The organism is Mesorhizobium sp. M0208, assembly GCF_040322015.1.
Lineage (GTDB): Bacteria > Pseudomonadota > Alphaproteobacteria > Rhizobiales > Rhizobiaceae > Mesorhizobium.
In genome coordinates, this window is the sequence record NZ_JAMYSP010000006.1 from 1 (window position 1) to 55382 (window position 55382).

Consider the following 55382-nt stretch of genomic DNA (forward strand, 5'->3'; position numbering starts at 1 on the left):
TCGAGCCGAACGACGCTCAACGCGAGCGCGACGACCGGTTCTTGATCTCTACCTCAACCGCAGGCGCCCCTCCCGCGCAGCGGGTCGTCTAATCGCCCGACCGTCAAGGGGGTAGGTGCAAGGCAGTCGTCCTTTTTGCCGATGCTCGTTCGTATGCCGGGTACAGGGTCGTCTACGCGGTCGATGCAAAGCTGATCGCCGCAGGATGAGTTTCGCAGGTGAGATCTTCCTATGTTCGTTACGCAATCTGCTAAACGAGGCAGTTGCTTCCCGCTTCGCGGAATGATCTCAGCCACGTCCCGGCAGGGACGGCTCGGTGCGTCCTGTAAGAACGCTGTTGGTTGAATGGCCTGACGGAATCGTCGCAGGGAGCGTCTGAAGATCAGGCAGCGGCGTGCGTTCCTCCGTGCGGATCGAATAGCTCGCCCGTCCGGAGCATCGCATGCATGATCACTGCTAGCTTGCGCGCCAGGGCCACGGCCGCTCGCTTGAAGCCGAGTCGTTCTTTGAGCTCCAACGCCCAGGTTCGCAGGGTGCTGGTATCCGTCGACCGGTTCAGGATGACCGCGGCCGCCTCGTATAACAGTCCGCGCAACTGATTGTCGCCACGGCGCGAGATATGTCCGTCATTATCGACCTCGCCGGACTGGTAGCGCCTCGGGGTCAGGCCTACCCATGCGCCCACGGCGCGCGAGTTTCTGAAGTTCGCCGGATCCTCGACGGCTGCGGCAAAGGCGGTGGCTGTTACGGTGCCTACACCGGGCACTGACATGAGCAGACGGCAGTGCTGGTCCTCACGCGCCATCGCGGCCAACTGTTTGCTCAGCTCTGCTGTCTGCTGTCGGATATCACTCCATGCCCGAAGCATTGGCGCAACGATGCGCGCCAGCTTTTCCTCGCCCTGCAGAAGGTTGCGAACGTTGCGCTCGAACACGCTGCCGGCGCCTTTGGCCACGACGAGGCCGAACGTCTTCATCAATCCGCGGATCTGGTTGGATATCTGCAAACGCATCTTGAGAAGCTGGCGCCGCGCGGTGATCAGCGTGCGGATCAACATGCTGTCAAAACCTTTGACCCGAACCTCTCGGTAGAAGCCGACCTCGGCCAGATGTGCCAGGCCATCGGCGTCGTTCGCATCAGTCTTGTTCGCGGCCATGTTCAGCGCGGCCTTGGCATGCCGCGCGTCGATGCAGATCACCGGCAGGCCCTCTGCCGTCAGCGCATGGTAGAACCACACCGACAGCGGCCCCGTCTCGAACACGACCCGCCGGACATACGGTGCGCGCTTGCGGATCAACGCCGCGAGCAGTTGCGGGTCAGACGCGCACTTGCCCCGCCAGATCCTCTTGCCGTCCTGCCGGATCGATATTGCCGTCTCTTTCATGGATACGTCGAGACCGATATACTGCTGCATGGCTGTCCTCCGTTCGATGCCTGGGCCCGGTGTCCATCGTGAGCCCGTTCTTCATCCTATCGGGGGACAGCCAGCCGGCTAGAGTTCCTAACATCGCCGCCACAGCTTTGGTGGCCACCGCTCCCGCGATTACCTCATGTTCGTTCATCGGCCCGAAGATTGACTGTCAGCAACGGGCCGCCAATTCGACCGTTCGCCTACGAACCCTTGCCACGTGAAGCCGACATCCCTGTTGAGGACGTTAGGCGTTCCGGAACTACGGCAAGAGATCCGTCACAGCGCGCCCACTTCCGTCCATTGCCATAGGGAAGCTGGCATGTTCGTGGATGATTTTCCAAGAACCGCCGATGCGCCTTAGCACGATGGTTCGCCGGCTCCAGGAGTCGACCTCTGTGCCATCCGTCTTAATGCCAGTCATGCGCGACAGCCCGAAGGCCACTGCAAGATCGCCGTCGATCATGAGCTGCGGGTCAGCCATGTGAACGGTGACGCCGTTGCGCCAAGTTGCAAACCAAGCATTTATCCCTTCGATGTCGCGTGCCTGTTCGCCTCTATAGGCGAGCGGCGGCGGCAGATCGAAAACCACGACATCCGGGTCCATGGCATCGACGTTGGCGCGGGCGTCCCCCTTGGCAGTTGCGTCTTCCTGGCCCCGGATGACAGACAAGACTTCCTTTTCAGACATATCGTTGCTCCTTCATTTTCTGGAACGACGAGGCCGGGGCGATCAATCCGACATCGACACTATTCGTAACAAATATGGCCGGTCCAAGCTGCTGTTGCATCGTGGTATTAAGAGTGATGAGCCCCTTAGTCCCGAAACGTGACTGCCGCGTGCTCCTACGGCCGCTCTTTGGTGATCTCGTCCCCATATCGGACGGACAGCATTCGGTCCCAAGGTTGCCGTCGGCAGCGCACATTTTCCAGCCAAGTGGAATCACTTGGCGTCGCAGAAATGCGGCTAAGGCAAATAGATGGAGCCCATTTCAATTTGAACATATCCCGCCCTAGTCGGGGCGGCGATAGGCCTGGACTTCGCCTGGCTCGCTCAGGCTCTGCAGGGTGCCAGGTGCGGCGCCTCCGATCCAGCCCAGCACCGAGCGGGCGAGTTCGGCGCCGGCCAGCCGGAAGTTCTCGTTGACGACCAGCAATTCGCTGCGAAACAGGTGCAGAAGCTCCGACGATTGTTTGGACACCACATCGACATCGCGGCCAAGCTTGAGGCCGGCGTCTTCGATGCCGGCGACGATGGCGAGCGTCGCGGCGGCGGCGCTGCTGATGAAACCGTCCGGCCTGACATCGCGGCGCATCAACTGCGCCGTCCGCATTCTGATCTGCTCGATCGAATGATCGATCGAAACGGTGTTGAACGGGATCTCGCTGGCGCCGACCTCGCTCAGCGCATCGGCAAAGCCGGCGAGCGTGTGGCCGTGATAGGTCAGCTCGACCGGCGGCGCCAACAGAGCCATCCGGCGGCGGCCGAGGCCGGCCAGATGGCGCACCGCCTCGGCTGCGAAAGCGTAATTGTCGAAATCATGATAGGGATGGATCAGCCCCATGTCTGTGCGGCCATGCGTGGCAAAGGGGATGCCGCGCTCCAGCATATAGCGGGCTCTCGGATCGTTCGGCTGCGTGCGCGAAATGATGACGCCGTCGGCTGAACCGGTTTCCACGAGGTAACGGATCGGGTCGAGCGGATCCTGGGAGCGCGAATAGGGTGTCACGATCAAGTGATAGGGCGTGTCGGCGATGACTTCCGAAACGCCGTAGATGATGTCGGAGACAAAACTCATGATCTCGTGCTCGGTGTTGAGCACCAGGCTGATGACATTGGTCTTGCCGGTGCGCAGGCGGACGCCGGCACGGTTGGGGCGATAGCCGATCTGCTTGGCGACAAGCTGGACGCGCCGCCGGGTCTCGGCGCCGATCTCGGGGGCGTCCTTCAACGCACGCGACACGGTGGTGACGCCCAGCCCGGTCATGAAGGCGAGCGTCTTCAGCGTCGGCCGGCCCTGGCCCGACGCGTCGTCGGCCTTCTCTTTTTGATGCCTGTTCATTCGTCCCGCCCCGTCAGGCGCATAGCAGTTGCCGGACAGCCCGGCAATCGGCCGGCCGCGGGCACGCCGCGGCCTTCACCGAATGAGACCGCTATATACTGAAACGTTACAGATTGTCACGACCATTGCCACACCACTGGTGACAGATGCAGAACGAGCGGCGCTGCAATCGGCGCAAAACAGCGATTGGAACGGGATTTTCCGATTTTTCGGCGCCGCAGCATTCTATTTTGCAGTGCAACCTCTCTGGTTGCGATGCGGTAGACCAGCGAGCCGCGCGATTTTATTCGCGCTTCGAAAAAACTTGATGCCACCTTCGCCTGAGGGGTTGCGCGCCTCAAGCAATTGCCGTATCGAAAATCTGTAACGTTTCAGATTCTGGGAGGAACGAAATGCGATACCAACTCATGACTGCTGCGCTGGCTGCGACGGTCGCGCTGCAATTCGCCGGCCCGGCGGCCGCGACGGATCTGGAAGTCACCCATTGGTGGACCTCCGGCGGCGAGGCGGCAGCGGTCGCAGAACTCGCCAAGGCTTTCGACGCAACCGGCAATCACTGGGTGGACGGCGCCATCGCCGGTTCCGGCGGCACGGCGCGGCCGATCATGATCAGCCGCATCACCGGCGGCGACCCGATGGGCGCGACCCAGTTCAATCACGGCCGGCAGGCGGAAGAATTGGTGCAGGCCGGGCTGATGCGCGACCTCACCGATCTCGCCACCAAGGAAAAGTGGACGGAAATCGTGCAGCCGAAGAGCCTGCTCGACGGCTGTACCCTCGACGGCAAGATCTATTGCGTGCCGGTCAATATCCACTCCTGGCAATGGCTGTGGCTGTCGAACGCCGCCTTCAAAAAGGCCGGCGTGCCCGTGCCGAAGAACTGGAATGAATACGTCGCTGCGGCGCCCGCGCTGGAAAAGGCAGGCATCCAGCCGCTCGCGGTCGGCGGCCAGCCCTGGCAGGCCTCCGGCGCTTTCGACGTGCTGCTTGCGGCGGTCGGCGGCACCGACGCCTTCCTCAAGGTCTACAAGGACAAGGACGCCGAATTCGCCGCCGGGCCCGAAGTCGCCAAGGTCTTCAAGGCCGCGGACGACGCCCGCAAGATGGCGAAGAACACCAATGTGCAGGACTGGAACCAGGCCACCAATCTGGTCATCACCGGCAAGGCGGGCGGCCAGATCATGGGTGACTGGGCGCAGGGCGAGTTCCAGGTTGCCGGCCAGACCGCCGGCAAGGACTATACTTGCCTTCCGGGCCTCGGTCTCAACGAGGTCATCGCCACCGGCGGCGACGCTTTCTACTTTCCGCTGCTGAAGGATCCCGAAAAATCGAAGGCACAGGAAGTGCTGGCCCACACGCTGCTCGATCCCAAGACGCAGGTCGCCTTCAATCTCAAGAAAGGTTCGCTGCCGGTGCGCGGCGACGTCGACCTCAAGGCGGCGAACGACTGCATGAAGAAGGGGCTCGAAATTCTCGCCAAGGGCAATGTCATGCCCTGGACCGACCAGCTGCTTTCGCAGGATACGCAGAAGCAGAAGGAGGATCTGTTCTCCGAGTTCTTCGCCAAGCAGGACATGACCGTGGAAGATGCGCAGAAGCGCTTCGCCGCCATCGTCGGTTCGGCCGATTGAGCGATCGACCAACCGCCTCACTCCCGCCCCTGCGAACGCAGGGTCGGGAGCTTGGGTCAAGGCCTCTTGACCCTCCGGCCCTTCCCCGATCCAGCGCGGCTGTGCAGATGAGCAAGAGCGAACGCCCGAGCCAACTCTTTCGCAACCTCAATGCGAAAGTCGCTTCGATCCCGATGATTTTCACCGCGCTGGTGATTTTTGTCGGCGGCACCCTCTGGACGGTGTTGTATTCCTTCACAAATTCCAAGCTGCTGCCGCGGCTGCACTTCGTCGGTCTCGACCAGTACTATCGGCTGTGGGCGACGCCGCGCTGGCTGATCTCGATCGAGAACCTGCTGATCTACGGCGTGCTGTCGCTGGTGTTCTCGCTTGTCATCGGCTTCCTGCTTGCTGCCTTGCTCGACCAGAAGATCCGGTTCGAGGACACGTTCCGGACCATTTTCCTCTATCCCTTCGCCCTGTCCTTCATCGTCACCGGTCTGGTCTGGCAGTGGCTGCTCAACCCCGAATTCGGTGTCCAGGCAGTGGTGCGCAGCCTCGGCTGGACGAGCTTCAGCTTCAATCCGCTCTATGATTCCAGCATCGTCATCTACGGCATATTGATCGCCGCTCTCTGGCAAGGCACCGGGCTCATCATGTGCCTGATGCTGGCCGGCCTGCGCGGCATCGACGAGGATATCTGGAAGGCCGCGCGGGTCGACGGGATACCGACCTGGAAGACCTATCTGTTCATCATCATACCGATGATGCGGCCGGTCTTCATCACCACGCTGGTCATCGTCGCCTCCAACATCGTTCGCGTCTACGACCTTGTCGTCGCCCAGACCAGCGGCGGGCCCGGCATCGCCTCCGAAGTCCCGGCCAAATATGTCTATGATTACATGTTCTTCGCCCAGAACCTCGGCCAAGGGTTCGCCGCCTCGACGATGATGCTGCTGTCGGTGATCATCGTCATCGTGCCGTGGGCCTATCTCGAGTTCGGAGGCAAGAAGCGTGTCTGACCATACCGTTTCATTGCCCGCCATTGCCGGCGCCGGCGGGCTCGAAGCCTACGGGCCGAGCGGGCCGAAGCCGCGCCACACATTCTCGCGCCGTAACATCTTCCTCTACGGCACGCTGATCGTGGTGGCGCTCTACTATCTTTTGCCGCTCTACGTGATGGTGGTGACATCGCTCAAAGGCATGCCCGAGATACGCCTCGGCAACATCTTCTCGCCGCCAATGGAGATCACCTTCGAGCCCTGGGTCAAGGCCTGGTCGAGCGCCTGCACCGGGCTCAACTGCGACGGGCTGTCGCGTGGCTTCTGGAATTCGGTGCGCATCACCATCCCGTCGGTGATCCTGTCGATCGCGCTCGCCTCGGTGAACGGTTATGCGCTTGCCAACTGGCGCTTCAAAGGCGCCGACACTTTCTTCATCATCCTGATCGTCGGCGCCTTCATCCCTTATCAGGTGATGATCTATCCGATCGTCATCATCCTGCGCGAAGTCGGCCTCTACGGCAGCCTCAGCGGCCTGGTGATCGTCCATTCCATCTTCGGCATGCCGATCCTCACGCTGTTGTTCCGCAACTACTTTACCTCCATGCCGGAGGAGCTGTTCCGGGCAGCGCGTGTCGACGGCGCCGGCTTCTGGGGCATTTATTTCCGCATCATGCTGCCGATGTCGCTGCCGATCTTCGTCGTCGCCATCATCCTGCAGGTGACCGGCATCTGGAACGACTTCCTGTTCGGCGTCGTCTACACCCGCCCCGACACCTATCCGATGACGGTGCAGCTCAACAACATCGTCAACTCGGTGCAAGGCGTGAAGGAATACAACGTCAACATGGCAGCCACCATCCTGACCGGCCTGGTGCCGCTGATCGTCTATTTCCTGTCCGGAAAATTGTTTGTGCGCGGCATCGCCGCCGGCGCGGTGAAAGGATGATGGCGATGAACGCAAACGGCAGCGTTGCGGCAAACGGCAGCAACGGGGCAAACGGCACCAGCGTCTCGATCCAGAACCTGTCGCTGAATTTCGGCGCGATATCAGTGCTGCAGACGCTCAACCTCGATGTCGCCGAAGGCGAGTTCATCGTGCTGCTCGGCCCGTCCGGCTGCGGCAAGTCGACCTTGCTCAACTGCATTGCCGGGCTGCTCGACGTTTCCGAAGGCCGCATCTTCATCAAGGGCAAGAACGTCACCTGGGAAGAGCCCAAGGATCGCGGCATCGGCATGGTGTTCCAGTCCTACGCGCTTTATCCGCAGATGACGGTGGAGAAGAACCTGTCGTTTGGGCTGCGCGTTGCCGGTCTCGCCAAGGACGAGATCGCCAAGCGCATCGCCCGGGCCGCCGAGATCCTGCAGATCGAACCGCTTTTGCATCGCAAGCCGGCGGCCCTGTCCGGCGGCCAGCGCCAGCGTGTGGCGATCGGGCGCGCACTTGTGCGTGACGTCGATGTCTTTCTGTTCGACGAACCGCTCTCCAACCTCGACGCCAAGCTGCGCGCAGAATTGCGCGTCGAAATCAAGCTGCTGCATCGCAAGCTTGAGAACACCATGATCTACGTCACCCACGACCAGATCGAGGCGATGACGCTGGCCGACCGTATCGCGGTGATGAAGGGCGGGGTCATCCAGCAGCTCGATGCGCCGCAGACCATCTATAACCGGCCGGTCAACCGGTTTGTCGCCGGCTTCCTCGGCTCGCCGGCAATGAACTTCCTCGACGGCAGACTTGACCAAGCGGCAGGCGACTGGCACTTCGTCGCCGAGGATGTGCGGATACCGCTGGCCACCTATGCTTTCGAGAAGGACCCGGTGCCAGGGCCGGCCGTGTTCGGCATCCGCCCCGAGCACGTGGCGTTCAACAGCGGCACGGGATGGCCGTTCGCAGCCACGGCAAATGTCGAGGTCGTCGAGCCCATGGGTTCCGACACGCTGGTCTGGCTGAAGCTCGCCGGCCAGAATTTCACGGTACGGGTGACAGCCGAGCGTACGCCAAACAACGCGGAGGCGGTCGGCATCGGTTTCGACCCGATGCGGGCCTCGCTGTTCGACGCCGCCACAGGTAACCGCCTCTAGAGCCTGATTTTAGCCTCCCAAGACTTTTCCATTTCCCCCCAAGACTAACCATCCCCAAGAAACGGACAGAGACGATGAACTGGTCATTCCAACTTTACAGCGCGCGTAATTTCCAGCCCTGGGAGGGCGTGCTCAAAATGCTGGGCGAGCTTGGTTACAGCCAAGTCGAAGGGTTCGGTGGCGTCTATGACGATCCCAAGGCGTTCCGTGCCGAGCTCGACAAGAACGGCCTTGCCATGCCGACCGGGCATTTCTCGATCGACGCGCTCGAGAAGGATTTCGACGGCGTGCGCAGGACGGCCGATGCGCTCGGCATCACGCTGCTCATCTGCCCCTTCCTGAACGCCGAGTTCAGGCCGGCCGACGCGGCCGGCTGGCGCGGCTTCGGCGAACGCCTGGCCAAGGTCGGCGAGACGGCCAGGAAAGCCGGCTATGGTTTTGCCTGGCACAATCATGATTTCGAATTCAAGGCGCTCGCCGACGGCTCGGTGCCGCAGGACCATATCCTGTCCTCCGCGCCCGACATCGGCTGGGAGATGGATGTCGCCTGGGTGGTGCGGGGCGGCGTCGATCCGCTGCCCTGGATCGAGAAGCACGGCAAGCGCATCGTAGCCGTCCACGTCAAGGACTTGGCCAAGCCGGGCGAGGGCCTCGACGAGGACGGCTGGTCCGACGTCGGCCACGGCACCATCGACTGGCCCGGCCTGATCAAGGCGCTGCGCGCCAAAAGCGCTGCGAAATACTACGTCATGGAACAAGACAATCCCAACGACATCGAGCGCTTCGCCCGCCGCTCCATCGCAGCCGCCAAGACCTATTAGGAGCACATCAGCATGGCAACAAAACTTGGCATCGGCGTGATTGGCTGCGGCAACATCTCGAAGGCGTATTTCTCGCTGGCGCCGCTGTTTCGCGGCATCGAGATGCGCGCCTGCGCCGACATCAACATGGAAGCGGCGAAAGCGCGGGCAAAGGAGTTCAAGCTGCGCGCCGAGACCGTTGAGGGGCTGCTCAAGGCCGACGATATCGACATCATCGTCAACCTGACCATTCCGGCGGTGCATTACGAGGTGTCGAAGCAGATCCTCGACGCCGGCAAGCACGTCTATTCGGAGAAGCCCTTCGTGCTGTCGGTCAAGGAAGGGCTCGACCTGAAGAAACGGGCGGAAAACAAGGGGCTGCGCATCGGCTCTGCCCCCGACACCTTCCTTGGCGGCGCGCACCAGCTTGTCCGCGACCTGATCGACACCGGCAGGCTCGGCAAGGTCACCAGCGGCACCTGTCATGTGATGAGCCATGGCATGGAGCATTGGCACCCCAATCCGGACTTCTTCTTCCAGCCGGGCGCCGGGCCGGTGCTCGATATCGGACCCTATTACATCACCAACCTGATCCAGCTGATCGGGCCGGTGAAGCGGGTCGCTGCCTTCGCTTCGATCCCGATGACGGAACGCATCATCAGCTCGAAGCCGCGCGCCGGCGAAAAGATACCGGTCTCCACGCCAACGACGATCCATGGCGTGCTGGAATTCGAGAACGGCGCCGTTGTGACGCTCAACACCAGCTGGGATGTCTGGAGCCACGGCCACGCTCCGATGGAGCTCTATGGCGAGGCGGGCACGGTGTTCGTGCCGGATCCGAACTTCTTCGGCGGCGAGGTGCGCTACACCGAAGCCGCCAAGCCGGTGAAGAAGCTGCCGAAATGGCCGCATCCGTTCGGCGTGCCCAACGAGATGCATTCGCAAGGCATGATGGCCAACTACCGCACCGCCGGTTTGGCCGACATGGCGATCGCGATCAGAGAAGGCCGGCCGCACCGCTGCTCGATGGAACTGGCGCTGCATGCCGTCGACGTCATGACCGGCCTGTTGCGTTCGGGCGAAACCGGAAAGTTCGTCGCCATGCAGACCAGCTGCGAGCGGCCCGCGGCACTCGGCGTCAAGGCGGCGAAGGAGCTGCTGGCGAAGAAGAAAACCAAGTAGGCGGCGCACCTCCCAAGCACCGCAAAAAGCCTCTCCCCGTTTGCGCGGGGAGAGGCTAAGGGTGGGCCGGCCTCGACTTGCCCGTCATCGCGGCGGCAGCTGTCGGCTCGTTTCGATATGAGGATTTCCCATGCCCTATGTTCCCGCCGAAAACCGCTACGAAAAGATGGTCTACAATCGCTGCGGGCGGTCCGGCCTGAAGCTGCCGGCGATCTCGCTTGGGCTGTGGCACAATTTCGGCGACGACACGCCGCATAGAACCAAGCAGGCGATCACGCGCAGGGCCTTCGATCTGGGCATCACGCATTTCGATCTCGCCAACAATTACGGCCCGCCGCCCGGCTCGGCGGAGCGGGCGTTCGGCGAGATCCTGCGGACGGACTTTGCCGGTTATCGCGACGAGCTGATCATCTCGACCAAGGCCGGCTACGAAATGTGGGCAGGACCTTATGGCGAATGGGGCGGCCGCAAGTATGTGCTGGCCAGCCTCGATCAGAGCCTGAAGCGGATGGGACTCGACTATGTCGACATCTTCTATTCGCACCGCTTCGACCCCGACACGCCGCTGGAAGAGACGATGGGCGCACTCGATCACGCGGTGCGCTCGGGCAAAGCGCTCTATGCCGGCATTTCCTCCTATAATTCGCAGCGCACCCGCGAGGCCGCCGACATTTTGAAGCAGCTCGGCACGCCTTGCGTGATCCATCAGCCGAGCTATTCGATGCTCAACCGCTGGGTCGAGGATGATGGCCTGCTCGATACGCTGGAGGGGCTTGGCGTCGGCTCGATCGTGTTCTCGCCGCTGGCGCAAGGCATGCTGACCGACAAATATCTCGGCGGCATCCCCGATGGCAGCCGCGCCAGCCAGGGCAAGTCGCTGCGCCCGGCATTCATCAACGACAAATCGATCGCCAATATCGAGGCGCTGAACGTCATCGCCCGCCGCCGCGGCCAGACGCTGGCGCAGATGGCGCTGGCCTGGGTGCTGCGCAGGGGCAGGGTCACATCGGCGCTGATCGGCGCCAGCCGGCCGGAACAGGTCGAGGATTGCGTCGGGGCGCTGAAGGCGCTCGACTTCAGCGATGCCGAGCTCGCCGAGATCGACACCTTTGCCCGCGAGTCCGACATCAACCTCTGGGCGGCATCGGCCGAGCGCAAGGGGCCGCCGAGGAAGTAGGCGACGACGGTATCCGGTGGCCGAAGGGCGACGGCTTCCGGGACGCTGAGCATGGAATGGCCGGGCAGCTGGATGGGTATTGCAAGAAGGTCGTTTCGCCCGATTCGGGGTTAGGCGATGAATCAGGAAACCCGGCTTTTTGGCGCTATTGCGGTCCGCCCCGCCATCCTATCCCTCATACCCCAGTTCGAAACGGCCACAGGATTCACGGTTGCGGTCAGGTGGGAGCTCAATCCGACAGTAAAGAAGCAGATTGAAGCTGGGGAAGCTTTTGACCTCGTCATCACCAATCCGGACCTGGTTCAGGATCTGACTGCCTCGGGAAAGGTCAAGGCGGGGAGCCAGGTGGCGTTTGGCCGGATAGCAATGGGGGTGGCAGCCAAGGCAGGCAGTCGACCGCTCGATATCGGGTCCGTGGAAGCATTCGAACAGGCGTTGAAGAGCGCCAGATCGATCGCCTACGCCAGTGAAGGAACCAGCGGTGGCTACTTCTCCGGTTTGCTGGAACGTTTGGGGATAGCGGATGAGGTGAAGCCCAAGCTGGTAGCCATACCAGGAGGACAGACAGCGCAAGCCGTGGGCCGTGGGGAAGCCGAGTTGGGGGTCGTTCCCGTGACTTCGATTTTCGCGGCCGCTCCCGAGGTCGTGCTTGTCGGTCGGTTTCCGGCAGAACTCCAAAGTTACGTCGACTTCGCCATTGGCATCAGTGCCGGTTCAACGAACGCAGAAGCTGCCGAGCGGCTGTCGGAATTTCTGATGTCGGCAGCCGTTGACGACATGCTGGCGGCAAAGGGTGTCGAGCGCCGCTAAGAGCGTGCGATGAATCACGCCAGAGGCACGTTGGGGATTTCTCCTCAAACAGGCTCTAATTTTCGGCTGCCTTGATGTTCCGCGCGGCTTGCTCGAGCGTCGCCCTGTCGTTGCCAAGCCTGTCGATCAGCTCTTGCGCCTGATCACCGGTTATCCCGGTGCGCATCGCCAGTGCCTCGACCGTCAGAACGTCGGAACTGGCGATCGTTCCAGTGGGACCGTGCTCGGCCGCGTCATCATCAGCCTGGCCGGTCGTCGTCTCATCGTAGCCAAGCTCTTGCTTCGCCTGCTGCCAATGACGCTCATGCGCGCCATCCGGGCGGCCCTCGCGCATCCAGATTTCATAGGCTCGCTGCCGAATCTTTTCATGCCGATCGTTGTCCATGACGGTTCCTCCCTTGTGGCGTTTTCACCAACGCGGGGAGCGCCGGAACGATCCTATGTTCAGGCCGATTTCGCACACTGCCGGACAAAACCCGGTCTCTCATCGAACAAACACCGGACAGATGCGTTTTGCGGAGGAACCTAGATAGCGGGCCGGCCGTTGAGCCGAACCTGAGCAAAGGAGATTACCATGGCCGACGAACCGAACGAATCCGCAACACCGAAGATGACTCAACGTGAAGCTCAGGAAGCCCTGGAAAAGCAGGTCGCGCAGCTGAAGCGCGAGATAAGCAAGATCAATCGGACCTTGGCCGAACGCGCGGAAGAGGCGATCGAAGACGCCGGCGACTGGTATGACAGCGCTGCCGAGCGCGCCTCGCGGACGGCACAAGCCCTGCGCAACAGGGCGCAGACGGTTTCCGGGGTCGTCCAGGAGAATCCCGGCACGGTATCGTCCGCATTCATACTCGGAGCGGCCGTAGGGGCGCTACTGGGCCTCGCCTTGGCCGCCACAGACCAGCGCCGCGATCGCTGGTTCTAGTCCCAACCTAAGGTTCCGGGCAGAAACGGCGGGATTGCTCCCGCCGTCATTCAGCAAATGACACCGGTCAGGGCGTGGCGGGCTTCTGCGCCGTGCCGAGGGCTTTGGGCGCTGCAGGCGCTGCCGTCTTCATCTTCTCCTCGATCCAGCCGGTGTAATTCGCCAGCCGCGTGTAGATGCCGTAGGCGTTCTTGTGGCCGCAGGCGGTGCTGCCGTCGGCCGGACCTTCGCCCCAGCTGACGACGCCAACCTGCACCGGACCATCGGCGCCGGTCATGAACAGCGGTCCGCCGCTGTCGCCATTGCAGGCGTCGCGCTCGCCGCTGACGGTGCCGGCGCAGATCATGTTGCCGGTCAGCGGATCGGCCATATCAGCAGCAATTGCATTGGCGGCCGCCTCGATGCCCCTTTCCGAGTAACGCATGCGGCGGGCGAGCTCGCCGAGCGCAGCCTTCAAATCACGCGCATAAATCGCCCTGATGCCGTTGTTGCAGGTTGCGTTCGGCTGGAGGTCCAAGTCGGCAACCATCAGCGCGGTGGGAAATGTTCCGTCCTGCATCTTGCCCCGCCGGTGACCGTGGTCTTGCCGGCGTCGGGGGTCGGCTCACGGGCAATCTTGATGGTCGGGGCATCGGCCGGCTCGGCCAGCCGGATCAGGCCGAGATCGTTGTCCAGCGTCTGCTCGCTGTAGCCCTCGTTGACGATGATCTCTACCGCCTTGTAGCGCTTGCCCTCGCTGAGATCGGTGGCGCCGGTGAGCACGGTGACCACATCAGGCGAAATCGGCTCGCCGTCGTCGTTGAGGCAGTGCGCCGCCGTCAGCACCCATTGCGGCGCGATCAGGCTGCCGCCGCAGAACTGCGCATTCGCCTGCGAGGCCGGACTTTCGTCCAGTTTGCCGGTGGTCAGCAACGCCACCTGGAACGGATAGGCGCCCTTCTCGGCCTCTTTGCCGCCGTAGACGCGATCGGTGCCGTCGGGGTTCTCCGCCTTGGCTTTTGCCCTGGCCTCGGCCACGCGTTTCATCGGCGAGATCGCCGCCTCCGGCCGGGCGGCCGCGTCCGTGGCATGAACGGAATTGACGACCGGCAAGGCCGCCGCGATGGCAAGCAGCGAGGCTGCAGCAATCGGTCTGAACCTATGGATGATCTTCACCTCGAACCCCCTGAGACGATGTTCCGACAGATCAGCCTCGACGCGTGATCCACTGAAAGGGGAACCGGCCGGTGAGCCGATCATGCGCCGATGTGGAGCGTGATCCGTCAAAAAACCGAGTACCACTTTTGCTAAATCGTGGTGTCGAGCCAAACCCGCCCAAATCTATAATCCCCCACGGGCTATGTGGAAGCAATTTGTCGTTGCCAATGTTGGATTATTTTAGGCAGTATACCGTTGCGGGCATTTTTGGCGGGGACCTAAACTGGCTGCACTGAATAATGGCCCGGTAAAGGCGCCGGCAACCAAATTCATTTTTCGGCGCCACCACGATCTCGACAATATTTCTATATCTTGATCCAGTCCTTGCTGACTTTTGGGAGAGTCTCACCATGACAAAACTGACACAGTGCATTATTGCGTCCGCGTTGCTTTCCACCGCAATGTGGGCGGTTCCTGCCTTGGCTGCCGAGCCAGGTTCCGCCAACGCCGGCAACGGCGAAAGCATGCGTGACGTGACATCGGGCGATTACAAGCCTGGCCGGGCGAAACCGATCGCCCCGCCGAAACTGACCGAGGACGAGGCCAACCGCGCCGCGCCGCTCACCGACGAAGCAACGGCCGTCAAATCCTATGGCATCGTCGGCCGCTCCGCCGATGGCAAGGACATCAAGATCGATCCGAACGAGACGCTGAAGGACCTTGTCATCAAGGAAATGAACGCGCCCGCCGAGGGACAGAAGTCCCAGAATTCCGGGCTGAGCGGAGGCGAAGAGGCCGGCCGCCAGGTGTTCGGGACGGACGACCGGGAGCAGATCAAGAATACCAAAACCTACCCGTTCACCGCGATCGGCTACCTCGAAGGCAAATCGAAGAGCGGCAGCTATGGCAGCTGCTCGGCGACGCTGATCGGCCCGCGCACGGTGCTCACCGCGGCGCACTGCCTCTACAGCCACGAAGACAAGGCCTGGCTGGACGATATCCTGTTCGTGCCGGCTCTCAACGGCAAGACTGCCGACGACGCACCGTTCGGCGCCTTCACCTATGAAAGCGCCTATATCGTCCAGGGCTTCATCGACAATTATCAGGGCTTTTACGGCTCGGTCGTGCCATGGGATCTCGGCATCGTCACCTTGAAGCAGGATGTCGGCACCAACCTCGGCTGGCTGGGCTATGCCGATTATGTGGATCTCGGCGACTTCACCGCCAACATCGTCGGCTATCCCGGCGACAAGCCGATGGGCACGATGTGGAAGGCGACCTGCGAAGTGCTCGCCGAACACATCGCCACCGAGTATTTCCAGTACGACTGCGACACTTATCCGGGATCGAGCGGCAGCTCGGTCTACGCTTATGACAATGGCTCAAAGCAGCGCGTCATCACCGGCGTGAACGTGGCCGAGAGCCCGGATGCCAACACCGCCGTGCGTCTGAACGCCATCAACGTCCAGTGGATCAACAGCCTGTACAAATAGGCCTGCAGAGTTCCCGCCGCGATCATCGCGGAGAACTAGCCGGCGGCGGAGCATTTCCGTCGCCGGCTTCGCATTTTTCGGGATTATCTGGACTGGGCCGAGGGTGGCGCCTGGCGGACATAGTTCTCGATCGGCTGGGCGAAAGTCGGTGAACCGGCCTTGCGCTCCTTGTCGATATAGCCGGCAAAATAGCTCCAGAAGGAAGCGGCATAGTCGCGGAAATAGGAGTCGGCGACCTCACGCGAGCACAGCCCGCCTTCGACGCAGGAGGAAAGGCGGTTGAGGAAATAGACGATGCGGTCGAAATTGTCGCTGAACTCGGCAAGCGGCATGTCGCCGCCGGTTGCGCTCATCGCTTCGATGCCGATGAGTTGTCTGAACACCTGTTCCTCGGTCGGCGTCGGATTGGCACTGAGCAGATTGCCGTATTTGGCGTTGAGCGCCGCCAGGCGTTGCTTGAGGGCCCGTTGCGCCTGCTGGTAATCCTTGCTTTCCCAGAGCTCGACCAGCGACATCGTTTGCTCGACGCGCTTCTGCTCCTGGTTCGCCAGGAACTGGTAGACCGAAAAGATCAGGGTGAAGATGATCGCCAGGCGCACCAGCAATCCGGACCAGGCATAGACGAGCATGCGCCAGTCGCGATCGGTGAATGGGTTCGCCTCCTTCTTGACCTCGTGATTGCTCACCCACGGCAGGCCTTCGACGGTTTCCGGCAGCGACACCGGCTTCTTTTGCGGCACCGGCGCCGTCACTGCCTGCTGCGTTGCGTTGCCCCCCGCTTTCGTCATCCGCAGCTGTCCAGGTCTATGGTGGCGGACGGGTCGAGCACGATGCCCGGCGTCTCCAGCTTCTTCTTCAGGCAATCCAGCTGCGCCCGCGAAACGATGAACTGCACGTCAGGCGCCACCTGCGCCTTGCCCGGCGACGGCAATGGTTCGACCACGCCGCGTGAGGTGCAGCTGCTGAGATCGACGATGACGGCGGCGTTGCCGGTTTTGGCGATCTGGTCGTACTGGTCGAGAAAGCAGCTCGCCAGTTCGGAATTGATGACGACCTCCTTAGCGCAAAGGCCGCAAGCCTCGTCCGCCGAAGCATTGGCGGCCAGCAGCAGCCCGGCGACAAGACCGGCGGTTGTTGCGCGCCACGAAAATACGATCCTGTTCACGAACGCCCTCATCCGTTCCGTTCGGCCGCCGACAGCAGCGGTCGAAGAATGTTCATTATCAGCCGATTAGGCAAGAGGCCCGGCCGGGCACCTGACCCCGCCTCAGGCGCGCGGCACCGTCTCCATCGGGAAGATCATCACGGCGCCCTTCGACCCCTTGTCGTCGGTGAGCCGCATGGCCGAACGCGTCGCCGGCGCCCTGCCGATATCGGCCAGCATATCGGAGAAGTTTGGTTGTCCAAGTCCGCGCGTTACAGAGACAACGCCCTCTTGCGCCAGGAAACTCAGATCCTGCTTCTCGCTCTGCGGCGGTGCTTCGGTCAAGACGGCGATCATCCGCTCCATGCCGAAGCTGGTGTCGGTGAATTTGAACAGGCCTTCCTCGAGCACGGCGCCTTCGGTCAGGCGCTCGGCAAGAAAATGCTGGATGGAATAGTCGGAGCCGACATAGAGCACGTTGATGTCGACCAGATCGGTCGAACCGTTCCTGGCCAGCACGTGGACCTGATCGTCGGGCGAAACACGCGGCACCGTCGACGGTTCGATCGGCTGCAGCGTGTCGCTATCAAAACGCTTGATCCGGAACTCGACGCTGACCTCTTCCGGCCGATAATCGGAAGCGGCGGCCAGCCTCGACAGGCCGATGGCGCGGAAGATTTTCGTCAGGTTCTTGGCCGCTGCATCGACCAACTTTTCGCGGTCGTCCGGATGAATGACGATCATCGGCGGCTTGCTGCCCTCCTTGAGCGTCATGTCGCCCGAAGCCGGCAGGAACCACAGCGCCGGCGCGTCGGTGGCATCTTCGGCGGCGCCGGCAATGGCGTTCTCGCGCAGCACGGCGAGACGCAGATCTGCGCTCTTGCCCGGCTCGACCAGCGCGATGTGGAACCCTGAGTTCTCCCTGGCCGCCAGATCGTCGAGAACCGAGTTCGCCAGCGCGGCCTCTTTCTCGAGGCCTTTGGTCGCCGCCGGCCGCGCAATCACGAGCTTGTAGTCGACGGCGAGCTCGGCGAGCCGGGCATAGGCATTGGCGGGGATGTCGGCCAGCTTGATCGCCGGCTTGCCGCCGAACTCGACCGGCTTGACCCGGCTTTCCAGGTTTTTCGCCGACTGCACCTGGAGATAGCCAAGCGCGTTCGACAGCGGCGACAGCGCCGAGGGCAATATTGCGAGCCTGCTGCCTGGGGTGAGGCGATGCAGCAGTCCGGCGCCGATCGTGGCTTTGTCGTTCTCGATGACGATCGGCCATTGCATGACCGCGTCTGTCTTGTCGGTGCCGAAGACGCGGGCGTCGAGTTCCCCTTCGAACAGCGGCGTCGGCCGGGTGCGGCCGTCCGCCGAATATTGCTGCAGCACGGCCTGGCCGAGCTGGCGGTAGGTGATGTTGGGATTCTCGGCCAGTTTCGACAGGATGGTGAAGGTGAACAGCCCGAATCGAGGCGCATCGGCCGTGCCCTTGGGCAGCGGCATCTCGGGCGTCGTCTCCACCGTCTGCGCCGCGTAGAAGGCGACCAATTTGCCTTTGGTGGTCGGCTCGGCGCCGGTCGGCGTCAGCTTGAAGGCCGGCTTGCGCTGCCCGTCCTCGTCAAAGCCGCGCGGCGCGGCCGACGCAATCTCGTCATAGGCTTTCACCGCAGCCGCCCTGGCAGCGTCGTCGCCGCCGACCAGATCGGCGAACTCGACCTTGCGTTCCAGCTCGTCGTCGACCTCGGCGGCGCGCGTCGCAGTGCCGGAATGGCAGCAGTCGAATACGGCCCAGATAAAGGCGCCCTTGTCGCGGATAGCGTCGAGCGCGGTGCCGATCTCGTTGTCGACCAGCGCATTGGGCACGCCCGTTTCGCGGTTGACCCATTTGTCGATGTCGGACGGCAAGAAAATCTCGTCGAGGCCGTCCGTCTCGTCGCCCTTGTTCGCCGCCGGCTGCTGCGCGCCGTGACCGGACAAATGCAGGTAGACGAAATCGTCACGCTGGACCCTGGCGGCAAGGTCGGCGAGTGCTGCCTTGATCGCCGCATGTGTCGGCGGTCCGTTGGCGCCTTCGACATCCTTGGCGAGCAGCGCGACGTTTTCGGCTGAAAACTTCACCGGCGCGGGCGTGTACTTCAGGAGGTAATCGCGCACCAGGCCGGCATCGTTCTTCGGTCCGATCAGCCAGTTCTTCTTCGGCAGGTTCGGATAATCGGTGCAGGCAACAAGCAGCGCATGGTAGGTGCGCGCCGCTGCGAATGCCCGAAACGGCACCAGGCCGGCAGCGGCCAGCGCGGACGTGCCGGCAAGCAGCGTCCGCCGCGTCACCTTGATCATGATTGCTTCCCCAAGCCCGATCGAATCTTCAAGCACGGCCAGCCTGGCCGAGGATGTCAGTATTTTGAATATGGGCGTCGCCGGCCAGCCGACCATCGGCTGCGAATACAAACAGTAGCAAAAAAGGCAGTTCGTCGCTATCTCAGTGGAAGAGGCCGGATTGCATGCCTAATGGCAGCGATCGGCACGGAAGCGGCTTGGAACGGGATCATGGCGGCAAGGGATGTACTGACGAAGAACCAGCTTTGCGTTCTCGAGAAACTCGAGGCCGCCAGCGGGCCGCTCAGCGCCTATACGTTGCTCGACCAATTGCGCGAGCGCGGTTTTCGCGCGCCGCTGCAGGTCTATCGGGCGCTCGACACGCTGGTGAAGTCCGGCTTCGTGCACAGGCTCGAAAGCCTCAATTCCTTCGTCGCCTGTGCCGAGCCGCACGACCACAGCCATTCGATGACGGCGTTTGCCATCTGCGACAGCTGCGGCCAGGTGACCGAGTTCTCCGACCACGATGTCGGCCACCGGCTCGACGAATGGGTGCGCTCGACCGGCTTCGCCGCCAAGAAGGCGGTGATCGAGTTTCGTGGGACTTGTGCGAAGTGTTTGGCTGAAGCGGCTTGAAGGCCGGTTAGGCCGCAACATAGCGGTGGCGACCTTTTGATGTCGGCAGGACAGAGGGGGCGCGAAAGATCGCTACAGATTACAATTGGTCGGCCGCGGACGTCCGCACGCTAATGCGCCTCTTCCCAGTTGTCGGCGGCGCGGGCGTCGACGTGCAGCGGCACCGACATCGACACCGCCGGCATGGCGGCGTTCTCCATGACGTGGCAGACGACCGGGATCGTCGCCTCGACCTCGGCTTCGACGGTCTCGAAGACCAGCTCGTCATGCACCTGCAGCAGCATGCGGGCGGAAAGCTTGGCTTTTTCCAGGGCATCGTCCATGCGGATCATGGCGCGGCGGATGATGTCGGCGGCGGTGCCCTGCAGGCGGGCGTTGATCGAGGCGCGCTCGTTGAAGGCACGGACCGAAGGATTTGACGATCTGATTTCCGGATAGTGGATGCGGCGGCCGAAAATGGTTTCGACATAGCCGTGCTCGCGGGCATAGGCCTTGGTCGCATCGATATAGTCGCGGATGCCGGGGAAACGCTCGAAATATTTCTTGATGTAGTCGCCGGCTTCCTCGCGCGCGATCGACAGCTGGTTGGCGAGGCCAAAAGCGGAAATGCCGTAGATGATGCCGAAATTGATCGCCTTGGCACGGCGGCGCACTTCCGAAGGCATGCCCTCGACCGGCACGTTGAACATTTCAGACGCGGTGATGGCGTGGATGTCGGCGCCGTCGGCGAAGGCCTGCTTGAGCTGCGGGATTTCGGCGACGTGGGCGAGCACGCGCAGCTCGATCTGGCTGTAGTCGGCGGAAACCAGCTTGTTGCCCTTGTCGGCAATGAAAGCCGTCCTGATCTTTCGACCCTCGACGGTGCGCACCGGAATGTTCTGCAGATTGGGATCCGAGGACGAAAGCCGCCCGGTCGTCGTCGCGGCAAGCGCGTAGGAGGTGTGGACGCGCTTGGTGTCGGGATGGATGAAGCCGGGCAGCGCGTCGGTATAGGTCGATTTCAGCTTGGTCAGCTGGCGCCAGTCGACGATCTTGCGCGGCAATTCATGGCCTTCGGCGGCGAGGTCTTCGAGAAGCTGCGCCGAGGTCGACCACTGGCCGGTCTTGGTTTTGGAACCGCCGGGCAGGCCCATCCTGCCGAACAGGATGTCGCCGAGCTGTTTTGGCGAGCCGATGTTGATGCGTTCGCCGACCAGCTGGTAGATTTCGTCCTCAAGCCGTGCGGCACCCTGTGCCAGTTCGCCGGAGAGCCGCGACAGGATCTGCCGGTCGACGGAGATGCCGCGCTGTTCCATCCGCGCCAAGACCGGCACCAGCGGCCGTTCCAGCCGTTCATAGACCGAGACCAGGCCCTTGGCGGCAAGCCGTGGCTTCAGCACCTGCCAGAGCCTGAGCGCGACGTCGGCGTGCTCGGCGCCGTAAGCCGTCGCCTTGTCGAGGTCGGCCTGATCGAGGCCGACGAAGCTTCTTCCCGAGCCGGCCAGTTCCTTCAGCGGAATGGTCGCGTGGCCGAGCCATTTATCGGCCAGCGCCTCCAGGCCGTGGCCACCGTGGGTGCCGGCCTCGAGCACGTAGGAGATCAGCATGGTGTCGTCATAAGGGCCGACCTCGATGCCGTGACGGCTCATCACGACAAGGCGGTATTTCATGTCGTGCACGATCTTGAGGACGGACTTGTCCTCGAGCAGCGGCTTGAGCAACGCCAGCGCGTCGCGGACCGGGATCTGGTTTTCGACCGCGCCGCCGCCGAGCAGGTCGCCATTGCCGTTCTTATGGGCAAGCGGCACATAAGCGGCATGGCCAGGCGCGACGGCCATGGCAAGGCCGATCAGTTCGGCCCGCATCGGATCGGGCGAGGAGGCCTTAACGTCGAAGGCGACGATGCCTCTCTCCATCGCCTCGGCGATCCAGACCTTCAGCGTCGCGGCGTCGCGGATGCAGGCGTAGGCGCTGGTGTCGATCTTGCGGGCGGTGGCAGCCTCCAGGCGAAGCGCCGAAAGCAGGGATGGGGTGTCGCCTTGCTTGGCTGCGGTCGGGGCTTCGAGTGCCGCTTCGTCCGGCGGCGGCGCGCTCTCGGCGACCGCGGGCAGGCCAAAACCCATATCGGGGCCATGCGCGGTATCGGCACGCTCTATGGTGACGGGAGTGGCTGGAACATCGCCCGCGTCGGTTCCGGTCGCTTCGGCCACGCGGCGGGTCAGCGTCGAGAATTCCATGGTCTTGAGAAAGCCGATCAGCCTGGGGCCGTCCGGCGCATGCAACACGAACTCGTCAAGCCCTTCGGTCACCGGCACGTCGTTCTTCAGCCTCACCAGGTCACGCGAAATGCGCGCCTTGTCGGCATTGGCGATGATCGATTCGCGCCGCTTGTCCTGCTTGATCTCGCCGGCGCGGGCGAGCAGCGTGTCGAGGTCGCCGAACTGTTCGAGCAATTGCGCCGCCGTCTTCGGCCCGATGCCGGGCACGCCCGGCACATTGTCGACCGAATCGCCGGTCAGCGCCTGCAGGTCGATCATCTTCTCCGGCGGCACGCCCCATTTCTCGATCACCTCGGAAACGCCGATCTGGCGGTCCTTCATCGGGTCGTACATGGCAACCGTTGGGCCGACCAGCTGCATCAGGTCCTTGTCGGAGGAGATGATGGTGGTGTCGGCGCCGGCTTCGCAGGCAAGCCGGCAATAGGTGGCGATCAAATCGTCGGCCTCGTAGCCTTCCGTCTCGAGGCATGGCAGGTTGAATGCCCTGGTCGCCTGGCGGATCAGGCCGAATTGCGGGATCAAATCTTCCGGCGGCGCCGAGCGGTTGGCCTTGTATTCGGGGTAGAGGTCGTTGCGGAAGGTCTTCGACGAATAGTCGAAAATCACGGCGAAATGCGTCGGCACGATGCCGACATCGGTGTTGCGGGCGTCCTGCGTCAGCTTCCAGACCATGTTGCAGAAGCCGAGCACGGCACTGGTTGGCAGCCCGTCGGACTTGCGGGACAGCGGCGGCAGCGCGTGATAGGCACGGAAGATGTAGCCGGAGCCGTCGACAAGGAAGAGATGATCGCCTTTTTTCATGCCACGAGGGATAGCGCGGCGCAGCGCCGCGGTCCATGCCAAAGGCGGCTTGCGCCAAGGGTTCCGGCAACACCCTGACAAATGGCGTGCGAGCTTGGCCGGCCCTGGCGCTTGGCCGCAGCTTTGTTCGCTCACGCCTATGTTACAAAAGTGTAATTTTTGTGCCCTTGAATCGCCACGTTCGCAGACACAGATAAAACGCATCGGCAGTTTTCGCCGAAGTCCGGAGCAAGGCCCGTCCCCCGCCTATCCCGGACACTTGCGGCAGCCTATCCCCCCTCTCCGGGCTGCCGCATCGTTTCGAGTAAAGGCCGCCGTGGTTCCCCTCCACCACGGCGGCATTTTTTTGCCGTTGGACAGGAAGCTGTGGCCCAACGGTCGCGGGCTTTCCGTTTCGCCGCATGGACTCTAGATTTGCCGCCAGAATCGAAAGGCCCGCCAGATGTCCGCAGTTTCCCCTGTTCTCGACCGCCTAGACAAGAACTTTGACCAGAGCCTGGAACGCCTGTTCGGCCTGCTCGCCATCAAGTCAATCTCCACCGATCCGGACTACGCCGCCGACTGCCGCAAGGCCGCCGAATGGCTGGTCGCCGAGCTCAAGCTGATCGGCTTCGACGCCAGCTTGCGCGACACGCCGGGGCATCCGATGGTGGTCGCGCATCACGATGGGCCGGCGGGCGCGCCGCATCTGCTGTTTTATGGCCATTACGACGTCCAGCCGGTCGATCCGATCGAGCTGTGGGAAAGCGACCCGTTCGCGCCGGCGGTTAAGGAGATCGAGCCCGGCCACAAGGTGATCACCGGCCGCGGCGCGGCCGACGACAAGGGCCAGCTGATGACCTTCGTCGAGGCCTGCCGCGCGTGGAAGCAGGTGCATGGCGGATTGCCGTGCCGAATCACAATCCTGTTCGAGGGCGAGGAGGAGTCCGGATCGCCGTCGCTGAAGCCGTTTCTCGAGGCGAATGCGGACGAGCTCAAGGCCGATTTCGCGCTCGTCTGCGACACCGGCATGTGGGACCGCGATACGCCGTCGATCTGCGTCTCGCTGCGCGGGCTGGTCGGCGAGGAGATCACGGTGACTGCCGCCGACCGCGACCTGCATTCCGGGCTCTATGGCGGTGCGGCCGCCAATCCGATCCGCATCCTGGCAAAGATCCTGGCCGACATCCACGATGCCGATGGTCACGTCACCATTCCAGGTTTTTATGACGGCGTCGAGGAAACGCCGTCGCAGATATTGCAGTCGTGGCTGTCGCTCGGCGAGACGGCCGAGACCTTCCTCGGCCCGATTGGCCTGTCGATTCCGTCCGGCGAAAAGGGCCGCTCGGTGCTCGAGCTCACCTGGGCGCGACCGACGGCCGAGTTCAACGGCATTATCGGCGGCTATACCGGCAAGGGCTTCAAGACGGTGATCGCCGCGCAATCCTCGGCAAAAGTCTCCTTCCGCCTGGTCCACAAACAGGATCCGGAAAAAATCCGCGCCGCCTTCCAGGCATTTGCCAGGCAGCGCGTGCCAGCGGACTGCTCGGTCGAATTTCATCCGCATGGCGGCTCGCCGGCAATCCAGCTTTCCTACGACTCGCCCTTCCTGGCCAAGGCCAAGCAGGCGCTGTCCGACGAATGGCCGAAGCCGGCGGTAATAACCGGCGGCGGCGGCTCGATCCCGGTGGTCGGCGATTTCCAGACCTATCTCGGTATGGAATCGCTGCTGGTCGGTTTCGGCCTCGACGACGACCGCATCCACTCGCCGAACGAGAAGTACGAGATGAGCTCCTTCCACAAGGGCCAGCGCTCCTGGGCGCGCATTCTCGAGGCGCTGACACGCTGAAATTGCGCCAGACTCAAGTTTTTGTTGATTTTTCGCCGGATCGCGGCAAGGACGGGCACGGTCCGTCGCGCATCGCTGCACGGGGCCGCGACCGGAGAAGACGATGAGCGACATACGTTTCCACAAAAACGATCTGCCCGGCCTGCTGCATTACGATGTCGGGGCGGTCGCCATCGACACCGAGACGCTAGGGCTGAACCCGCATCGCGACCGGCTCTGCGTCGTGCAGATCTCGCCGGGTGACGGCTCGGCCGACGTCATCCAGATTGCGCCCGGCCAGAAGAAGGCGCCGAACCTCGTCAGCCTGCTCAAGAACCGCAGCATCACCAAGCTTTTTCATTACGGCCGCTTCGATCTCGCCGTGCTCTACAACGCCTTCGGCGTCATGCCGGAGCCGGTGTTCTGCACCAAAATCGCGTCGCGGCTGACGCGCACCTACACCGACCGGCACGGGTTGAAGGACATCTGCTTCGAGCTTCTCGGGGTCGGCCTGTCGAAGGCGCAGCAATCATCCGACTGGGCAGCCGAGACGCTGTCGCCTGAGCAGCTCGAATATGCCGCCTCCGACGTGCTCTACCTGCACCGGCTGCGCGACGTACTGAGCGCGCGTCTGGCACGCGACAACCGGACCAGGGAGGCCGATGCCTGCTTCCGCTTCCTGCCGACGCGTGCGAAACTCGACCTGATGGGCTGGGATGAAGAGGACATCTTCGCCCACAGCTAATGGCCTTCTGGCACTTTAACGCCGTCGGCCGGGAGGAATTGAAATGGCTGCGCGAAAACCAATCGAGACGGCACCCAAGGACGGTTCCAAGATCACGGTCTACTGGCAGGACAGCGACGGCGTGATGAACGAGAGCATCGCGCAATACCGTTCGCTCGACCGGCTGAAGGCGGCCGGCGGCGACTGGGACGAAAGCGATGCCGGCTGGTGGGCCTATACGGACGGCCATACGCAAAGGAAGATCGAGCCAATCAGCTGGCGGCCGGCCTCCGACGACCCGGACGCGGACGACTGAGGGTTGTCGCAACGGTCGAACTCGGCGCTGCCCCTCAACCCCTGCCGGGACCTTCTCCCCGTGAGAACGGCGAGAAGGGGCTTGGCCGCAACGCCGGCGATCTCCCCTCGCACCGTCTTTCACGAGGAGAGGGTAAGGGTGAGGGGCAGCGCAACCGAACGACTATTGTGCGGCAACGCGTATTTTGTTCTTGCTTTGTGCCGGCAACTATGCTACTAATGTCGCTATGGTGCTCATTGGCTCCAACAATCCGCCCGCCGAGGCGGGTTTTTTCATTTCCGGCTTTGGCGCTGTCGCGGGCCGCGCCTGCTCCGCAAACGGTTGAATACACTTTACTTCGATTTTTCCCGACTTAACCCGCCCTTAAATCGCCGCATCTAGTCTTCAACCCCAACGCCATAAGCATCGGGAAGACAGCACAGCGCATGGCGAACCGGAAAGACAACCGCATCGAGCCCAGCTTCGAGGCATCGCCGGGGGCGAGATCCTCGGCCGGTTTTTCGGTGAGCGAGGAGGACCGCGTCGTGCCGAGCAACCGTAAAGCCGCTGCAAAGCGCAAATCGACCAAGGCCAAGCCGTCTCGTGGCGGGCGCGGCAAAAGCCGGCGCGGCGTGTTCGGCGTGCTTGGCCGGCTGTTCTACTGGTGCTTCGTGCTGGCCATCTGGGGCGGCATCGCCACTGCCGGCATCGTCGTCTATTACGGCGCGAAAATGCCGGCGGCCACCACCTGGGCCATTCCCGATCGCGCCCCCAACATCAAGATCGTCTCGGTCGACGGCCAGCTGCTTGGCAATCGCGGCATGAGCGGCGGCGAGGCCGTCGGCCTGCACGAAATGTCGCCCTATATTCCCGAGGCCGTCATCGCCATCGAAGACCGCCGCTTCTATTCGCATTTCGGCATCGACCCGATCGGCCTTTCCCGGGCCATGGTGACCAATGTGCTGGGCGGGCATTTTTCGCAGGGCGGCTCGACGCTGACCCAGCAGCTGGCCAAGAACCTGTTCCTGACGCCGGACCGCACGCTGGAACGCAAGGTGCAGGAAGTGCTCTTGGCGCTGTGGCTGGAGCACAAGCATACGAAGGACCAGATCCTCGAAATGTACCTCAACCGGGTCTATTTCGGCTCTGGCGCCTATGGTGTCGAAGCAGCCTCGCGCCGCTATTTCGGCAAGAGCGCGCGTGACGTCACGCTGTCGGAGGCGGCACTTCTCGCCGGCCTGCTCAAGGCGCCGTCGCGGCTGTCGCCGGCGCGCGACCCGAAGGCGGCCGAGCAGCGCGCGCAGCTGGTGCTCGCTGCGATGCGCGACGAGGGCAAGATCAGCGCCAAGGAGCAGACCACGGCGATGAGCGCGCCGGCGACACGCGCGCCGTCGTACTGGACCGGCTCGGAAAACTACGTCGCCGATACGATCATGGAAGAACTGCCCGACCTGATCGGCGACGTGCGCCGCGACATCGTCGTCGACACGACCGTCGATCTGACGCTGCAGAAGCTCGCCGAGCAATCGATCCGCCGGCTGATCGACCAGAGCGGCAAAAAACTCAATGTCAGCCAGGGCGCGCTGGTGTCGATCGACAATTCCGGCGCGGTGCGCGCGATGGTCGGCGGTTACGACTATTCGACCAGCCAGTTCGACCGTGCTTCGGAAGCGCGCCGGCAGCCGGGCTCGGCGTTCAAGCCGTTCGTCTATATGGCGGCGCTCGAATCCGGCCGCACGCCCGACAGCGTGCGCAACGACGCGCCGATCAAGATCGGCAACTGGACGCCCGACAATTACGGCGGCAAATATTTCGGCAAGGTGACGTTGGCGACGGCGCTGGCAAAATCACTGAACTCGGTGGCCGCGCAGCTGACCATGGAAGTCGGGCCGAATGCGGTGGTCGAGGCGGCGCACCGCATGGGCATCCAGTCCGAGCTGACGGCCAACACCTCGATCGCGCTGGGCACCTCCGAAGTGACGCCGCTGGAACTGACCTCGGCCTATGTTCCCTTCGCCAATGGCGGTTACAAGCCGGACATCCATTTCATCCGCCGGGTCACGACGAGTGACGGCAAGGTGCTCTACGAAAACAATGGTGGCGGTGCGCCGCGCGTCGTCAAGCCCGATGTCGTCGGTATGATGAACTCGATGATGACCGGCACGGTCGAGATCGGCACTGCCAGGAAGGCGGCGTTCGCCTGGCCGGCGGCCGGCAAGACCGGCACCAGCCAGAATTCGCGCGACGCCTGGTTCATCGGCTATACAGCCAATTTGACCACCGGCGTCTGGTTCGGCAACGATGACGGCAGCGCGATGAAGAAGGTCACCGGCGGCGCGCTGCCGGCGCAGGCCTGGCACGAGTTCATGGTCGCCGCGCATGAGGGCGTGCCGGTGCGGCCGCTGCCTGGAACCTGGAAGTCGACGCCGCCCGACACCATCGTCCCGGACGAGATACCGTCCGACACGGCGCCGCCGGCGCCGGTCGCTTCCGTGGGCCAGTCGGCACCGCCAACAGCAGCTACCCAGCCGGCCTCGCGTCCCGTGCGTCCTGCCGAGACGGTCGATGCCGGCGGCCTGGCCATGCCGGGCGTCGACAGCGCCACCGCATCGATCAAGCACCCGGTGCCGCCCGGCGAAGTCGGCGGCCCGGTCAAGAAGCGGCAGACCTCGATATTGGATATTCTGACGGGCGGCTGAGGCTGATCCCCCTCGCAACCGCGACCGTGTTCCGCTACATGTCCGCCTGGAGACAAGCGACATGGCTGAACTCGACACCAGAAAGACGATCGTGCTGACCGGCGCCAGCCGCGGCATCGGCCATGCCACGGTCAAGCGCTTTTCACGCGAAGGCTGGCGCGTCATCACCTGCTCGCGCCAGGCCTTTGCCGAGGACTGCCCGTGGCCGGCCGGCCCGGAAGACCATATCAAGGTCGATCTCGCCGACCAGGAGGATGTCGGCATCGCCATCTCCGAGATTCGCCACCGCCTGGAAGCACATGGCGGCCAGCTGCATGCGCTGGTCAACAATGCCGGCATCTCGCCGAAGCTCAAGGACGGCAACAGCCGCATGAACTCGATCGACACGCCGATGCATGTCTGGCGCGACGTCTTCCAGGTGAATTTCTTCGCCCCGATCATGCTGGCGCGCGGTCTGTTCAAGGAGCTGGCTTCGGCCAAGGGCTCGATCGTCAACGTCACCTCGATCGCCGGCACCCGCGTGCATCCTTTCGCCGGCACCGCCTATGCGACATCGAAGGCGGCGCTCGGCTCGCTGACGCGCGAAATGGCGCATGATTTCGGCCCGCACGGCATCCGCGTCAATGCGATTGCGCCGGGCGAGATCGATACGGCGATCCTGTCGCCGGGCACGGAAAAAATCGTCGAGACGATCCCGCTGAGGCGGCTGGGCACCACGGCGGAAGTTGCCGACATCATTTTCTTCCTGTGCTCGCAGCAGGCGTCCTACGTGACCGGCTCGGAAATTCACATCAACGGCGGCCAGCACGTTTGAGCGGCTGAGTTTTGTCAATCGTCGGCGCTGCCCCTCATTCCCTGCCGGGACCTTCTCCCCGTGAAGAACGGGGAGAAGGGGGATCCCCAGCGCTGGCGACCCCCTCTCCCCATCCTTGACGGGAGGACCTGCTCCAGCCTGGGATTAATAAGGAAATTGCACGCCGCCGATGCCCGATCAGCTCGCCTGCAGCAGGCTCTCGATATCGGATATGCTGTGGTTGGTCAGCGTCTTTGGAATTTCGGCCGTTAACTTGTCGGTGACCTCCTTGTGCAGTTTCCTGCGCATGTCGCCCAGCACCGGCGGCGGCGCGATCAGCACGATCTCCTTGAATGTGCCGCGATGGGCGAGCTTGTAGAGCCTGTCGGCAATCTCTTCGGCAAAACGCTCCTTGCCGAGACGGTGCCAGTCGGTGTCCTCGACCGCACTGCGGTGGATTGAAGGGCCGTCGCTGTAGCGGCCGGGGCGGTCCGTGCCTTGTTCTCGGGTTGCCGGATTTTCCTGTTCCATCTCGTGCACGACTTGAAGGTCGGGATATTGGACGTCTCCACGGTTCTCGAGGAACAGCGCCTTTTCGCCATCTGCCACCACGATCCACAGTCCGCGTTTCAGTCTGACGTTGCTCATGGGGCGCTCCTTTTTGATTTTCGAACCCACCGCCGGGCCTTTGCCGCAGGGGTGTGACCGGCCCGGGTCCATAGGGCAAACGCGTACCGAGGCGGGAATGTTCCGGCACTCGGACCCGGTGCTCCGACAGGGTCGGCGAGAGCGCGGGCTGCCGTCGATCGCTCGGTCAGCATCCGGCGGCTTAATCTACTAAATTGATAGAATTTAGAAAAATCTGGTTTGTGGTTAGCTCCTCCGGCCGCTAAAAAGGCAGCGGATCAAGGGCTGCAACAGCAGCTTCAATCTGCTCCGCATTTGAATGTGGAATATTTTTCTCTTGGCCTTCATGCTTGCAGAAAAGAGATTGCCTGCTACGAAGCGATGCGCGAGTGGGTGCCTTCTGGTTTTTCGCGCCCCCGCGTAGAACTGACAAAAGGTTCCAGGATTCCGCTCGTCATGCCGCAAGCCACGCCCAAGCTCAATGCCTTTCCCGTCTTCATGCGGGTCGAGGGCGAAGCCGTAGCCATCGTCGGCGGCGCAGAGGAAGCGCTGGCCAAGGCGCGGCTGCTCGCGCAGTCGAGCGCTGAGCTGCGCATCGTCAGCGATGAAACAAGCCCGGAGCTGCTGGCCTTTATCGCCGAGACGGGGGCCGCCCACATCGCCGACGCCTATGATGCGGCACATCTCAATGGTGCGGTGATGGTGTTTGCCGCCAGCGGCGACGAGGCGCTCGATCGCCGCGTTGCCGGGGATGCGCGCCGGCTGGGCATTCCGGTCAATGCCGTCGACCGGCCGGAGCTATGCGATTTCTTCACGCCGGCACTGGTCAACCGCGCGCCGGTCGCCATTGCCATCGGCACGGAAGGTGCCGGCCCGGTGCTGGCGCAGATGCTGCGCAGCCGCATCGACCGCATGCTGGCGCCCTCGCTCGGGCCGCTCGCGGCGCTCGCCGCTTCGTTTCGCGACACCGCCGAAAGACTGCTGCCGAAGGGCAATGCCCGCCGCCGCTTCTGGAGCGATTTCTTTGGCGGCGCGCCGGCCCGAGCTGTCGAGGCAGGCGAGCTTTCGCAGGCGCATGATGCGGCCGTCGGCCTGCTGCTTTCGACAGAACCGGCATCGGGCCATATCGCGCTTGTAGGTGCCGGTCCCGGCGCCGAGGACCTTTTGACGCTGCGCGCCCATCGCCTGCTGATGGAAGCCGACGTGATCGTCCATGACGCGCTGGTGCCGGAGGCGATCGTCGCCATGGGCCGCCGCGATGCCGAGCGCCTGCCGGTCGGCAAGCGCAAGGGCTGCCATTCCAAGAGCCAGGCCGAAATCAATGCGCTGCTGGTCGAGCTTGGCCACGCCGGCAAGCGCGTCGTGCGGCTGAAGTCCGGCGACCCGCTGGTGTTCGGCCGGGCCGGCGAGGAGATGGCGGCACTTCGCGATGCCGGCGTCGCCTACGAAGTGGTTCCGGGCGTCACCGCGGCCTTCGCCGCCGCCGCCGATTTCGAACTGCCGCTGACGCTGCGCGGCGTGTCGTCGTCGATGGTGTTCACCACCGGCCACGACCTCAAGGGAAATTCGCTGCCCGACTGGGCAAAGCTCGCCATTTCCGGCGCGACGGTCGCCGTCTATATGGGGCGCTCGGTCGCCGCCGAGGTCGCCGGCCGGCTGATCGAAGCCGGCCTGTCGCCGGATACCGCCGTCGCCGTGGTCGAGAATGCCAGCCTTGCCAACCGCCGCCGTTTCCACGGCACGCTCGCCGACCTGCCGTCGCTGGAGGCGCGCGCCGACCTCAGCGGCCCGGTGATGACAATCATCGGCGACGCCGTCGCCGGCGCCAATTTCGAACGGTCCGAGCCGCTGGCGGCACACAGGCAGGAAAGCGTGGCCCGTGCTGCCGCGCAAGGAGTGAACCAATGAAAGTCCTGACCGCGAACCGCCTCGCCGACGGCATAGCCGTCTGGTACGCCAATGGCGGCTGGGCCGAGACCATCGACCATGCCGACATCGCCCATGACAAGGCGGCCGAGGACCGGCTGGAGGCGATCGGCGCCAAGGCCTCCGCCAACAACGAAGTGGTCGACGTCAACCTGATAGACGTGACCGTGGCCAACGGCACGGTCGAAGCGGTCCGGCTGCGTGAAAAGATCCGTGCCGCCGGCCCGACCACCCGTCACGATCTGGGCAAGCAGGCCCGTCCGCAAGCCGCCCACGCGGCATAGATGACACAAGCATGGTCCCGATCATGCTCGAACGAAGAAAATAACGGGCGGACGCGCCCGGAAAGACCTGAATATGTACCGTTACGATGAGTTCGACCACGATTTCGTCAAGGCCCGCGTCGCCGAGTTCAGCGACCAGGTCGCGCGGCGCCTTGCCGGCGAGATCACCGAGGACCAGTTCCGGCCGCTGCGGCTGATGAACGGCGTCTATCTGCAGCTGCATGCCTACATGCTGCGCATCGCGGTGCCCTATGGCACGCTGAACAGCAAGCAGCTGCGCATGCTCGGCCACATCGCCCGCAAATACGACAAGGGTTACGGCCATTTCACGACGCGCCAGAACATCCAGTTCAACTGGCCGGCGCTGTCGGACATTCCGGCGATCCTGGCGGATCTGGCAAGCGTCGAGATGCACGCCATCCAGACCAGCGGCAACTGCATTCGCAACGTCACCGCCGACCACTTCGCCGGCGCCGCCGCTGACGAGGTTGCCGATCCGCGCCCCTATGCCGAAATCCTGCGGCAATGGTCCTCGGTGCATCCGGAGTTCTCGTTCCTGCCGCGAAAATTCAAGATCGCGGTGACCGGCGCCGAGCGCGATCGCGCCGCCATTCAGACGCACGACATCGGCCTGCACCTGAAGAAGAACGCCGCCGGCGAGCTCGGTTTCGCCGTCTATGTCGGCGGCGGTCAGGGCCGCACGCCGATGGTCGCCAAGAAGATCCGCGACTTCCTGCCCGAAGCGGATCTGTTGTCCTACTGCACGGCGATCCTGCGCGTTTACAACCTCTATGGCCGGCGCGACAACAAGTTCAAGGCGCGCATCAAGATCCTGGTCCATGAGACCGGCGTCGAGGAGATCACCCGCCAGGTCGAGGCCGAATGGCAGGCGTTGAAGGACGCCGAGCTGAGGCTGCCGGAAGAAGACATCCGCGCCATCGACGCCTATTTCGCGCCGCCTCCGCTTGTCGATCGGCCGGAAGGCGACGAGGCGGTCAAGCTTGCCCGCCTCGACTCCAAGAGCTTTTCCGAATGGCTGGACCAGAATGTGGTCACCCATCGCCATCCCGACTACGCGGCGGTGACCATCTCGCTCAAGGGCATCGGCGAGACGCCGGGCGATGCCTCCGACAGCCAGATGGAAGCGGTCGCCGACATTGCCGAAAAATATTCATTCGACGAGCTGCGCGTCAGCCACGAGCAGAACCTGATCCTGCCGCATGTCGCGCGGGCCGACCTCAAGGCGGTCTATGACGCGCTTGTCGATATCGGGCTGGCGACGGCCAATTCGAACCTGATCAGCGACATCATCTCCTGCCCCGGCCTCGATTATTGCGCGCTGGCGACGGCGCGCTCGATTCCCGTGGCGCAGGAAATCTCGCGGCGCTTCGCCTCACTGGAGCGCCAGCGCGAGATCGGCGAATTGAAGCTGAAGATTTCCGGCTGCATCAATGCATGCGGCCATCACCATGTCGGCCATATCGGCATCCTCGGGGTCGAGAAGAAAGGCGCCGAGCTCTACCAGGTGACGCTCGGCGGCTCGGCCGACGAGAACACCTCGGTCGGCGAGATCATCGGCCGCGGCTTCAGTTCGGAAGAGATCACCGATGCCATCGAGCAGATCGTCGAGACCTATCTCGGGCTTCGGCTGGACAGAAACGAAAGATTCATCGACGCCTACCGCCGTGTCGGTCCTGCGCCGTTCAAGGAGGCGCTCTATGCTGGCGAAGCCAAGGCCGCTTGACCGTATTGTCGACGTCGAGGCCGGCATCGCCGCCCAAGCGGCGGGTCTCGACGCGCTCTACGGCCATCTGAAGCCGCTGGAGATCATCGAGCGGTCAACCCGGGAATTCTTTCACGGCGAAATCGCCGCCGTCTCGTCCTTCGGCGCGGATTCGGCGGTGCTGCTGCACATGATCGCCGAGATCGACCGCACGCTGCCGGTGATCTTTCTCGACACCGGCAAGCATTTCGAGGAGACGCTCGGCTATCGTGACGCGCTGGCCGCCGATTTCGGGCTGACCGATATCCGGGTGATCAGGCCCGACGATGCGGCGCTGGCAAGGATCGACCCGACCGGCAATCTGAACGAGACCGACACCGACGCCTGCTGCGACGTGCGCAAGGTCGAGCCGCTGGCGCGCGGCGTCGAGCCGTTCCGCGCCTGGTTCACCGGCCGCAAGCGCTTCCAGGCGGCGACCCGGGCAGCGCTCCCGGTGTTCGAGGCGGTCGGCTCGCGCATCCGCATAAATCCGCTGGCGCACTGGACGACATCGGACCAGGCCGGCTACATGCGCGCGCATGCGCTGCGTGAAAACCCGCTGGTCGCCTATGGCTATCTGTCGATCGGCTGCTTCCCATGCACGCAGCCGGTGCAACCGGGCGACGACGCGCGCAGCGGCCGCTGGGCCGGGCACGCCAAGACCGAATGCGGCATCCACTTGTCGGGTTTGGAAAGGTCGCTGACTGACGCCTCACTTTAGGGCATATTGATATTCAGCCGGCCTGCAAATGGCGGCTTCCTGCGCTTCCGGTGCTCGCGTACCAAAGAGTACGCTCCGCTCCGGTTTTCGGAAGCAACGCAGTTTGGTCGCTTCGCGCCCGCCTTCGGCTCCGGCTCGGCCTGACCTGAATCTCAACGCACCCTGAGGTGCTTCGCACTTTAGACTCTTTGGACTTGGGAATTTTCTTGATGAGCGACTTGATAGCCGAAAACGGCACGCGGCTGTGGACACCGGATGGGTTCCGCGAGGACGAGTGGGTTCATGCCGAAAGCGCCGAGGCGCTGGTCGGCAATGGCCGTTTCATCCTGCCGTTGCAGGCGTTTCTCGGCCTCGATCCGGAGGTGCGGCGGTCGGCGAAGGAACGCATCGGCGTGCTGCTGCAGCCCGGCGACCAGCTCGACAAGATCGCCGGCCTGCTCGACCAGCTGTCGTTGGTGGCGCTGGCCTTTCCGGCGTTCAATGACGGCCGCTCGTTCTCCAAGGGCGAATTGCTGCGCAGCCGTTACCACTTCACCGGCGCCATGCGCGCCACCGGGCAGGTGCTTATCGACCAGCTGCCGCATATGCTGCGCCTCGGCTTCGACGAATTCGAGATCTCGCACCCGGTGCTGCTGAAGCGGCTCGAGCAAGGCCGCACAGGCGGACTGCCGCTGTTCTATCAGCCGGCGGTGAAGCCGGAGCCCAAAGGCCCGAAATATTCCTGGCGGCGGGTGCGCCCCGGCTGATCTGCTCCAGAGGGCCAGAAGCCTGTCTGGTCGGACCACATTCCCGATTCAGCCTTTTTGCGCCTCTCCGCCTTAGGATAGGCCCATTATTTCGTGATCCGAATAAATGTGGCCACAAGGGAGGATATGGCTGGCAAGAAGATATTGATGCTCGTTGGCGAGTTCAGCGAGGAGTACGAGATTTTCGTCTTTGAACAGGCCATGCATGCGGTCGGCCACACCGTCCATGTCGTTTGCCCCGACAAGAAGGCGGGCGATATCCTGAAGACCTCGCTGCACGACTTCGAGGGCCACCAGACCTATACGGAAAAGCTCGGCCACGACTACATCCTCAACAAGACGTTTTCCGAGGTCAATCCCGCCGACTACGATGCCGTCCACGCGGCGGGCGGGCGCGGGCCGGAATATATCCGCATCGACAAACGCGTGCAGGCGCTGGTGCGGCATTTCCATGAGACGGGAAAGCCGATCTTCACCATCTGCCACGGCGTGCAGATCCTGATCGCAGTCGACGGCGTGGTGCGCGGCCGCGAAGTCGCGGCACTGCAATATTGCGAGCCGGAAGTCACGCTGGCCGGCGGCATCTATATCGATGTTGCGCCGACCGGCGCCCATGTCGACGGCAATCTGGTGTCGGCCAAGGGCTGGCCGGGCCTTGCCGCGTTCATGCGCGAATGCCTGAAAGTGCTGGCCACCGAGATCCGCCAAGGCGAGATCCTGATGCGCGACCAACGCCAGGCGGCTTAAGCTCGGAATTTGGAGCCTGCCGCACCCCTAACGCATGTCGCGCAAAAGTGTGTTCAGCGGTTTTGCGATAAAGAGCGCGTCGCATGAGGCTGGTCGAGCGCGACGCGCCTTAGGTGCGGCGGTGCGCCTACACGGCCATCCGCGCTTCGCGGAACGATACCAGCTTGCTGCGGGTCTCGTCCCACAGCGCCAGCTTGACGCAGCGCAGGCTGTCGAGGAGCGTGACGCGGCCGATCTCACGCAATTCCGGATAGTCCCTCAGCACTTCCGGAAGCCGGTAGCACGGCACCTTGGCCGAAAGGTGGTGCACGTGGTGGACGCCGATATTGCCGGTGATCCAGTTCAGCACCGGCGGCAGGTCGTAATAGGACGAACCGTGCAGGGCAGCGTGCTGGAATTCCCACTCTGAGTCCTTTGTCCACTCCGTCTCCTCGAACTGATGCTGGACATAGAACAGCCAGATGCCGGCCGATCCGGCGAGGATGACGATCGGCAGATGCACGACCAGAAACGCGCCGGGGCCAACGAACCAGATAAGCAGCGCGGCGATGACGGCGATGGCGAGGTTGGTCGACATCGACGACACCCAGGGGGTGAAACCGCCCCGCATCATGCCCAAGGGCAGTCTCTGCTCGAACATGAAAATCCATATCGGGCCAAGGCCGAACATCACCAGCGGATGGCGATAGAGGCGATAGGCGAGCCGGCCTCGCCACGACAGTTGCCGGTATTCAGCGACGGTCAGTGTCTTGATGTCGCCGGTGCCGCGCTCGTCGAGATTGCCTGCGCTGGCGTGATGGGTTGCGTGGGCGCGGCGCCAGCAATCGTAGGGCGTCAGCGTTAGCACGCCAAGCACACGGCCGATCCAGTCGTCGGCATAGCGATTGGCAAAGAAGGAGCCGTGACCGCAATCGTGCTGGATCATGAAGATCCGCACCAGAAAGCCGGCGGCCGGAAGGATGAGGACCAGACCCCACCAATGGCCATAGGCATAGGCGGCCGAGGACAATGCCCACAGCGTGGCGAAAGGGATGAGGGTGATGGCGAGTTCGACGGCGCTGCGACGCCTGTCGGGCTTTTTATAGCGCGACAGGATTTTCAACCAGGCGCGCTTGCTGTTTGCCACAGCTTCGGGGGAAATCATGTTCATCATGAAACATAGGCGGAGCAGGGCGCTGCCGCAAGACGGAGATCACGCAAAGTTACTGCGGGTAAATGTCGCGCGATGCGACGAATCCCGGCCACAGTCGCCGGGCGCGTCGCCGGCAACGGCGCCTACCGACGGCGCCCGCCTGCGACCATGTTGGTTTCGATGCCATCCAGGCGGTCGAGCAATTTCTTCAGGCGGTCGGGAATATCCGTCTCCGTGCGGAATGCCGGCAGGGTGCGCAGGAAGCGCTTGGTGGTCTCATTGCCGAGCTGGCGCCGGATATCGACGGCGAGCGCGTCGTGCTTTTCGCCATTGGTGCGGGACATCTTCCAAAATCCTGTGTCGGCTTCGAAACTCTTCCACAGGAGGAATGGTTCCCGCATTGTAGTAGCCTGGCAAGCAAAGCCGTCGGATACGGTAAAGTTTGAATTAAAATCGAAAAGTCTCCGCTGTTCGCCCTCAAGCCGTGGCCAGCGGCTGCAGTATCGCTTGCCCCTTGATTTTTGGCCGCCAAACCTCGATATCGGGCGCAAATCCACACCATTCGAAAATGACGGGAAACGGCGATGAGCGACCAGGCAAAAGACGAACGCGCGCCCGATGAAGCCGAGAAGACCGAGGCTGCCGCGGAGCCAAGGGAAGGCGGCGTCGACAGCGACTATGAAGCGCTTGTGCGGCTTCTGAAGGAAAACGAAGAGCTGAAGGATCGCGCGCTGCGCGTCGCGGCCGACATGGAGAATTTGCGCCGCCGCACCGCCCGCGACGTGCACGATGCGCGCGCCTATGCGGTTGCCAACTTTGCCCGCGACATGCTTTCGGTGTCAGACAATCTGCGCCGCGCTCTGGATGCCATCCCGGAGGAGGCCAAGGCTTCGGACGATGCCGGTTTCAAGGCGCTGATCGACGGCGTCGAGATCACCGAGCGCGCCATGCTGTCGGCGCTTGAACGTCACGGCGTGAAGAAGCTTGAGCCCGAGGGCGAGAAATTCGATCCGAATTTCCACCAGGCGATGTTCGAGGTGCCCAATCCCGACGTACCGGCCAACACAGTCGTGCAGGTCGTGCAGCCCGGCTATTCGATCGGCGAGCGTGTGCTGCGGCCGGCCATGGTCGGCGTCGCCAAGGGCGGCCCCAAGCATGTGGCGAGCGAAGCGCCGGTGGAGCCGGGGCCGGTGAATGAGCAAGCTGAGAAGGATGCGTAAGTTAGGAGAGTAGGGGAATAGGCAGTACGGGAGTAGGGAATACCGCTACGTCGGGTAAAATAGAGCAGAGCACTTGCCTACTCCGGCCGTTGCCTTCTCTCCCCTACTCAGGCCGCAAACCGCTGCGCTTCTCCGCCATAATAATTGACGTAGCGGGCACCGATCTCCTTGACCGGCATCACCACGAACACGTCGACGGTCGAGAATTCACGGTCGATGACGCAGCCGTCGCCGATGCGCGCGCCGACGCGCAGATAGCCCTTGACCAGCGGCGGCATCGCGGCGATCGCCGCCTTGGTGTTGACGGCCTCGATCGGCATCAGGTCCATGGAACAATAGCGCCCGGCGACGGCGCGCACGTCCCAGGATGAATTCGTCCGGCAGTGGTGGGCAAGATAGGTCAACGCCTCGGCATGTGCCGCCGGCACGGTGCCGTGGAACGACGCGCAGCCGGTCATCACGCCGATGCCGTAATGGTTGATATAGGCCCAGATGCCTTGCCACAGCGCCTCGATGGTGCGCTTCGAGCGGTATTCCGGCAGAACGCAGGAGCGGCCGAGCTCGAGGAACCGCTGGCCGGGATGCCGCGCGATCAGCTTGGTCAGCTCGAATTCGCCTTCGGAATAGAAGCCGCCGGCCGCTGCGGCAATCTCCTGCCGCAGCAGGCGGTAGGTGCCGACGATGCGGCGATGCTCGGGGCCGGAAAGCGAAGTATCGAACACAAGCAGATGATCGCAGAGGGGATCGAAGCGATCGGCATCGCGGCGGTCCTGCATCTGGAACAGGTCCTTCCTGGCACCAAGCTCGTCGTAGAACACCCGGTAGCGCACTTCCTGCGCGGCAGCGATCTCGGCCTCGTTGCGGGCGAGCCGCACTTCGAGATTGCCGATGCGGCCGAGCGATGCGCCTTTTATGACGGCATCGGCGTTCCGGCCGACGAGCAAAGGCCCGCTGGCGTTCGGCCGAGCATCACATTCCGGCATGACTGTATGCACGAGTGATTCTCCTTCGAGCCATCCCTCTTGGCACGGGGATACGGTGTAGGTGCAACAGGATTGTGACAGTACCGTGATACGGCTCTGCGGGCAATACTTCGTCGGCTGGGTAATCTATCAACCGTCTATGTTGTGCCTCAGGCGGCCACTTGCCCCTCGACGGCATGAACCAGGGCATCGGGGTCGAGCGGCTTGGTGACGAAGCCGCTGGCACCGTGAGCGAGCACGGCGTGGCGGGTCTTTTCCTGGCTGTCGGCCGACAGCACCATGATCGGCACCGGCGGCACCGCGGTCTCCTCCTCATGGCGGCGGATGGCGGCGATGGCGTCCAGGCCGTCCATGACAGGCATGTGCAAGTCCATCAGCACCACGTCGTAGCGGTGCTTGTGGCCGGTGCTGATGACCGCCTCGACCGCGGCCTTGCCGTTGCCGACCACTTTCACGCGATGCCCGGCCTTCAGCAGCGTGGCGCGGGCCAGCATGGCATTGATGTCGTTGTCCTCGGCGATCAGCACCGACAGGCCCTGCTGGCGGGCGCCAATGGCATGCCCCGCCTGCGCGCCGCGCCTTTGCAGTTGCGGCTCGGCGATGACCGGCGCGTGGCTGGTCAAAAGCACGCGCAGCAGTGTCTCGCCGCGCACCGGCCTCGCCAGGAAGGTGGCGTAACCATTGGCACGGAATTCGCCAAGCATGCCGCGGTCGGTCGGCGCGATCAGCGTCACTGCCTCGCACTCGGCAAATCCGCTCTGGCGCAGGCGCCTGAGCAGCCTGCCGTCGCTTTGCTCCATGGCAGCATCGATCAGCAGCACGTCACAGCCCTCGGCGAAAGCGGTGGCCTGGGCGGCGGCGGTGGCCAGATCGACCGTGCCGCCATTGGCGCGAATGGTGCGGGCGATGGCTTCGGCCTCGACCGGGTTCTTCGACACGATCACCGCATGCCGGCCCGACAGCGGGTTCTCGCGGATCTGCGGCGCCTCGACGGCGGAAATAGCGGGAATCTCGAAGACGAATTCAGATCCCTGGCCAAGGCGGCTCGACACAGAGATGGTGCCGCCCATGGCGGTCACCAGGCGCTTGGAAATGGCAAGACCGAGGCCGGCACCGCCATGCGCACGGGTCGAGGTGCCGTCAGCCTGTTCAAAGTCCTCGAAGATACGCTCCATGTCCTCCTCGCGCAGACCGGGGCCGGTGTCGGTGATGGTGAAGCGGATGCGGTCGGTGATTTCGGTGCGGACGCGGGCGATGCTTGCCAGGACGCCGCCGCTGTCGGTGAACTTGACGGCGTTGCCGATGAGGTTGAGCAGCACCTGCCTGACCCTGCCGGGGTCGGCGGTGATCAGCTGCGGCACGTCGGGTTCGACATGACAGCCGAGGCCGATATCCTTGGCAAAAGCCCGCGCCGCCAAAAGCTCGACGACATTGTCGGCGATCTCACGCACCGACATCGGCTGCGGTTCGGGATCGAAGCGGCCGGCCTCGATCTTGGAGTAGTCGAGCAGGTCCTCGATTAGCGCCAGCAGCGCGCTGGCCGAGGTCGAGATGGCGCCGACATAGGTCCGCTGCTCGGGCGAAAGGCTGGTGTCGGCGAGAAGCCGGGCCATGCCCATGATGCCGTTCATCGGCGTGCGGATCTCGTGGCTGACGGTAGCGAGGAAACGCGATTTGGCCTGGCTCGCATATTCGGCCCGCTCGCGGGCGGTGATCAGCGAGGATTCGGCGCGCTTGCGGGCGGTGATGTCGCGGGCGATGGCGCGATGCGAAACGGCGCCGCTGTCCTTGTCGCGCACCGACAGCTCGATCCAAGAGAACCAGCGTGGACCGTCCGGCGTGCGAATGGCGACGTCGGTGGAACTCAGGCATTCATGGTCGGAAAAGGCGGCGTCGGGGACGATGCCGACATCGATGCCTAGTTCGGCCAGGGCCTTGCCGGCAAGCTCGCGCTGGTCGGTTTCGACAAGGTCGGCGAAAACCTTGTTGGCGTAGACAATGTGGCCGTCGCGGTCGCGGTGGACGACGAGATCGCCGAGTGCATCGATCAGACCGCGAAAGCGCTCCTCGCTCTCCTGCATCTCCCACATGCGGTCGGCCAGCGTCTCGATTTCGGCGCGGCTGCGGGCGGTGGTGGCATCGAGCAGGGCCACTGCGCGGCGCTCGGTGCGCCTGTTGCGCAGATGCATGGCGAGCCCGGCCATGGCTGTCGCCAAAAGGCCGATGGTGATGAAGATCGGCGCTCCGGTCAAATGCGACAGGCCCGCCAGCACGACGATGGCGACCAGCGTCAGGAAGGACAGGCCTTCGCGGTTGGCGTCGGGCAATTCCGGCGCCAGCGGTGGCGCGGCGACAAGCTGCCGTGCTGGCGTATCGGGGGCCGTCCCGTCGGCCCGTTCGGCTGGTTCCGCCGCTCTGATGCCGGGTTCCGCAATCATACGGAACTCCTGCCAGACAGAGCTTATCGAAGGTTGTGATTGATCGTTCGAATTTTAGCGGTCGCGCTCTTTTTCCCCAAGAGGCTCACATGTCCACCACCACACGGCCGCGGATCTTGCCCTCGACGATGTCATGCGCGGCGCCGATGATGCCGTCGAAGCCGATGCTCGTCGACAGACTGGCAAGCTTTGCGTGATCGAGATCGGTGCCGATGCGGCGCCAGGCCTCGAGGCGGACCGCCTTGGGCGCCATCACCGAATCGATGCCGAGCAGCGAGACACCGCGAAGGATGAAGGGGGCGACGCTGGCCGGCAGGTCCATGCCGCCGGCGAGGCCGCAAGCGGCGACGGCGCCGCCATAGGAGGTCATCGACAGAACGTTGGCCAGCGTGTGGCTGCCGACGGCATCGACGCCGCCGGCCCAGCGTTCCTTGGCGAGCGGTTTTGCCGGCTGCGCAAGCTCGTCGCGTGAAATCACTTCCGCGGCGCCGAGGTCGATCAGATAGGGGCTTTCGGCAGCGCGGCCGGTCGAGGCAATGACGTGATAGCCGAGGCTGGACAGGATCGAGATCGCGACCGAGCCGACGCCACCGGCAGCGCCGGTCACCACCACCGGACCACGATCGGGCACGATGCCGTGGCGCTCCAGCGCGATGACGCAAAGCATGGCGGTGTAGCCGGCGGTGCCGATCGCCATCGCATCATGCGGGCTCATTCCGTCCGGCAGCGGCACCAGCCAGTCGCCTTTGACACGGGCGCGCCCGGCAAAGGCGCCGAAATGCGTCTCGCCGACGCCCCAGCCGTTCAATATGACCTTGTCACCCTTGCGCCAGTCAGGATTGGAGGACGAGATGACTGTGCCGGCGAAATCGATGCCCGGCACCAGCGGCCAGCGGCGGATTACCGGCGCCTTGCCGGTAATTGCAAGGCCGTCCTTGTAGTTCACCGTCGTCGCCTCGACCGCGACGGTGACGTCGCCCTCCATCAGGTCTGCCTCTGTAAGCTCGGTCACCGCGACCGACTGGTTTTTCTCGGCGTCGCGCGAAACGAGGATGGCTTTGAAGGTTTCGGGCATGTTTTCTCCTCGGGCTTGCAGATCAGAATGTGCGGCGCCAGGCGAGTGAGGTCAATCGCTCGACATTCCGCGCCGCCAACCAATGAGCTCATCGAAGACGACCAGCACGGCACCAACGGAAATGAAGGCGTCGGCGAGGTTGAAGACGGCGAAGGACCAGACCGGCGTATGGAACAGGACATAGTCGATGACATGGCCGTAGATTGCGCGATCGATCAGGTTGCCGAGCGCGCCGCCAACGATCAGTGCGAAGCCGATGCGGGCAAGCAGGTGGCCGGGCGGCGTGCGGGCCGCAAGATAGAGCACGAAAGCGACCACCAGAACCGCGACGACCACCAGGCCGGTGTCGCCGAAGGACGAAAACAGCGAGAACGCGATGCCGGTGTTGTAGGTGCGGTACAGCGCCAGGAACGGCAGCAGGTCGAGCCGTTCCTGAAAGGCGAGGCCGGTTTCGACCAGGTATTTCAGCCACTGGTCGAGCGCTATCGCGGCGACGACCAGAAGAGCGTACGGCCTCCAGGACTTCATGGTTTGCAGTTTCACGGTTTGAGATGTCACGATCTGGCGTCCTCCGGGCCGAGCTTCAGCGCGTCGCGCCGGATCTCGAACAGCATGACGCCGGTGGCCACCGCAAGGTTGAGCGAATCGGCGCGGCCGGCCTGCGGTATCCGCAGCAGCTTGTCGCAGCTTGCGGCAAGCTCGTCAGGCAGGCCTTGCTGCTCGTTGCCCATCACCAAAAGCACCGGGCCTTTTGAAAAATCGACCGAGCGGTAGTCGACCGCACCCTTCAGATGAGTGCCGGCGACGAGGCCGGGAAAGCTCGTTCGCCAGGCGAGAAAAGCCTCGGGCGACGCCTTGGCGACGGGCACGGCGAAGATCGAGCCCATTGTGGCGCGCACCGTCTCGACCGAAAAGGGATCGGTGGTCTCGCCGACCAGGATGACGCCCCTGGCGCCGACAGCGTCGACCGTGCGGATGACGGTGCCGAGATTGCCGGGGTCGCGAACGCGGTCGAGTGCTACCCAGACATCGCTGTCCTCGACGCGGATGTCCTTCAGCGACAGCAATTTCTGCGAGAACACGCCGACGACCATTTGCGGATTGTCACGGCGGGTGATGGCGACCAGCACCTTTTCCGAGACTTCAAGTACCGTGCCGCCGGCGGCGACCGTGCGCGCCGCGACCTTTTCGACTGCCGCGTTGCCACGTCCGGCCTTGGCGAAGACCAATGTCCTGATCGACCAGCCGAGATCGAGCGCGTCGATGACCAGCTTCAGGCCTTCGGCCATGAAGGCATTCTGCTGGTCACGGAATTTCTTCAGCGCGAGCGCCTTGATGTCCTTGATCAGCGGGTTGGCGAGGCTGGTGACTTCCTTCACCTGCCCTGGCGCGCCTGCGTGCCGTTCGTACGCACTCATTCAGGCCACCCAGCGCGAGAACAGCGAGGTCGAAAGCGCCCGACCGGCAGATTTCTCGCGGATGATCAATTCGCCCGACTCGACCGTGCCGCCCATGCCGGCGAAGGTGTCGCGCATCAGGGCATGGATCGCGAAAAAAGAGGCGCGGATCGAATAGGCGGTCAGTACCACGGCGAGCGGCTTCGGCGTCAGGATCGCGCGGCAGATATCGGTCAGCGCCGGCAGGTCCTCGAACAACTGCCAGACCTCGCCTTTCGGTCCGCGGCCATAGGCGGGCGGGTCGAACAGGATGATGTCGTAGCGGCTGCCGCGGCGCTCCTCGCGTTCGGCGAATTTCACGGCATCGTCGACGATCCAGCGGATCGGCTTTTTCGATAGGCCCGCCATCTCCTGGTTTTCGCGTGCCCAGCCGATCGCCTTCTTGGAAGCATCGACATGGGTGACCTCGGCGCCGGCATGCGCCGCCACCAGGGAGGCAAGGCCGGTGTAACCGAACAGGTTCAGCACCTTCACCGGCCGTTTTGCCGCCGCGATCAGTCCGGCCATGTGGTCCCAGTGCGAGGCCTGCTCGGGAAAGACGCCGACATGGCGAAACGAAGTGAAGCGGCCGAGATAGTCGATGCCGTCATGCTTCATCGGCCAGGTCTCGCCGAGCGGCGTCTTGGGGAAGCGCCAGCGGCCGATGCCTTCCTCGTCGGTATCGCCGGTGAAGATGGCGTCGGCGCGTTCCCAGTCCCTGGCCGCCAATGCCTTTTGCCAGATCGCCTGGCCCTCCGGCCGAACGATGCGGTAGGGGCCGTATTGCTCGAGTTTTTCTCCGGCACCACTGTCTAGCAGCGCGTAGTCCTGATTGGGGCCGACTTCGAGGATCAGCGGCAGATGTTCGGCGGGCAGCGCGCCATCGCGGCGCGAGAGCATGCGCGGCGCGGCTTTTGGCTCGGACCGGTCTTGCGGTTTAGGCTCCGGACCGGCGGTTGGGCTGGCGTCGCGCCGCCGGACATGCTCCGCCCCGCCTTTTGCGGGCGGTCGGCTGTCGCGGCGTCTGTCGCGAAAAGGTTTCAAGAAGGCGCATCTCCGGACGGCGGCTTGGCCGCTTCTGCCACAGCACATTGACCGGCGCAACAAAAGGGCTGCCGACGTGCGCAGCCGGATCAGCCGCGCCTGATCGACAGCAGGCCGATTGCGAGCGCTATGAAACCAACGGCCTTGAAGCCGGTGACGACCATATGGCCGGTTTCCCAGCGGCTCCGGATGGTTTCGAAATTGCCTGGGATCGGTCCAGGTACCCAAGTGGCCAGGACATCGTTTGCCGGTTTGACCAGCGCAAACCACGCCCCAAGCGCTAGCAGGTAGAGCACGGTGGCGGCCAAGACCCACCAGAATGCCGGACGATCGCTGCGCAGCATCCAGGCGAGGAGGCCCGGACAGACGATTGCCGCCAGGTCCAGCGGTGCGCCGATAATCGCGAAGAATTGGAACTGAGCGTTAAAGACAGTGGTTTCACGCCAGAGCGAAGGCCGCCATCTGGTCAGCCGCGGCACCGATTCCAGCACATGGGCGAAAGACGGCCCAAGGCTGAGCGCCGCGACGATGGCGGTCAAAACCGACCAGAACAACAGAAAACCGCGTATATCCATAATGGCCAGACAACGGCGTCAGGGCGCAGACGTTCCGGTCGGCGATCGTCTTGCTTGCCGTCGAAAGGGCAGGCGCACTATCGTCCATTCAAATTGGGCATCCATCAAACCGGGTTGCGATCCATGTCCCGCGCCGAACGCCTGCTCGACCTGATCCAGATCCTGCGCCGGCATCGCCGGCCGGTCAGCGGCCGCAGCCTCGCGGACGAAATGGGTGTGTCGATCCGCACGCTCTATCGCGATATCGCCACGCTGCAGGGGCAGGGTGCGCCGATTGAGGGTGAGGCGGGGCTGGGTTACGTGCTCAGGCCAGGTTTCATGCTGCCGCCCTTGATGTTCACCGATGAGGAGATCGAGGCGATCGTTCTCGGTTCGCGCTGGGTGGCCAAGCAGCCGGACTGGCGGCTTGCGAACGCCGCCACCGACGCGCTGGCCAAGATCGCGGCGGTGCTGCCGGACGATTTGCGCGAGGAACTCGATGCCTCGACGCTGCTGGTCGGGTCGCGCACCGAGGTCACAGAAGGCATCGATCTCGGCGTGGTGCGGCAGGCCATCCGCGAGGAGCGCAAGCTGAGCTTTGTCTATCGCGACGCCGGCGGCGCTGCCTCCGAGCGCACCGTCTGGCCGTTCGCACTCGGCTTCTTCGACAAGGTGCGCGTCGTCGCGGCCTGGTGCGAGATGCGCCAGGATTTCAGGCACTTTCGCGCCGATCGGATATCCGGCCTCAACGCCACCGAGATGCGCTATCCGCGCCGCCGTCAGGTGCTGCTCAAAGAATGGCGGGCGACGCTCGACACGCCAAGCTAAGGCTGCTGCTCAGTTGAGACTGCTGCCAGAATCTGGCAGTGGCATACGCTATGCTCCTCCAGTCGAAACCATCTGGAGAGCAATTCATGACACCGCCCAATTTCGTCATCCTCTATGTCGACAAGCCCGAGCAAAGCGGCGCCTTCTACAGCGCGCTGCTTGGGCGGCAACCGGTCGAGACCTCGCCGACCTTCGTGCTGTTCGTGCTCGACAACGGCTTCAAGCTCGGCCTCTGGTCGCGTCACACCGTGGAGCCGGCCGCGGCGGCAGCGGGCGGCGGCGCCGAGATCGTCTTTGCGCTGGACACGCCGGGTGCCGTCGACGCCACCCATGCCGAGTGGGCCGGCCGCGGGCTGAAAATTCTGCAGACGCCGACCGACATGGATTTCGGCCGCACCTTCGTCGCGCTTGATCCCGACAGCCACCGGCTGCGGGTTTATTGGCAAAGGGAGTAGGGCAGTAGGGCAGTAGGGGAGTACGTGACAGGAAACATAGCTGGCGCGGCGCCGCACGATCAGTGCGGTTTCCTACTCCCCTACTCCCTTTCGCTTGCCCGATACACGGCAATGCCGGCGGCGAGGTCCTCGAGGGCTGCGCCGACCGACTTGAACAGCGTGATCTCGTCGTCGTTCTGCCGGCCTTTTTTCTGGCCGCGCGCCAGTTCATAAAGGTCGGCGACGATGGCTTCCGGCTTCAGAACGCCGGAGGCCAGCGGCTGGACGATATCGCCGGCTTCCTTGGTGGCGCCGGCGCGGGTGTCGACATAGACGCGGGCGCGTGCAATCGCGTCGTCGTCGCTTTCGCGCATCGCCGGCGTGAAGCCGCCGACGAGATCGACATGGGTGCCGGACTTCAAGAGTGCGCCCTTGATCAGTGGCATGGTGGTGATGGTCGCCGACGATACGATATCGGCCTTTCCGAGTTCGGCGTCGAGATCGCCTGCTGCTTCGGCCGCAAAACCCTCGGCACGCAATTTTGCCGCGACCTTTTCGGCATTCGACGACGTGCGGTTCCAGATGCGGATGTTCGTGATCGGACGCACCGCCGAATGCGCCTTTGCAAGGAATGGCGACAGCGCGCCGGCGCCAACCACCAGCAGCCGTGATGCATCCTCGCGGGCCAGATAGGAGGCAGCCAGCGCCGAGGCACAGGCCGTGCGCCACTGTGTCAGCCTCTGGCCATCGATCAAGGCCTGAGGCTCGCCGGTGGCGCCGTCGAGCAAGAGGTAAAGCCCCATCACCGCGGGCTTGCCGACGGCATTATTGTCAGGCGACACCGTGACGATCTTGACGCCGATATGGCCATCGGCCGAGGTGCCGGCTGCGTTGAAGTCGGTCCAGGCCGGCATCAAAAGCAGCGTCGAGGCGGCGCCATCGGGCCGCTCGACAGTGTGATGGTGCCTGACCGGCTGCACGGCGCCATCGCGAAAGGCGGCGCGTAACGTCTCGACCAGCCTGGAAAAGGTCAGCGCGCGGTCGACCTCGGCGGCGGAAATGGTCAGCATGAAAGGCTCTCCGTGGAGAACTAGGCCGGTTGTGCCTCAGGCCCGAGCCGCGGCTCAGTTCGTCGGCTTCGGCAAGACTGGGCTCTGCGACGCGGTGGGCGCGCGGCTAACCGCCTGGCGCAGGTTCTCGGCCTCGGCGCCGCGCTGGCGCGCCAGCTTGCGGTAGCGGCCCTGCTTGATCCAGGTCGCCAGGCTGCCGACGATCATGCCGGTAGCCAGCGCCAGGAACAGGAAAATGAAGAGCGGCACGGTCAGCGTCAGCGCCGGATTGCCGGGATTGAACGGATCGAGTGTGAAGGCTACCGGTTCGCGGTTCGCGACGGCCAGTGCAATCAGGATGACGGCCAGCGGCACGAAAACCACGATGAGAATGAAGCGATTGAACATGTTTTTCCGTTCGGAAGAAAAGGCAGGAGCGGTGGCGGGTGCCGCGCCTATTTGCCTCCGTTCAGCCTTTCACGCAATTCCTTGCCGGTCTTGAAGAACGGTACCCATTTCTCCTCAACCTCCACGGATTCGCCGGTGCGCGGGTTGCGGCCGGTGCGGGCAGGGCGGTTTTTCACCGAAAACGCGCCGAAGCCGCGCAACTCGACCCGGTTGCCCTCGGCAAGCGCGTCGGTGATTTCATCGAAGATAGCGCTGACAATGTTTTCGACGTCGCGCAGGAAAAGATGCGGATTACGCGTGGCGATGATCTGAACAAGTTCGGATTTGATCATGAAAAGGCTCCCCGTGAAAGCAGTGCCGCCGAAATTATCAGAATGATTTTATTTGGTTTTTCACTCGTCCCAAGCGGTTCCTCAAGGGTGCCAGACGGAAACGAGACCGTCAAGAAACAAGCGGTCCACTCCAATTTCGTGAAGGACGTCGCCGCCATGGCCGGGCAGGCCAAGCGCAGCGCCGACGGTCTGCGCCATCGCCTTGGAGAACAGGAAACCACCGCGTTTTTCCGTGTCCTTCCATTCCACCACCTTGAGCTTGGCATCGACACCCTTGCCTGCAAGCCAGTCGATCGCTTCGGCTTCACCGCCGACCGCGTCGATCAATCTGTTGGCGACCGCCTGCCGGCCGGTGAAGATCGACCCGTCTGCGAGCGCCAGCGCCTCTGGCTTGGTCATATTGCGGCGCTCGGCGACGATGCCGACGAACCAGTCGTAGCTGTCGAGGATGAGCTTGCGGACCATGGCGCGCTCATCGTCATTGGTCGGCTTGAAGGGAGAAGGCGAGGCCTTCAAGGGCGAGGATTTCACCTCCTCCAGCTTGACGCCGAGCTTGTCCATGAGGCCGCTGACGTCCGGGTACTGGATCAGCACGCCGATCGAGCCGACGATCGAGGATTTGCGTGCGACAATATGGTCGGCCGCAGTGGCGATCATGTAGCCCGCCGAAGCCGCGAGCGTGCCGACCTCGGCCACCACCGGCTTGTCGGCGGCGAGCTTGCGCACTGCCTCATAGATCGATTCGCCACCGACGGTGGTGCCGCCAGGTGAATCGATCGACAGGATCACAGCCTTGACGCGCGGCGACTGACGGATGGCCTCCAGCCGCTTGATCAGTTCTTCGTCTTCGGTGATGGTACCTTCGATCTTGACCTTGGCGATGTGGTCGACAGCCGCGCTGGTGAAGTCGTCACCATAGATCCACGCCGAAAAGGCGATCAGCCCGGCTGCGGCGACGATAATCGCCGCGATACGCCAGAATGTCAGCTTGCGGCGCAAGCGGCGGCGGTCGATCAGGTCGTCGGCTCTCAATGCCATGGTCAGCCTCGTAGTCGGTGGGAGCAGATGCTTTTAAAGCAACCATTCGCGCCCGGCTACCGTTTCCTGACGGCCTTGCGCCAAAGGCCTTAGGCATTCGCGGCAAGCCTCAACCTGTTACGTTCCACAGGCTCTAACACTGTGCGCCCATATCTGGTATGAGGTACAGGCTGCGCTGGGGCCATTTTCGTTGTACAGGGGCGGCTGTCACATTTTTGCGGTTTTCCTCGGCTTGTGCTTGCTTGAGGGCGCCGGCATCCCACCTATAGGGCGGCCTGGCGGGCAGGGGTTTAGAAGAAGCAGTCATGTTAGCGGGACCAATCGAACCGACCAACACCGAGACGGAGTTGGCTCCCAAGGCCGCAGGCCGGGCGCGGGTCGACGCGTTTGACATTGCGCAGCGTCATTCGCGCCGGGTCCGGATCCTGAAGCTGGCCGTACCGCTGGTCGCCGCCGTGATCGCGGTCGCGTTTCCGGTCTATTCCTATCTCATGGCACCCGCTGCAATCGAGGTGCAGGCCGACGGCGGCGCCTTTGCCGATGGTAAGCTGGTGATGGCCAATCCCAAGCTCAACGGCTTCACCAAGCAGAACCTGCCCTATTCGATGACAGCCCTGCGCGCCATACAGGATGTCAGCAAACAGGGCATCATCGATCTGGAAGGTATCAAGGCCAAGCTGCCGATTGCGGCCGACAACACCGCCGCCATCGGTGCTGCGCACGGCACCTACGATCGCGACGGCAACACGTTCAGCCTGACCAGCGACGTGACCGTGTCGACCACGGATGGCGTGGTGGCAAAATTCAAATCAGTCTATCTCGACATGGCCGAAGGCACTATGAAGACAAGCGAACCCGTCGATGTCAGCCGCGGCGGGTCGCGGATCAGGGCGGATTCGATGTCGGTCCAGGACAATGGCAAGGTCCTGATTTTCGAGAACAAGGTGCGCGTCGACATCGATCCCGCCAGTTTGAAGGCGGCAGAGGCAAAGAGCGGAGAGACCAATGCGGTTCAGTAGTTCGGCACGGCGCCTCGCCGCGATCTCGGCGTTGACGCTTGGGTTGCCCTTGGGGCTGACCTTCGGGACGGCGCCGTCGCTGGCGCAATCCAGTGCCACCAGCCAAATGTCCGGCCTCAGGCTGTCGGGCGACAAGCCTATCCAGATCGAAAGCGACAAGCTCGAGGTGCGCCAGGCGGAAAGCGTCGCCGTCTTCACCGGCAACGTCAACGTCGTCCAGGGTCCAACCGTGCTCAAGGCCGGCAAAATGACAGTCTATTACGTCAGGGATGCAGGCGCCGCCAAAGGCGCCCAGCCCGCGGGTGCTGCGGCAATGACCGGATCCGCCAACATCGACCATCTCGAGGTCGACGATAAGGTCTACATCAAATCGGACGATCAGGTTGCCACCGGCGACCGCGGCACCTTCGACATGAAGACCGAAGTGCTGGTGCTTTCGGGCAGCAAGGTCGTGCTCTCGCAAGGCGACAACGTGCTTGTCGGCTGCAAGCTTACCGTGCAGATGAAGAGCGGCCTTGCCCAGGTCGACGCTTGCGGCGGCCGCGTCATGATGTCGATCACGCCGCCGGCGAAGTCTGGAGCAGCGAAACCCTGATGACCGGCATATCGTCGCTGCTGGCGCGTCTTCCAGGGCGCGCCGCCAGCAAACTTGCGGCACCGGCCAGGGTCACCGTCGAAGCGGCAAAGTTCAAGGGAACCTTGATCGCCAAAGGGCTGACCAAAAGTTACAAGGGCCGCAAAGTCGTCAGCGGCGTGACGCTGGGCGTGCGCGCCGGCGAGGCGGTTGGGCTGCTCGGCCCCAACGGCGCCGGCAAGACGACCTGTTTCTACATGGTGACCGGCCTAGTGCCGGTCGATGAAGGCACCATCGAAATCGACGGTTTCGACGTCACGTCGATGCCGATGTATCGCCGCGCCCGTCTCGGCATCGGCTACCTGCCGCAGGAAGCGTCGATTTTTCGCGGCCTGAATGTCGAGCAAAACATCCGGGCCGTGCTCGAAGTGGTCGAAAAGAGCCGCAAGGAGCGTGAGCGGCTGCTCGACGAATTGCTCGAGGAATTCCACATCAGCCATCTGCGCAAGGCTCCGTCGCTGTCGCTCTCCGGTGGTGAGCGGCGACGCCTCGAAATTGCCCGTGCGTTGGCAACCCGCCCTGCCTACATGCTGCTCGACGAACCGTTCGCCGGTATCGATCCGATCGCCGTCGCCGACATCCAGCAGCTCGTGCGCCACTTGACGGCACGTGGAATCGGCGTGCTGATCACCGACCACAATGTCCGCGAGACACTTGGCCTGATCGACCGCGCCTACATCATCCATGCCGGTCAGGTGCTGACCCATGGCCGGGCCGACGAGATAGTCGCAAATGCCGATGTGCGGCGGCTTTATCTCGGCGAGGGATTTACGCTCTAAATGCGAAATTCCGGTTCGAGCGGGATTTCCGGCGTAGTCCAGCAGGTCTTTCTTCAATTTTCTGCCTGAAAACGCGCTGGCAGGCGAGTTTTACCGCTCCTCGCCTTGACAAGCAAAAGCCGGGCCAGTTTCTATGCTGGCCTGGAAAATTCCTTCCAGCAGTGCGGGTGCGTAGACGGGGCGTTTGAAACCGAACCATGGCGTTGGCGGCAAAACTACAGCTACGACAGTCGCAGTCGCTGGTGATGACGCCGCAGCTGATGCAGTCGATCCGCCTGCTGCAGTTCACCCACCTAGAGCTGGAACGCTTCATCGACGACGAGATCGAACGCAATCCCCTGCTGGAACGTGCCGAACCGCAGGAGGACGCCGCCAGCGACCAGGCGCAGAAGGGCGACGCTGCACCGGAACCGGCTGCCGACGGCGACTGGTTCGAAGCGGAGACGGCGTGGAGCGCCGAGGCGATCTCGGAAAAGCTCGATACGTCGCTGGAAAACCTGTTTCCCGATGATCCTGGTACGAGCGAGCGGCTCGGGCCCGACCTGACGGCGCAATGGAAATCGGCGTCCGGCAACGGTTCCACCTCTTCCTCCGACGGCTTTGACGTCGCGGACATGGCGGCGGCTGCCATCACGCTGCGCGACCATGTCGGCGAGCAGGTAGCGCTCGCCTTTGCCGATCCGGCGGCCCGCCTGATCGCCAGCGAGCTTGCCGACGGCCTCGACGAGGCCGGCTACATGCGTGCCGACATGGCCGAGATCGCGGCCCGCCTCGGCACGGACGCCACGGCGGTGGCAAGGGTCCTGGCGGTCTGCCAGACATTCGAGCCCGCCGGCATCTTCGCCCGCGACCTCGCCGAATGCCTGTTGCTGCAGCTTGCCGTGCGCGACCGGCTCGATCCGGCGATGAAGGCGCTGATCGCCAATCTCGAACTCCTGGCACGGCGCGATTTCCAGACGCTGAAGCGGATTTGCGGCGTCGACGAGGAGGATCTGCTCGACATGCTGGCCGAGATCCGGGCGCTCGACCCGCGGCCAGGAATGGCATTTTCGTGCGGTGCCAGCGACGCAGTCGTGGCCGACGTCGAGGTGCGCGCAGCCAATGACGGCAGCTGGACGGTCGAGCTCAATGCCGAGACGCTGCCGCGCGTGCTGGTCGATCACATCTATTTCGCCCAGGTCACGCCACATGCGAAAAACCAGGCGGAAAAGGATTTCCTCGCCGAATGCCTGCAGAACGCCAACTGGCTCACGCGCAGCCTCGACCAGCGGGCGAAGACCATTCTCAAGGTGGCCTCTGAGATCGTGCGCCAGCAGGACGCTTTTCTCGTCCACGGCGTGCGGCACCTGAAGCCGCTCAACCTGCGTACGGTGGCGGACGCCATCGGCATGCACGAATCAACGGTCAGCCGGGTCACGGCAAACAAATACATGCTGACGCCGCGCGGTGTGTTCGAGCTGCGCTATTTCTTCACCGCCTCGATCGCTTCGTCAGGTGGCGGCGATGCGCATTCGTCGGAAGCGGTGCGCGACCGCATAAAGCAGCTGATCGACGAGGAGAAAGCCGTCGATGTGCTTTCCGACGATGCCATCGTCGACATGCTGCGGGAAAGCGGCGTCGACATTGCCAGACGCACGGTGGCCAAATACCGGGAAGGCATGAACATACCCTCTTCGGTGCAGCGGCGGCGCGAAAAACGCGCTTTGGCCAGCGCCGGCCGTTGAGCTCCGACGGAATTTCCACAGCTTTCGCAGTTCATTGACAAGCGGCAACGAAGTGGCTAGAAGCCCGCCCGCATGAGACGGGCTAGCGAGTGGATTTGAGTTCGCCGATGCCCGCACGAGAGATGGTCCGTCACGACGTAGGCCACGGGACGGCCAAGAAGGCGGCTTGTGATCAACCGGAAAGTTCGGATCTAAAATCGGCGCAAGTGACGCCGCAAAAGCTTGTGCGCGCGGACCACGAGTATAAACTCGGGACAGTTTGAAGCCTGAGCAAGGAAGGTCAGTTTTCAGATGACACTGCGCATATCGGGAAAACACATGGATATCGGCGATGCGTTCCGTACGCGCATCAACGACCGTGTCGGGGAAGTGATCGGGAAATATTTCGATCGGGGCTTTTCAGGGCAAATCGTAGTCGTCAAATCGGGGTCGCGCTACACGGCCGATTGCATGATCCGGCTGGACTCCGGTGCTTCGCTGCAGGCGACCGGCGATGCCCAGGATCCAACGCTTGCCTTCGATACCGCGGCAGACCGTCTGGAAACACGACTCAGGCGCTACAAACGCCGGCTGAAGTCGCACAATTCAGGCAATAGCAACGGCGAGCTCACCGACGTCGCCTATACGGTGATGGCGCCGCTTACCGACGACGAGGAGGACATACCGGAGAATTTCGCGCCGGCCATCGTCGCCGAATCGACCATGACGCTGCGGACCATGTCGGTGGCGTCAGCGGTGATCGAACTCGACACCAAGGACAGCCCGGTCCTGGTCTTCCGCAATGCCGGAAACGACCATCTCAATATCGTCTATCGCCGGCCGGACGGGAATATCGGCTGGATCGACCCGTCCACGGCCAAGGTCGCGCAGGGGTAAAAACCAGCCGCACGCGAGCGTGGGGACTGGCGACGGCAGGCGAACAAGGGATTTCAAGCATGGATCTGAGCGATCTCGTCAGCGTTCCGGCAATCATGCCGGCGTTGAAGGCGAACTCCAAAAAGCAGCTGCTGCAATTGCTGTCCGAACGGGCGGCGGCGATTTCCGGCATTCCGGAGCGAGAGGTGTTCGACACCATCCTGCAACGCGAGCGGCTCGGCTCGACCGGCGTCGGCAACGGCATCGCCATTCCGCACGGCAAGCTGGCTGGGGTGAAGCGGATCACCGGCGTCTTTGCCCGGCTGGAGACACCGGTGGACTTCGAGGCCCTCGATGATCAGCCGGTCGACCTGGTGTTTCTGCTTTTGGCTCCCGAAGGTGCCGGCGCCGACCACCTCAAGGCGCTGTCGCGCA

55 protein-coding genes (1 of these 55 running past the window's edge) are annotated in these 55382 nt (G+C 63.3%); 31 read left to right on the top strand and 24 right to left on the bottom strand.

Going from position 1 to position 55382, the window contains the following annotated elements:
- Window positions 1-382 precede the first annotated feature (382 nt).
- The 3 genes from NKJ17_RS08380 to NKJ17_RS08390 form a co-directional block, all read right to left on the bottom strand.
- Entirely contained in the window at window positions 383-1414 is a 1032-nt protein-coding gene (locus NKJ17_RS08380; protein WP_352687933.1) for an IS110 family RNA-guided transposase, read from the bottom strand.
- Window positions 1415-1670: 256 nt separating this feature from the next.
- A complete protein-coding gene (locus tag NKJ17_RS08385; RefSeq protein WP_352476371.1) occupies window positions 1671-2099 on the bottom strand; it encodes a YybH family protein in 429 nt (142 codons plus the stop codon).
- A 322-nt stretch (window positions 2100-2421) separates the two neighbouring features.
- Complete coding sequence (locus NKJ17_RS08390) at window positions 2422-3471, bottom strand: LacI family transcriptional regulator (RefSeq protein WP_352506636.1); 1050 nt, start codon at window positions 3469-3471, stop codon at window positions 2422-2424.
- A gap of 392 nt (window positions 3472-3863) precedes the next feature.
- Here NKJ17_RS08390 and NKJ17_RS08395 point away from each other — a divergent pair, with 392 nt between their 5' ends.
- The 8 genes from NKJ17_RS08395 to NKJ17_RS08430 all read left to right on the top strand — a co-directional run bounded on the left by NKJ17_RS08395 (window position 3864) and on the right by NKJ17_RS08430 (window position 12136).
- Window positions 3864-5102, top strand: a complete 1239-nt coding sequence (locus tag NKJ17_RS08395) for an ABC transporter substrate-binding protein (RefSeq protein ID WP_352506635.1) — start codon at window positions 3864-3866, stop codon at window positions 5100-5102.
- A 107-nt stretch (window positions 5103-5209) separates the two neighbouring features.
- The gene (locus NKJ17_RS08400) at window positions 5210-6103 is read left to right on the top strand and encodes a carbohydrate ABC transporter permease (protein WP_352476374.1); all 894 of its coding nucleotides are present in this window, start codon (window positions 5210-5212) and stop codon (window positions 6101-6103) included.
- Complete coding sequence (locus NKJ17_RS08405) at window positions 6096-7031, top strand: carbohydrate ABC transporter permease (RefSeq protein WP_352476375.1); 936 nt, start codon at window positions 6096-6098, stop codon at window positions 7029-7031. Before NKJ17_RS08400 ends, NKJ17_RS08405 begins: the two co-directional genes overlap by 8 nt.
- Window positions 7032-7036: 5 nt before the next feature.
- Entirely contained in the window at window positions 7037-8167 is a 1131-nt protein-coding gene (locus NKJ17_RS08410) for an ABC transporter ATP-binding protein (protein ID WP_352506634.1), read from the top strand.
- Window positions 8168-8241: 74 nt separating this feature from the next.
- The gene (locus tag NKJ17_RS08415; protein ID WP_352506633.1) at window positions 8242-8988 is read left to right on the top strand and encodes a sugar phosphate isomerase/epimerase family protein; all 747 of its coding nucleotides are present in this window, start codon (window positions 8242-8244) and stop codon (window positions 8986-8988) included.
- 12 nt (window positions 8989-9000) lie between these two features.
- Window positions 9001-10149, top strand: a complete 1149-nt coding sequence (locus tag NKJ17_RS08420) for a Gfo/Idh/MocA family protein (RefSeq protein WP_352506632.1) — start codon at window positions 9001-9003, stop codon at window positions 10147-10149.
- A 130-nt stretch (window positions 10150-10279) separates the two neighbouring features.
- A complete protein-coding gene (gene mgrA / locus NKJ17_RS08425; protein ID WP_352506631.1) occupies window positions 10280-11326 on the top strand; it encodes an L-glyceraldehyde 3-phosphate reductase in 1047 nt (348 codons plus the stop codon).
- Window positions 11327-11443: 117 nt separating this feature from the next.
- A complete protein-coding gene (locus NKJ17_RS08430) occupies window positions 11444-12136 on the top strand; it encodes a substrate-binding domain-containing protein (protein WP_352506630.1) in 693 nt (230 codons plus the stop codon).
- 55 nt (window positions 12137-12191) lie between these two features.
- On the opposite strand, the gene NKJ17_RS08435 is transcribed toward NKJ17_RS08430, so the two are convergent.
- Window positions 12192-12521 (bottom strand): DUF2934 domain-containing protein, encoded by a 330-nt coding sequence (locus NKJ17_RS08435; protein WP_352506629.1) that lies wholly within the window; start codon window positions 12519-12521, stop codon window positions 12192-12194.
- 189 nt (window positions 12522-12710) lie between these two features.
- Here NKJ17_RS08435 and NKJ17_RS08440 point away from each other — a divergent pair, with 189 nt between their 5' ends.
- Window positions 12711-13061 (top strand): hypothetical protein, encoded by a 351-nt coding sequence (locus tag NKJ17_RS08440; RefSeq protein ID WP_352687935.1) that lies wholly within the window; start codon window positions 12711-12713, stop codon window positions 13059-13061.
- 67 nt (window positions 13062-13128) lie between these two features.
- On the opposite strand, the gene NKJ17_RS08445 is transcribed toward NKJ17_RS08440, so the two are convergent.
- A complete protein-coding gene (locus tag NKJ17_RS08445; protein WP_352506627.1) occupies window positions 13129-13620 on the bottom strand; it encodes a trypsin-like serine protease in 492 nt (163 codons plus the stop codon).
- A complete protein-coding gene (locus NKJ17_RS08450) occupies window positions 13590-14216 on the bottom strand; it encodes a S1 family peptidase (protein WP_352506626.1) in 627 nt (208 codons plus the stop codon). The genes NKJ17_RS08445 and NKJ17_RS08450 overlap by 31 nt, the downstream gene beginning before the upstream one ends.
- Before the next feature lie 392 nt (window positions 14217-14608).
- On the opposite strand from NKJ17_RS08450, the gene NKJ17_RS08455 reads away from it, so the two are divergent.
- Window positions 14609-15691, top strand: a complete 1083-nt coding sequence (locus NKJ17_RS08455) for a trypsin-like serine peptidase (RefSeq protein WP_352506625.1) — start codon at window positions 14609-14611, stop codon at window positions 15689-15691.
- Window positions 15692-15774: 83 nt separating this feature from the next.
- Here the strand turns inward: NKJ17_RS08455 and NKJ17_RS08460 are convergent, their stop codons facing one another.
- The 3 genes from NKJ17_RS08460 to NKJ17_RS08470 form a co-directional block, all read right to left on the bottom strand.
- Window positions 15775-16479, bottom strand: coding sequence for a DUF4760 domain-containing protein (locus tag NKJ17_RS08460; protein ID WP_352687938.1), 705 nt, complete (start codon window positions 16477-16479; stop codon window positions 15775-15777).
- The gene (locus NKJ17_RS08465) at window positions 16476-16856 is read right to left on the bottom strand and encodes a hypothetical protein (protein ID WP_352506623.1); all 381 of its coding nucleotides are present in this window, start codon (window positions 16854-16856) and stop codon (window positions 16476-16478) included. Before NKJ17_RS08465 ends, NKJ17_RS08460 begins: the two co-directional genes overlap by 4 nt.
- 102 nt (window positions 16857-16958) lie before the next feature.
- A complete protein-coding gene (locus tag NKJ17_RS08470; RefSeq protein WP_352506622.1) occupies window positions 16959-19160 on the bottom strand; it encodes a caspase family protein in 2202 nt (733 codons plus the stop codon).
- A gap of 210 nt (window positions 19161-19370) precedes the next feature.
- Here NKJ17_RS08470 and NKJ17_RS08475 point away from each other — a divergent pair, with 210 nt between their 5' ends.
- Window positions 19371-19775 carry a Fur family transcriptional regulator gene (locus NKJ17_RS08475; protein ID WP_023721937.1) on the top strand — a complete coding sequence of 135 codons (405 nt, stop codon included), beginning with the start codon at window positions 19371-19373 and terminating at the stop codon, window positions 19773-19775.
- 110 nt (window positions 19776-19885) lie between these two features.
- On the opposite strand, the gene polA is transcribed toward NKJ17_RS08475, so the two are convergent.
- Window positions 19886-22834 (bottom strand): DNA polymerase I, encoded by a 2949-nt coding sequence (polA, locus tag NKJ17_RS08480; protein WP_352506621.1) that lies wholly within the window; start codon window positions 22832-22834, stop codon window positions 19886-19888.
- 442 nt (window positions 22835-23276) lie between these two features.
- On the opposite strand from polA, the gene NKJ17_RS08485 reads away from it, so the two are divergent.
- The 5 genes from NKJ17_RS08485 (at window position 23277) to NKJ17_RS08505 (ending at window position 29173) form a co-directional block, all read left to right on the top strand.
- The gene (locus NKJ17_RS08485) at window positions 23277-24662 is read left to right on the top strand and encodes a M20/M25/M40 family metallo-hydrolase (protein ID WP_352506620.1); all 1386 of its coding nucleotides are present in this window, start codon (window positions 23277-23279) and stop codon (window positions 24660-24662) included.
- A gap of 103 nt (window positions 24663-24765) precedes the next feature.
- Complete coding sequence (locus tag NKJ17_RS08490) at window positions 24766-25386, top strand: ribonuclease D (RefSeq protein WP_023675237.1); 621 nt, start codon at window positions 24766-24768, stop codon at window positions 25384-25386.
- Between the two features lie 43 nt (window positions 25387-25429).
- Window positions 25430-25681 carry a hypothetical protein gene (locus NKJ17_RS08495; protein WP_352468327.1) on the top strand — a complete coding sequence of 84 codons (252 nt, stop codon included), beginning with the start codon at window positions 25430-25432 and terminating at the stop codon, window positions 25679-25681.
- 425 nt (window positions 25682-26106) lie between these two features.
- Window positions 26107-28359 (top strand): transglycosylase domain-containing protein, encoded by a 2253-nt coding sequence (locus NKJ17_RS08500; protein WP_352687941.1) that lies wholly within the window; start codon window positions 26107-26109, stop codon window positions 28357-28359.
- A gap of 61 nt (window positions 28360-28420) precedes the next feature.
- Window positions 28421-29173: an SDR family NAD(P)-dependent oxidoreductase gene (locus NKJ17_RS08505; RefSeq protein ID WP_254816795.1), complete on the top strand. Its 753-nt coding sequence runs from the start codon at window positions 28421-28423 to the stop codon at window positions 29171-29173.
- Between the two features lie 177 nt (window positions 29174-29350).
- Here the strand turns inward: NKJ17_RS08505 and NKJ17_RS08510 are convergent, their stop codons facing one another.
- A complete protein-coding gene (locus NKJ17_RS08510; protein WP_352506618.1) occupies window positions 29351-29800 on the bottom strand; it encodes a baeRF12 domain-containing protein in 450 nt (149 codons plus the stop codon).
- Between the two features lie 435 nt (window positions 29801-30235).
- Between NKJ17_RS08510 and cysG the strand changes: the two genes are divergently transcribed.
- From cysG to NKJ17_RS08540, 6 genes are all read left to right on the top strand, one after another.
- Window positions 30236-31687 carry a siroheme synthase CysG gene (gene cysG, locus NKJ17_RS08515; RefSeq protein ID WP_352506617.1) on the top strand — a complete coding sequence of 484 codons (1452 nt, stop codon included), beginning with the start codon at window positions 30236-30238 and terminating at the stop codon, window positions 31685-31687.
- Window positions 31684-31989 (top strand): DUF2849 domain-containing protein, encoded by a 306-nt coding sequence (locus NKJ17_RS08520; RefSeq protein ID WP_352506616.1) that lies wholly within the window; start codon window positions 31684-31686, stop codon window positions 31987-31989. The genes cysG and NKJ17_RS08520 overlap by 4 nt, the downstream gene beginning before the upstream one ends.
- Window positions 31990-32062: 73 nt before the next feature.
- Window positions 32063-33733: a nitrite/sulfite reductase gene (locus tag NKJ17_RS08525; protein WP_352506615.1), complete on the top strand. Its 1671-nt coding sequence runs from the start codon at window positions 32063-32065 to the stop codon at window positions 33731-33733.
- Entirely contained in the window at window positions 33708-34472 is a 765-nt protein-coding gene (locus NKJ17_RS08530) for a phosphoadenylyl-sulfate reductase (protein WP_352506614.1), read from the top strand. The genes NKJ17_RS08525 and NKJ17_RS08530 overlap by 26 nt, the downstream gene beginning before the upstream one ends.
- A gap of 209 nt (window positions 34473-34681) precedes the next feature.
- Window positions 34682-35218, top strand: a complete 537-nt coding sequence (locus NKJ17_RS08535) for a DUF934 domain-containing protein (RefSeq protein WP_254816801.1) — start codon at window positions 34682-34684, stop codon at window positions 35216-35218.
- Window positions 35219-35344: 126 nt separating this feature from the next.
- Complete coding sequence (locus tag NKJ17_RS08540; protein WP_352506613.1) at window positions 35345-35965, top strand: DJ-1/PfpI family protein; 621 nt, start codon at window positions 35345-35347, stop codon at window positions 35963-35965.
- A gap of 127 nt (window positions 35966-36092) precedes the next feature.
- Here the strand turns inward: NKJ17_RS08540 and NKJ17_RS08545 are convergent, their stop codons facing one another.
- Window positions 36093-37115: a fatty acid desaturase gene (locus tag NKJ17_RS08545; protein WP_254816802.1), complete on the bottom strand. Its 1023-nt coding sequence runs from the start codon at window positions 37113-37115 to the stop codon at window positions 36093-36095.
- Between the two features lie 125 nt (window positions 37116-37240).
- Window positions 37241-37441: a hypothetical protein gene (locus NKJ17_RS08550; RefSeq protein WP_254816803.1), complete on the bottom strand. Its 201-nt coding sequence runs from the start codon at window positions 37439-37441 to the stop codon at window positions 37241-37243.
- A 240-nt stretch (window positions 37442-37681) separates the two neighbouring features.
- Between NKJ17_RS08550 and grpE the strand changes: the two genes are divergently transcribed.
- Window positions 37682-38317, top strand: coding sequence for a nucleotide exchange factor GrpE (gene grpE / locus NKJ17_RS08555; RefSeq protein WP_352506612.1), 636 nt, complete (start codon window positions 37682-37684; stop codon window positions 38315-38317).
- Window positions 38318-38424: 107 nt separating this feature from the next.
- On the opposite strand, the gene olsB is transcribed toward grpE, so the two are convergent.
- From olsB to NKJ17_RS08590, 7 genes are all read right to left on the bottom strand, one after another.
- Entirely contained in the window at window positions 38425-39300 is an 876-nt protein-coding gene (olsB, locus tag NKJ17_RS08560) for a l-ornithine N(alpha)-acyltransferase (RefSeq protein ID WP_023675251.1), read from the bottom strand.
- Between the two features lie 149 nt (window positions 39301-39449).
- Window positions 39450-41738, bottom strand: a complete 2289-nt coding sequence (locus tag NKJ17_RS08565; protein WP_352506611.1) for a hybrid sensor histidine kinase/response regulator — start codon at window positions 41736-41738, stop codon at window positions 39450-39452.
- Window positions 41739-41823: 85 nt separating this feature from the next.
- The gene (gene acuI / locus NKJ17_RS08570) at window positions 41824-42813 is read right to left on the bottom strand and encodes an acrylyl-CoA reductase (NADPH) (RefSeq protein ID WP_352506610.1); all 990 of its coding nucleotides are present in this window, start codon (window positions 42811-42813) and stop codon (window positions 41824-41826) included.
- A 51-nt stretch (window positions 42814-42864) separates the two neighbouring features.
- Complete coding sequence (gene lspA, locus NKJ17_RS08575) at window positions 42865-43341, bottom strand: signal peptidase II (RefSeq protein WP_352506692.1); 477 nt, start codon at window positions 43339-43341, stop codon at window positions 42865-42867.
- Between the two features lie 26 nt (window positions 43342-43367).
- Entirely contained in the window at window positions 43368-44231 is an 864-nt protein-coding gene (locus tag NKJ17_RS08580) for a TrmH family RNA methyltransferase (protein WP_352476400.1), read from the bottom strand.
- Complete coding sequence (locus tag NKJ17_RS08585) at window positions 44232-45293, bottom strand: RsmD family RNA methyltransferase (RefSeq protein WP_352506609.1); 1062 nt, start codon at window positions 45291-45293, stop codon at window positions 44232-44234.
- A gap of 89 nt (window positions 45294-45382) precedes the next feature.
- Window positions 45383-45868, bottom strand: coding sequence for an anthrone oxygenase family protein (locus tag NKJ17_RS08590; protein ID WP_352506608.1), 486 nt, complete (start codon window positions 45866-45868; stop codon window positions 45383-45385).
- Between the two features lie 123 nt (window positions 45869-45991).
- Here NKJ17_RS08590 and NKJ17_RS08595 point away from each other — a divergent pair, with 123 nt between their 5' ends.
- Both NKJ17_RS08595 and NKJ17_RS08600 read left to right on the top strand, forming a co-directional pair.
- Entirely contained in the window at window positions 45992-46675 is a 684-nt protein-coding gene (locus tag NKJ17_RS08595; RefSeq protein ID WP_352506607.1) for a helix-turn-helix transcriptional regulator, read from the top strand.
- An 86-nt stretch (window positions 46676-46761) separates the two neighbouring features.
- On the top strand, window positions 46762-47130 hold the full coding sequence (locus NKJ17_RS08600) for a VOC family protein (RefSeq protein ID WP_352506606.1): 369 nt from the start codon (window positions 46762-46764) through the stop codon (window positions 47128-47130).
- A gap of 80 nt (window positions 47131-47210) precedes the next feature.
- On the opposite strand, the gene lhpI is transcribed toward NKJ17_RS08600, so the two are convergent.
- The 4 genes from lhpI to sppA all read right to left on the bottom strand — a co-directional run bounded on the left by lhpI (window position 47211) and on the right by sppA (window position 49936).
- Complete coding sequence (lhpI, locus tag NKJ17_RS08605) at window positions 47211-48179, bottom strand: bifunctional Delta(1)-pyrroline-2-carboxylate/Delta(1)-piperideine-2-carboxylate reductase (protein ID WP_352687947.1); 969 nt, start codon at window positions 48177-48179, stop codon at window positions 47211-47213.
- Window positions 48180-48233: 54 nt separating this feature from the next.
- The gene (locus tag NKJ17_RS08610) at window positions 48234-48566 is read right to left on the bottom strand and encodes a DUF1049 domain-containing protein (protein ID WP_352687949.1); all 333 of its coding nucleotides are present in this window, start codon (window positions 48564-48566) and stop codon (window positions 48234-48236) included.
- 47 nt (window positions 48567-48613) lie between these two features.
- On the bottom strand, window positions 48614-48898 hold the full coding sequence (locus tag NKJ17_RS08615; protein ID WP_023675261.1) for an integration host factor subunit beta: 285 nt from the start codon (window positions 48896-48898) through the stop codon (window positions 48614-48616).
- An 81-nt stretch (window positions 48899-48979) separates the two neighbouring features.
- Window positions 48980-49936: a signal peptide peptidase SppA gene (sppA, locus tag NKJ17_RS08620; protein ID WP_254816814.1), complete on the bottom strand. Its 957-nt coding sequence runs from the start codon at window positions 49934-49936 to the stop codon at window positions 48980-48982.
- Between the two features lie 305 nt (window positions 49937-50241).
- On the opposite strand from sppA, the gene lptC reads away from it, so the two are divergent.
- From lptC to ptsN, 6 genes are all read left to right on the top strand, one after another.
- On the top strand, window positions 50242-50955 hold the full coding sequence (gene lptC, locus NKJ17_RS08625; protein ID WP_352476407.1) for an LPS export ABC transporter periplasmic protein LptC: 714 nt from the start codon (window positions 50242-50244) through the stop codon (window positions 50953-50955).
- Window positions 50942-51550, top strand: a complete 609-nt coding sequence (locus NKJ17_RS08630) for an LptA/OstA family protein (protein WP_254816816.1) — start codon at window positions 50942-50944, stop codon at window positions 51548-51550. Before lptC ends, NKJ17_RS08630 begins: the two co-directional genes overlap by 14 nt.
- On the top strand, window positions 51550-52368 hold the full coding sequence (gene lptB, locus NKJ17_RS08635; RefSeq protein ID WP_023718959.1) for an LPS export ABC transporter ATP-binding protein: 819 nt from the start codon (window positions 51550-51552) through the stop codon (window positions 52366-52368). Before NKJ17_RS08630 ends, lptB begins: the two co-directional genes overlap by 1 nt.
- 197 nt (window positions 52369-52565) lie before the next feature.
- Complete coding sequence (gene rpoN / locus NKJ17_RS08640; protein WP_352687951.1) at window positions 52566-54092, top strand: RNA polymerase factor sigma-54; 1527 nt, start codon at window positions 52566-52568, stop codon at window positions 54090-54092.
- A gap of 291 nt (window positions 54093-54383) precedes the next feature.
- Window positions 54384-54968 (top strand): ribosome hibernation-promoting factor, HPF/YfiA family, encoded by a 585-nt coding sequence (hpf, locus tag NKJ17_RS08645; protein WP_352506601.1) that lies wholly within the window; start codon window positions 54384-54386, stop codon window positions 54966-54968.
- Window positions 54969-55027: 59 nt separating this feature from the next.
- Window positions 55028-55382 carry the 5' portion of a PTS IIA-like nitrogen regulatory protein PtsN gene (gene ptsN, locus NKJ17_RS08650; RefSeq protein ID WP_352687953.1) on the top strand. The gene runs 110 nt beyond the window's last position, so only the first 355 of its 465 coding nucleotides appear in the window; it begins with the start codon at window positions 55028-55030; its stop codon lies off the right edge, out of view.

Bases quoted from the DNA above. Each gene is read 5' to 3' on its own strand.
- NKJ17_RS08380 (WP_352687933.1), bottom strand. From the start codon at position 1,414: ATGCAGCAGTATATCGGTCTCGACGTATCCATGAAAGAGACGGCAATA.
- NKJ17_RS08385 (WP_352476371.1), bottom strand. From the start codon at position 2,099: ATGTCTGAAAAGGAAGTCTTGTCTGTCATCCGGGGCCAGGAAGACGCA.
- NKJ17_RS08390 (WP_352506636.1), bottom strand. From the start codon at position 3,471: ATGAACAGGCATCAAAAAGAGAAGGCCGACGACGCGTCGGGCCAGGGC.
- NKJ17_RS08395 (WP_352506635.1), top strand. From the start codon at position 3,864: ATGCGATACCAACTCATGACTGCTGCGCTGGCTGCGACGGTCGCGCTG.
- NKJ17_RS08400 (WP_352476374.1), top strand. From the start codon at position 5,210: ATGAGCAAGAGCGAACGCCCGAGCCAACTCTTTCGCAACCTCAATGCG.
- NKJ17_RS08410 (WP_352506634.1), top strand. From the start codon at position 7,037: ATGAACGCAAACGGCAGCGTTGCGGCAAACGGCAGCAACGGGGCAAAC.
- NKJ17_RS08415 (WP_352506633.1), top strand. From the start codon at position 8,242: ATGAACTGGTCATTCCAACTTTACAGCGCGCGTAATTTCCAGCCCTGG.
- NKJ17_RS08420 (WP_352506632.1), top strand. From the start codon at position 9,001: ATGGCAACAAAACTTGGCATCGGCGTGATTGGCTGCGGCAACATCTCG.
- mgrA (WP_352506631.1), top strand. From the start codon at position 10,280: ATGCCCTATGTTCCCGCCGAAAACCGCTACGAAAAGATGGTCTACAAT.
- NKJ17_RS08430 (WP_352506630.1), top strand. From the start codon at position 11,444: ATGAATCAGGAAACCCGGCTTTTTGGCGCTATTGCGGTCCGCCCCGCC.
- NKJ17_RS08435 (WP_352506629.1), bottom strand. From the start codon at position 12,521: ATGGACAACGATCGGCATGAAAAGATTCGGCAGCGAGCCTATGAAATC.
- NKJ17_RS08440 (WP_352687935.1), top strand. From the start codon at position 12,711: ATGGCCGACGAACCGAACGAATCCGCAACACCGAAGATGACTCAACGT.
- NKJ17_RS08445 (WP_352506627.1), bottom strand. From the start codon at position 13,620: ATGCAGGACGGAACATTTCCCACCGCGCTGATGGTTGCCGACTTGGAC.
- NKJ17_RS08455 (WP_352506625.1), top strand. From the start codon at position 14,609: ATGACAAAACTGACACAGTGCATTATTGCGTCCGCGTTGCTTTCCACC.
- NKJ17_RS08460 (WP_352687938.1), bottom strand. From the start codon at position 16,479: ATGACGAAAGCGGGGGGCAACGCAACGCAGCAGGCAGTGACGGCGCCG.
- NKJ17_RS08470 (WP_352506622.1), bottom strand. From the start codon at position 19,160: ATGATCAAGGTGACGCGGCGGACGCTGCTTGCCGGCACGTCCGCGCTG.
- NKJ17_RS08475 (WP_023721937.1), top strand. From the start codon at position 19,371: ATGGCGGCAAGGGATGTACTGACGAAGAACCAGCTTTGCGTTCTCGAG.
- polA (WP_352506621.1), bottom strand. From the start codon at position 22,834: ATGAAAAAAGGCGATCATCTCTTCCTTGTCGACGGCTCCGGCTACATC.
- NKJ17_RS08485 (WP_352506620.1), top strand. From the start codon at position 23,277: ATGTCCGCAGTTTCCCCTGTTCTCGACCGCCTAGACAAGAACTTTGAC.
- NKJ17_RS08490 (WP_023675237.1), top strand. From the start codon at position 24,766: ATGAGCGACATACGTTTCCACAAAAACGATCTGCCCGGCCTGCTGCAT.
- NKJ17_RS08495 (WP_352468327.1), top strand. From the start codon at position 25,430: ATGGCTGCGCGAAAACCAATCGAGACGGCACCCAAGGACGGTTCCAAG.
- NKJ17_RS08500 (WP_352687941.1), top strand. From the start codon at position 26,107: ATGGCGAACCGGAAAGACAACCGCATCGAGCCCAGCTTCGAGGCATCG.
- NKJ17_RS08505 (WP_254816795.1), top strand. From the start codon at position 28,421: ATGGCTGAACTCGACACCAGAAAGACGATCGTGCTGACCGGCGCCAGC.
- NKJ17_RS08510 (WP_352506618.1), bottom strand. From the start codon at position 29,800: ATGAGCAACGTCAGACTGAAACGCGGACTGTGGATCGTGGTGGCAGAT.
- cysG (WP_352506617.1), top strand. From the start codon at position 30,236: ATGCCGCAAGCCACGCCCAAGCTCAATGCCTTTCCCGTCTTCATGCGG.
- NKJ17_RS08520 (WP_352506616.1), top strand. From the start codon at position 31,684: ATGAAAGTCCTGACCGCGAACCGCCTCGCCGACGGCATAGCCGTCTGG.
- NKJ17_RS08525 (WP_352506615.1), top strand. From the start codon at position 32,063: ATGTACCGTTACGATGAGTTCGACCACGATTTCGTCAAGGCCCGCGTC.
- NKJ17_RS08530 (WP_352506614.1), top strand. From the start codon at position 33,708: ATGCTGGCGAAGCCAAGGCCGCTTGACCGTATTGTCGACGTCGAGGCC.
- NKJ17_RS08535 (WP_254816801.1), top strand. From the start codon at position 34,682: ATGAGCGACTTGATAGCCGAAAACGGCACGCGGCTGTGGACACCGGAT.
- NKJ17_RS08540 (WP_352506613.1), top strand. From the start codon at position 35,345: ATGGCTGGCAAGAAGATATTGATGCTCGTTGGCGAGTTCAGCGAGGAG.
- NKJ17_RS08545 (WP_254816802.1), bottom strand. From the start codon at position 37,115: ATGAACATGATTTCCCCCGAAGCTGTGGCAAACAGCAAGCGCGCCTGG.
- NKJ17_RS08550 (WP_254816803.1), bottom strand. From the start codon at position 37,441: ATGTCCCGCACCAATGGCGAAAAGCACGACGCGCTCGCCGTCGATATC.
- grpE (WP_352506612.1), top strand. From the start codon at position 37,682: ATGAGCGACCAGGCAAAAGACGAACGCGCGCCCGATGAAGCCGAGAAG.
- olsB (WP_023675251.1), bottom strand. From the start codon at position 39,300: ATGCCGGAATGTGATGCTCGGCCGAACGCCAGCGGGCCTTTGCTCGTC.
- NKJ17_RS08565 (WP_352506611.1), bottom strand. From the start codon at position 41,738: ATGATTGCGGAACCCGGCATCAGAGCGGCGGAACCAGCCGAACGGGCC.
- acuI (WP_352506610.1), bottom strand. From the start codon at position 42,813: ATGCCCGAAACCTTCAAAGCCATCCTCGTTTCGCGCGACGCCGAGAAA.
- lspA (WP_352506692.1), bottom strand. From the start codon at position 43,341: ATGAAGTCCTGGAGGCCGTACGCTCTTCTGGTCGTCGCCGCGATAGCG.
- NKJ17_RS08580 (WP_352476400.1), bottom strand. From the start codon at position 44,231: ATGAGTGCGTACGAACGGCACGCAGGCGCGCCAGGGCAGGTGAAGGAA.
- NKJ17_RS08590 (WP_352506608.1), bottom strand. From the start codon at position 45,868: ATGGATATACGCGGTTTTCTGTTGTTCTGGTCGGTTTTGACCGCCATC.
- NKJ17_RS08595 (WP_352506607.1), top strand. From the start codon at position 45,992: ATGTCCCGCGCCGAACGCCTGCTCGACCTGATCCAGATCCTGCGCCGG.
- NKJ17_RS08600 (WP_352506606.1), top strand. From the start codon at position 46,762: ATGACACCGCCCAATTTCGTCATCCTCTATGTCGACAAGCCCGAGCAA.
- lhpI (WP_352687947.1), bottom strand. From the start codon at position 48,179: ATGCTGACCATTTCCGCCGCCGAGGTCGACCGCGCGCTGACCTTTTCC.
- NKJ17_RS08610 (WP_352687949.1), bottom strand. From the start codon at position 48,566: ATGTTCAATCGCTTCATTCTCATCGTGGTTTTCGTGCCGCTGGCCGTC.
- NKJ17_RS08615 (WP_023675261.1), bottom strand. From the start codon at position 48,898: ATGATCAAATCCGAACTTGTTCAGATCATCGCCACGCGTAATCCGCAT.
- sppA (WP_254816814.1), bottom strand. From the start codon at position 49,936: ATGGCATTGAGAGCCGACGACCTGATCGACCGCCGCCGCTTGCGCCGC.
- lptC (WP_352476407.1), top strand. From the start codon at position 50,242: ATGTTAGCGGGACCAATCGAACCGACCAACACCGAGACGGAGTTGGCT.
- NKJ17_RS08630 (WP_254816816.1), top strand. From the start codon at position 50,942: ATGCGGTTCAGTAGTTCGGCACGGCGCCTCGCCGCGATCTCGGCGTTG.
- lptB (WP_023718959.1), top strand. From the start codon at position 51,550: ATGACCGGCATATCGTCGCTGCTGGCGCGTCTTCCAGGGCGCGCCGCC.
- rpoN (WP_352687951.1), top strand. From the start codon at position 52,566: ATGGCGTTGGCGGCAAAACTACAGCTACGACAGTCGCAGTCGCTGGTG.
- hpf (WP_352506601.1), top strand. From the start codon at position 54,384: ATGACACTGCGCATATCGGGAAAACACATGGATATCGGCGATGCGTTC.